The organism is Pedobacter borealis DSM 19626 (genome assembly GCF_000708285.2).
In the GTDB taxonomy this organism is placed as follows: Bacteria; Bacteroidota; Bacteroidia; order Sphingobacteriales; family Sphingobacteriaceae; genus Pedobacter; species Pedobacter borealis.
This window is the reverse complement of record NZ_JAUG01000039.1, coordinates 1-40,410: the sequence shown is the minus strand read 5'-3', so window position 1 is coordinate 40,410 and position 40,410 is coordinate 1. Positions and strand designations below refer to the sequence as shown.

Sequence of the window (40,410 nt, the reverse complement as noted above, 5' to 3'; positions counted from 1 at the left end):
TGCTGAAAATTATATCTTATTTACGCCTAATCCCGCTTTATCGTCCTGCTGAATTTATTTCAGCATCTTTTTAGCGTGAAAGACCCTGAAATAAATTCAGGGTGACGACCGTCTTAACAGAAAACTTGATTAAAACGCCACAAAATGAGATTTAATAATCGAACTCAGGTATATAATATCTCCGGTAAGATCTGCGTAGCCGCTTTGAGCTATAAAGGGGCTGAAATTAAGCTATCAAACCGTTTTTCCATGATCCATCTACCAACCTCAAAATATTCAATGGATTACTGTTCTTTAATGCTTCCGGAAGTATTTCATCAGGGATATCCTGATATGATACTGGTCTTAAAAACCGATAAATGGCCGCAGTACCCACTGAGGTTGATCGTTGATCGGTAGTAGAAGGAAAAGGTCCACCATGGTGCATGGAATGGCAAACTTCTACACCCGTCGGGAAACTATTATAGATAACACGGCCAGCTTTTTGAGTAATGATATCAATTATTGGTATTAAGTTGCTTTGATCAGCAGGTTCTGCATGTACAGTTGCGGTAAGCTGCCCTTCCAACTGATTTATAACCTGATGGAGCTGTGCTACATCTTTAACCAATACCAAAAGTGTTGCCGGCCCAAAAACCTCTTCACTCAACGCCTTATTGAGGAGAAAATCTTCTGCAGAAACTGTAAGTGCAATTGGCCTGGCTTCATTTCTATCATTATCCGCAGCCTTTATTCCCTGAGCCAAAACAGTTACCCCACTAACGCTTTTCGCTAATTCCAAACCCTTATGATAAGATTTGCTGATATTCTTATTTAGCATCGTTGCAGGTTCGCTGGCGCTTAAATACCCTGCAAACTGATTTAAAAACGCGTTCCCCGTCTCATTTTCAATCAGCAATACCAGTCCAGGGTTAGTACAAAACTGGCCAGCGCCCATTGTTACCGAACCTGCTAATCCCCTGGCAATTGCTTCTCCTTTTGCCTTTAATGCCTCCTCCATCAAAATAACCGGATTTATAGCACTCATTTCCGCATATATGGGAATAGGTTCAGGTCTGTTAACTGTGGCATTGTGGAGAACCATACCTATTTTTCTGGATCCCGTAAAACCAACAGCCTTTATAAACTTATGCTGCACAAGTTTTATTGATTGATCATCGGCAAGATTTAAAGAAGAAAACACACCTTCAGGCATTTGCGTTTTTTGAGCAGCCTTAATGATGGCAGATGACACCAGTTCGCTTGTGCCGGGATGCGAAGGATGCGTTTTAACAATGACCGGGCATCCTGCCGCAAGCGCCGATGCGGTATCTCCTCCGGCAGTTGAAAAAGCCAATGGGAAATTACTGGCACCGTAAACTGCTACAGGTCCAATTGGAATCAGCATTCTTCTGATGTCAGGTTTTGGCAAGGGAGTTCTTTCCGGTTGTGCAGTATCAATTCTCGCATCTACATACCAGCCATCACGTAATAACAACGCAAACATTTTCAGTTGACCACAGGTGCGGCCTCTTTCCCCTGTTATTCTCCCCATAGGCAAACCTGATTCAGCAGCAGCTCTCTCCAAGAGTGATTCCCCGAGTGCCATTATTTCATCAGCAATTGCTTCTAAAAACTCCGCACGCTGTATTGTAGAAGTGTTTTTGTAACTTATAAAAGCGTGATGCGCCAATGTCAGCGCTTGCTCAAACTCCGCTTCTGTAGCATAAACAAACTTTTCTGGCATTGAAATATTCTCCGCTGGATTGAAAGCTTGAAAACTGTTCTCTCCTTTACCACTACGGGTACTTCCAATAAAATTCTCACCTGTTATAGACATCATTATTTTTAAGGTTTAAACTAGCCAGCTATTAACGGATAGCAATATAATTTGTTAATGTGCCAATGTTATCAATACTTATGCTAACCTCATCCTTCTCATTCAAAGTAAAGTCATTAGGCGGTACAATACAGGTTCCAGTCATTAAAAAACAACCATTATCGAAATCACATCCTGCAAACAGGTAGGTTACCAGCTCTTTTAGCGACCGTTTCATCCTGCTAATCGAAACCGAATCACTGAAAACCTCTTTGCTGTCTCTCTTTATCACCATTGCTATCATTGTCTGGTCTGAAATTGGTGCCTCTGGCACATATAAGCAAGGACCCAATGCTGCACTTCTTTCATAAATCTTGGCCTGTGGCAAATACAAGGTGTTTTCGCCCTCAATGCTTCTCGAGCTCATATCGTTACCGATCGTATAAGCCTGAATGTTCCCCGATGAGCTGATAAACAAAGTCAATTCAGGTTCTGGCACATTCCAAACTGAGTCTTTTCTTATATTTACATGCTGATTGTGACCTGCAACGCGATGCGGTAAAGACTTAAAAAACAACTCCGGACGATCTGCGTTATAAACTTTATCATACATACTTGCACCGCCTGAATCCTGAGACTCTTCTTTGCGCGCTTCACGACTGCGCAAGTAGGTTACCCCTGCCGCCCATACTTCCTGCTGTCCAATCGGGGCTTCCGCTCCATTTTCTAATATTGCCAGCGCTTCTACTTCAGGCAAAGATAATGTACCTTCCTGAGCTAACAGGTGAATTAAATGCTGATGGAGATTATCATTGTTTATTAAAGTATCCCAGTCGGTATTTAACAAATAATACCCAGTATCACCATGCAAAAGTGCCCCCTGTTTTGTTTTATATAATTTCATATCCTTGTTTTTAATGATCAAAATGTCTGTTTATTATAAAGATATCCCTCTTTTCCACGGGATAAAATCATTATGTCCTAATGTCTCGGCCTTGGCCCTTACCTGTCCGCTTGCTATTTCAATGATGTAATCCATAATACGCTCACCTACTTGCTTAATTGTTTCTTCACCGGTTATTATAGTTCCTGCATTGATGTCGATGATATCGTTCATCTTTTTATACAATGTGGTGTTGGTAGATATCTTTACAACAGGAGCAATCGGATTACCCGTTGGTGTACCAAGCCCTGTCGTAAAAAAAACAAGCGTTGCTCCTGCCCCAACTTCTGCTGTTGTCGACTCTATGTCACTTCCTGGCGTACACAGTAATGTAAGTCCCGGTTTAGAAACCTGCTCAGGGTAATCCAGAACATCAATAACCGGGGATGTACCAGCTTTTTTGGCTGCACCTGCCGACTTAATTGCATCAGTAATCAAGCCGTCCCGGATATTGCCTGCAGATGGGTTTGAATCAAAGTCCGAGCCTACGGCTTTCGCCCTTTCATGATAAGCAGTCATTAAAGCCATAAACTTTTTTGCAGTACTTTCATCCAGGCACCGATCGCTTAATTCTTGTTCAACCCCACAAAGTTCCGGGAATTCTGAAAGGATTACCGATGAGCCCAAAGCCACTAAAAGATCAGAGGTATAGCCCAAAGCCGGGTTAGCTGAAATCCCAGAAAACCCATCGGACCCGCCACACTCTAATCCGATACAAAGTTTGCTCAATGGTGCCGGCTTGCGCTTATACTCATTGGCCTCCATTAAACCTGCAAAAGTCTGTTTGATGGCCTGGTTTATCAATTCTGACTCTGATCCGACCTGCTGATGTTCAAAACAATACAAAGGTTTGTTAAAGTCTGGATCACGTTTAGTTATCTGCTCTTTCAACAACGATATTTGTGCATTCTGACAGCCCAGGCTTAATACCGTTGCCCCTGCAACATTGGCATGGGTAATGTACCCGGCAAGCAAACCACAAAGATTAATGGCGTCATCTTTTGTGCCGCCACAACCTAATGAGTGGGTTAAAAATTTAACCCCATCGACATTTGGGAATACCCTATTTTCGACTCCTGCCCCAACATCTGTCAAATCTAAATCTACATTCAATATATCTGCTTTAGACATACCTGCCCTATGCATCTTAACCAATTGCTGAACCTGATTATAGTAAGAAAAATCATTATCATAATAGCCCAATCCTTTCATAAAAGCATCTTGAATCACCTGTACATTCTTATTTTCGCAGAACACCAATGGAATAACGAGCCAATAATTGGCTACACCAACTTTTCCATTTTCTCTATGATAGCCCATAAATGTTTTATCCTTCCACGATGATATTTCAGGCACCTCCCAACTAATTTTTCTTTCCTTAAGTTTATAACTACCAGAAGCATGACTAATATTATCTCTGGTAATTACTTCCCCTTTCTTAATCGTTTTATTTGCCTTGCCTACAAGTACACCATACATCAGAACGTCATCCCCCTTATGTAAATCAACCGTAGCAAACTTGTGCTTTGCCTGCACATCAGTAATTAAATTGTACGTACCACTATCATTACTTACAGGCTCTCCAGCTTTTAAATCCGACAATGCTATTTCGATGTTATCGGTGTTATTTATTTTAAGTGTTTTTGATTTCATTAGTTAAGTATTTATTTTTCTAGTAATTGCTTCACAACCAATTTCATCCTATGCAATAATCATGATTTGTCATTTGATTCAGCTTAATGGTGCTGTAGTGAAATACTTTTAGGGTCAATCTTTTTCCCTATTCCTTTTATGGCATACCACGCAATAAAAGCGAAACATACCATTGGCATCAGAAAGGCTATAGACATTCCTAAACGACCCCCTATCAGACCCATTAGCGGAGGACAAAATGCGCCACCTGCAACTGCCATCACCAGAAACGAAGCTCCTTTCTTGGTCAGCGGTCCTAAATCATTGATACCTAAAGCAAAGATTGTTGGGAATATGATCGACATAAAGAAATAGGTAAATTTGTGTACCCAGATATCAAAACCTAATCCGCTTACACGTTTAAGCTAAATGGGATAAAAAAAATGCCGGGGCAATTCTGTTTAAATGGTTTATAATTTGATCGTTAATCAAACTTAAGCTTAAACGTTTAAACAAACAAATATTTTTTTTAGTTTTTCACAGCTTATTATGATTTTCCCAGTTCTGACATCGGTAATTGCAACTTGAGCTAATTCTTTTTAACAGTGGCAGCACTTGATTGTCTTATAATTAATTTAGACGCTATGCTTACCTGCATATTGGCGCTTTTTTTTTCAGATATGTTTTTAATTAAGATCTGAACGGCCTTTTTGCCCATTTCAAGTAATGGCTGTTCTATATAGGTCAGGGGAGAATAAAAGAAATCAAAAGCTTCACTCTCATCAAAACATACAATAGCCACATCATCTGGAACTTTATAGTTTAGCTTATTTAAAGATTTTAATCCTTTTAGCGTAAGCGTGTTTGTAGCGAAGAACAGTGCATCTATTGTAGGGTTTTGAGCAAAAAATTCGCGGATGCCCGCCTCTACTTCTTCTTGACCAGCATTGAAATCAACCATTTTGACCAGGGGGATTTTTGCCTTTAACTGCTTACTGTCTTTAATTGCATCAATGTAGCCCTGCTTTCTATCCAGCATATGAGCCAGATCTGTTTGATAAGCGACCATTCCGATATTTGTCTTTCCGGCTTCAATTAAATGGCTCACCGCTTGATAAGAAGCCTCATAATTGTTGGTCACGACACAATTGGTACCCAGATCCTTAAAATATCGGTCTATCAGCACCAGTGGAATATTGTTCTTTAAAATCGCTTCAATCTGATCTTGCGAATTTTCTGCCGGTGCAATAATGAAACCATCAACCTGTCTTTCGGTTAAAATATTAATCAGGTTTTGAGATTTTTTCGCATTTTCATCCGAACTCGCAAAAATCACAGTATAGTTAAATTTCTTTGCCTCATCCTCAATATTCCTCGCAAGATTGCCGAAGAACGGATTGGAAATATCTGCTACAATTAATCCAAAAGTGTATGATTTTCCTGTTTTCAAGCTTTTGGCTATCTGGTTTGGCTGATAACCCATTTTCACCGCTGTATCTCTTATCACTTGTGCGATTTCTTTTCCAACACGTGCTTCTTTTTCCTTATTATTTAACACGTATGAAACCAGGGCGGTAGAAACACCTACAGTTTGTGCAATATCTTTAATGGAAACCTTCTTACTCATCTTGTAAAGATATGCTTAATCGATTAACATAAAAATCTCAAGATAATAGATTTTTCCCCTTCTGCCTTTTAAATCATAGCTTTAATCCAGTCTCGACCAGAAATTCCCTTAATTTAAAATAGGTATCAATGGTTATATTCGAAACCTTCGGCAAGTACTAAGCTGTTTTTCATCATGACTTTGGCCTAGTGTAAATGAGTTTAGCATAATTCCCTTCTTTTCAGCGACTTGGCTTAAATTTTTCCTCCAGTATGGCATTTCCTACCCTTTGCAACTTTGCTTCCCGTTCGGCAATTTTCTCCTTCCTCCCGTTAAGTTCAAGGATATTGCTGGCATAGACCTTTAATATATTGGCGGCTTTTTCACTCAAAATTGTATCTGCTTTCGCGTTTACTCTACGATCAGCTAAAAACCTGATGAGCTGTCCGACCGGTTTATCCAGTTCCTTAGCTACATCATCCAACCGGTAACCCATGAAACTGTTCTTCACTTCTTTTAGGCTTTCCAGTGTATCAAACTCCTGAATAAACACCTTCGGAAACTTCTTCCGTCGGAGAATGGGCTTTGATGGAGCTAAAATCAACTTTAATTGTTCCTTAAAATAAAACTGTATTTTAACCTTTCGGATTTCCATCAGAATCTCACCTTCAACAGCTTGCAATCCTGATAATGCGTATTTTTTGAGGTGATTGATTAAAGCATCAACCTGATCAAGGCTACCGTAAATTCAACCTGTTGTCCCATTAGACTTTATTTAGTAGTTACTAATTTCTGATCTCCATATAAGCTCATATTAGGGTGAAGTATTACCAGACGAAACTCATATATCTTCCCTTTTTCCAATCCTTTGGGGTTGAAAGATATTTTTCCTATCCTTTTTACATCGATAATCGGAGTCCGTTTCCAATCTTTGGAATAAAGATTTTCCGCAAAACCGGCATATATCCTGTATTCGAAGCATGCTTTCAACCCCTTAGATTCACCCATATTCAGAACTCTTCCATTAAACGCTGTAATATTGTCTTTCGCTTCAGCATTCTCTGTAACAAAGACTGGGGGAATTAATGCTGGCGTTACGTTTTCCAGTTTCACCGTTATTGGATTAGGCCATTTATAATTGTTATATATACGCTGTGCATTTACTACTGATATATGTAGCCCGTCTTCCTTTTGAGTAAAATAGGATTTAGCATCCTTTCCTTCTGAGTATTCTATTATTGAACTACTGTGTCCCAGAACACTTATCTTTGTTTCGGTAGTGGCTTTGATCGATGAAAGTAGAAAGTCTTTTCGTTCTCCATGTCTCCAGTTAGGTAAACCGGTTATTACAGCATACACCGTTTTCCGGTCTTTCGAAGCTGTATACCAGATATTCTCTTCATTGGATACTATCCATGGTCTCACGCTTTGAACTGCTTCTTGATTGATAAAGTTCCAGGCGGCTATTTCCGTAAGCCTTCTTTCTTCGGGATCTGCAATTACTCCATCTGGCTTAGGGCCTACATTTAGCAACATATTCCCCCCTTTTGCCCGGGTTTCTACCAAAATTTCAATCAGCCGGGTTCCTGATTTCAGATCATCATTAGTAGGCTTATAATTCCATTGCGTACCCATGGTCAAACAAGATTCCCACAGGCTATCTGTAATCCCTCCGGGAACAGTTTGTTCAGGTGTATTGACAGCCCCACGAGTAATTACGACATCAGGTTGTAGCTTCCATGCTTCTTCTCTGCAAACTTCTTTATAATCGCCGTCTATAAACAGCATATCAATTTTTCCATAGTTAGTGAATAACTCGCGAGTTTGGGCCCTAATCAACTCTTCATAGGAATCCATTATTTTTTTTGATGGGATTTTGATACCACGATTAACGGGAATCCCATTATCATGCAGGAACTTAAAGTCTTCAGGAGAATAATAAATTCCGACGGCCAGGCCCGCTTTACGGGCTCCTTCTACAAAGTCCTTTAGCAAGTCCTTCTTGTAAATGGTATTCATGATATTGAATTTTGTAGTTTGGGTATCCCACATACAAAAGCCTGCATGATGTTTGGCCGTTATGCAAATGTATTTCGCCCCGGCAAGCTTTGCCTGCATGGCTATTCTGTAACCATCAAATTTGTAAGGATCAAAAGTTTTTGGAAGTTCAGTGAAGTACCGGTTTAAATAATCTTCGGATGCTCCAACTATCGAATGACTGATGACCATACCCAACTGGCTATCTATATTCATGTGGAGAAAGATCCCAAACCCCAAATCACGTAGCCATTCCTCGCGTTCAGGTTTGTTTTTATTTCCAGAAAAAGCGTTGTCGCTAACTTCCTTCTGTGCAATACTTTTTGTACTCAAAAGGAATAGTAAGACAAATAAAGTTGTGTATTTCATAAAATTGGCAATCAATTCCTAATTATTAAGCTTATATTCTTGTTATTTCTTTTAATAACTAACCTTGTAGTCTTTTGGAGTTTGTTTTCCAGACCAAGCTTTTTTCGATGTCCAGTCTGCAGGAGCATCAGTCCAAAAAGGATTATCAGCAGGTAATCCCAGTGGCAAAAATGCCAATGTTGCCATATACAGGCTTCCCGTCGACGTGTACAGATCGGCAATATCAGGCTGAGACCCACAAAACCCTAAAACCAGCCAACCCTTATTATCAAAATTATCACATTGATCATACATGCGGTTCATAACTGCCGTTAAACCACACCTTACCTGTGCGGGTGTAATGTTATTCAGTTTCTCCATCAGCGCCGTCTGCGCCAAAGCCTGAAAAGCACCTGTACGATAAGTCATTGACCGGCCAAAAACAGGAAAAGTACCATCTGGCGCAATCATACGCTCCAAAAATTCAGAATAGCGGCCCATGCGTTTTACGGCCAAATCATAATCCTCTTGTGGGTACATCTTCTTTGCTGTGACGATGCCCAACAGATCGACCATCATAGGATGCATCACAAAGGAATTATAATAGTCAACACACAGTTTCGATCCATCACTGTACCAGCCATCACCACTATACCATTCGGTTGTTTTTCGTATGGCATAATCTATCCGCACCGGATCATAATCTGCTCCAACTTTCAATAAAAAACCTTCGGTTATTCCAGAAAATAGTAACCAATTATTAAAAGTTGCTTTCCGGTTGCGTAGGCTTTTAAATTCCTGAATAACTCTTTTCTTTGTTAAAGCATCCAATGGTTCCCACAATGCCTTTGGTGCACGGATAAAAGCATGTGCCATAAAAGCCGCGTCTACGAGAGGCTGTTGCTGTTTCGAAAAATTCAAATAATCCTTACTGTTAGGATCAACTCCATGGGCGATCCCCTGCAACAATTCTGTTCTTAATTGTTTGCGCATTACACCCTCTTTAGTATTGTCATCTGGTAAAGCAAGCCAAGGCGCAACGCCTGCCATTGTTCGCCCAACAGCTTCCAAATAAGAAACCTCGCTTGCAACCATCCCATATGCTTTACCGTAGTCGGGAAGCGTCTCGAGGGGCATATTCTTTCTCAAAGTTTCATTCGCTAAATTGTGGATCACCGGATAACTCATTTTATAGAGTAATTGACTCCAATATTCACGGTCCCTCTTGCCATTACCGGCATCAGTTGTCTCTATTCGCATCTCATTCGTCTTCATTTGCGCATCAACGCCTGTCGTAAATGCAAGAAAAAACGACATTAACAACGAAAGGCTGCTTAATTTTATTTTTATAGAATAAATCATAGTTTTTAACTTTTATTTGTTCTGTGGAATTATAGTCGATCCTGGTATAGTGAGGCAATTACAAATACCACTTTTTATATCTTAAAAGAGCCTCCAGGTAATAATAATCTGCATAGGTAAGCGGTACATCGATTTCCGTTTTATTTGGCATATGCCCAACGCTGTGTAAAAGTAAAAAACCACCATTTTCACCCAATTTTGCACGGTATTTATCAGATGCCAGTGATCTTAACATCGTTTCGGCAGTGTTGACATAGAGTTTTTTTTCTTTCGCTCCTGTATATTGCCCTAATTCCAAAAGAGCTGAAGCAATCAAAGCCCCTGCAGACGCATCTCTATATTGGGTAGGTGTATTTGGAGCATTATAGTCCCAATATGGGATTTTATCCGCCGGAAGATTTGGATGGTTGATCAAAAAAGCAGCAATTTTCCGGGCCTGGTTCAAATAGTTTTTGTCTTTAGTAAAACGGTACATCATGGTGTAGCCGTACAGCCCCCATCCCTGACCACGCGCCCAGGCAGAAGAATCTGCCAGTCCCTGCCAGGTTATTTTTTTGATAATCTGGCCAGTTTTCAAATCATAATCTACCAGGTGATATGAGCTGTTATCGGCCCTAAAATGTGTTTTTAAAGTAGTATTCGCATGGTTTATTGCTATTTCCTTAAATCTCTTATCACCCCCGTTGTCGCTTACCCAGCACAGCATTTCCAGGTTCATCATATTATCGATAATAACAGGGCATTTCAACAACTCATTACTGTCCCAGCTCTGGATCGATTCAATAGATGGGCGATAACGGGTCGCCAATGACATTGCCGAGGTATCGATGGTCGCTTTATCTTCTGCTTTATGAAAAAGGCGATAAGCGTTCCCAAAACTGCAATACATCATAAAACCTAAATCATGATTTCCCAGATAATGTTTTTCTTTCTCTAGAATGGCCAGGCGTTTTTCGGCTTCAGCTTTAATATCCGGATTTTTGGTATACTCATATATATAAAGGAGAGAACCCGGGTAAAAGCCACTGCACCACCACTTTGTATCGCTGGTTACAACCTTGCCAGTGGCAGGATTAAATGTTCTGGGCATCTCACCTGATGCAATGTTATGCTTTAATACCCCATACTGCTCTGCGGCAAAATGAAATTGCTGGTCGATAAGCACGCTCATTTTTTGCTTCTTTTGTGCAAAAAGCGAACCGCTTGCCATTAAGAAAATAAAAATTATTTTTTTCATAGTCTTGGTTTAATCAATGATTTTTTGATTTATTTTTTTTTATGATGACAATTCTATTTAACAATTAGTTCTTTCTCCAGCCATGAGCCCACCTTTTCGGCCCAAGCTTCCCCATAAACCTTAAGCCCTACCTTACTAAAATGAATTCCGTCACCGCCATGGTCACGAAGGCCGCCAAGCATTTTATCCAAATCAGGGCCTTCCAATGCAACACCTTTTTTCCATAGTATTTTTTGTCCTCTGCGCGAATTGGTTTCTACCACTTCAATCGAATCGTCTTATATTTATTGGTTATCATTATCTTAATTTAGTGGCTATCATTATCGCTTACAATTGTTCCCCCACCACTTGTAAATAATTCATTGCCCTGTTTTTTTTACTAGTTGGTACAACTTTAGTAAAATGTCCCTTTTTTCCTTTAAAATTTATTCAGAAAAGAAAACAGTACGATGAGGCATCGTAATTTTATTCCCCTTCAGCTCAATCTCTCCAATTAATTTTATATCGGTTGAAGATGCGCCGGCTTTAATTTCATAAAAACCTGGCGCTATCTCCCATGTGTTACCATTATAATAAGCAAATTGTTGCGGCGAAACCTTAAAGCTTATCAATTTTCCTTGGCCTTTTTTTAGTTCAGTCCTCTTAAAACCTTTCAACTGTATGGGTTTCAAGTTGCTATTTGGCTCCTTTGGCGATAAGTATAGCTGTGTGATTTCAGTTCCATCCATAGCACCAGTATTTTTTACTTTAAAAGAGACTTTAATCCAATCATCTGTAATATTGGCCGTTAAAGGAACTTGTAAATTACTGTATGTATAATTAGTATAAGACAAACCGTAACCAAAGGGATACAATGGCATGTTATTTTTGGAATAGCCTTCGTTATATGATATTTCTTCCTGCTCTTCATATTTAGGATAACTAACCGTCAATTTACCTGATGGATTGAAATTCCCTAACAATAAATCTGCAATGGCATTGCCCCCTTCTTCACCCGGAAACCAGCCCTGTACAATAGCTGCACATTTAGATTCTAATTCTGTAATAACCTGTGGACGACCACCAAAAACCACCAAAATCACTGGTTTTCCAGTTGCCAATAATTTTTGTACAAAAGCTTCCTGTTCCCCTGGCAATCGTATTCCCTTACGTTCCCTACCCTCGCCGCACAGATAAAAATTCTCACCCATAACCGCAATAATAACATCACTTTCATTTGCAATTTTTAATGCATTCTTTACATTTGGTTGTGGTAAATCTTTCAAAATTTCAATCTTTATCTTACTTAACCTATCATCACCAACTGTTTTGATGTCGATAGCGGCTTCCAATGGTGCACTCCAATCGCAGCCTCTCTCATGTAGAATAGTAAAATCGGATGTGGCTTTATTTTTCAAACCATCAAACACCGTTACCAACTTTGGATAATTTGGATTGATAGGAATGTTCCACCAAAATGCCGACATCGCCTGGTAAGTATAATCACCAACTAAACCTTGATAAGTAGATGCATTTGGACCTACCAGGGCTATTTTTTTAATTTCCTTTTTTAGCGGAAGGATACCGTTGTTTTTTAGAAGTACCAATGATTGACAGGCTGCCTCGTATGCCAGTTTTCTTTGAGAAGGCGGATCCATATTTAAAGGTCCGTCTTTTCCAAATTGAGGATTCTTATCCAACAAACCTAACTTGGCTTTTAATATCAATTCTCTTTTTACTGCGGCATCAAAAGTTTGCTGGCTTACCTTTTCTTCGTTAATAGCTTCCAACAAATAAGGAAAAGTTTTTCCTGCCGCTAATTCTACATCAGCACCCGCATTAATGGCTTTAATACCCGCAGCCTTAAGTGTTTGTCTCGTCTTGATTTCACCCGCTACCAATCCAATAGCGCTGTAATCACTTATTACCAAACCATCAAAATTTAAGTATTTACGTAAAATATCATTCAATAAGGTTTTGTTAGCTATAGAATAATCGCCGTTGTGAAATTGGTGATAGCCAGGCATTACACTTTTTACGCCAGCCAAGCGAATTACCGCTTCATGAGGAAATAAAAATTCCTCATATAATTCCTTCACACCGGTTGATTTGCTGCCATAACCAACAAAATGTTTGGTCGTTGCGGCAACACCACTTCCAAACCCCTTGCCTTGTAAGCCATTGACAAAAGAAACACCCATCTTCCCTGTTAAGTAAGGGTCCTCACCGAAGCTTTCTTCGATGCGCGGCCAGTGTGCGGTTTTAATTACATCCAGCATAGGCGATAGTGCCATGGTGGCGCCTCCATTACGCATATTTATGGCCGTTGTCTGCGTATTCCTTTCTATCATTTCAGGATTCCAAGTACATGACATTCCAATTTGTTGCGGGAATGTTGTTGCTCCAAATGTCGAAAAACCTGTAATGGCCTCTTCATGGAAAATGGCAGGGATCTTAGCAGGCGTTTGAGTCATCAAATACCTTTGAACTTCTCTTACAAAATCCCTTAATTCTTCCGGTTTCATACTTAACGAAGAAGAATATTGGCATAGATGCCCAATGCCGTATGGTATTTTTTGCTTGCATTTTTCTAAGGAGAATACGCCATTTTCCATTAACTCGCTAGGGCGAATACCAATTAATTGAGCCAACTTGTCTTCATTGGTTATCTTCATCATTAGCAAATCAACCTTAGCTTCAACGTCTTTATCGATAAATGGCTTATTGTTATTTTTGATTGTTTGGGCGTAGGAAATTTTAACCATTAGCAATGCAACGCACATCATTTTTAATTTCATTATCATGGTATTATTAATATTGTTCAAAAAAATAACGGGCAAATTGACTACCTCTGTTTTTACTTATTTTCTAAATCTCCTCAACAATCATTGTGCAACCACCTCTGGCAAGCAATTCTAATTTCATTTTAGAGGCAGAAGAAATTTTAAGTTTTTCTATCTTAACATGAGTCGCCGTTTTCACTTTTTCTCCTCCATCCGAGTAAATCGTTACCAGGTATTTTTTTGATGGATCCAGGAAATTGAACGAAAAGTCGATAGTACGCCTATCATTATTGGTCATACAGCCTACAAACCATTTTGTGCCACTACGGCGTGCAATTGAAATGGATTCTCCTATGCTTCCGCTCAAAACTTTGGTATCATCCCAAACCGTTGGCAGTTGGTCAAAAAACTCCAGTTCTGGAACATCCAATACATCAGACGGACTATCATACCAATACAAAAACTGTAATGGACTATAAAATACAACAGAAGTGGCCAACTGATGTCCTGGAGTATTTTTTAATAAACGATTTTCATTCGTAGCGTTTGGCCTAAACTCCTTACGGGCAAAATAACATACCGTACAATCTGCCGGGCCGCAAAGAAAACGGGTAAAAGGCAGTGAAGTGTTATTGTTTGCGTCTGGAAATTCTTCATTTCCGCGCACGCCTTCCTGGGTTAGCAGATTAGGATAGGTACGGCTAAAGCCTGTTGGGCGGTATTCATCATGGATATCAACCATCATATTGTATTTGGCACATTTTGCTACAGCCTCGTGCAACCATGTTGTCCACCTGAAGCTCCCAACATTAACAAATCCAAATTTAATTCCTGCAATACCCCACGATTTATAAAGCGGGAGGATTTCGTCAAGATGATCGGTAAGCGCCCTTTGGTTGACATATACCCAAACGCCGATACCTTTGGATTTTGCATATTTGGTTACCTCTTCCAGATTCAGATCATTCGCCAGGGAACGATCGGGATCTACATGTTTATAATCTAACGGATCTGAGCCCTTAAGTGTTTCGGCACCATACCACCCTGCATCAAAATGGATATATTGTAATTTTCGCTTTTCGGCAAAATCAACGGCAGCTTTGGCATCCTTCGTGGTGAGTCCTACACGAATAATCTTTCCCGGTTTGATCCAAACGGTATTTTTGATTTTTGACTCTGGATTTAAATTCAGGTAAATATCATTATTGGCTAATAAATCAGTAGGTTTTTCGGCAACCATAATTACTTTCCAGGGCATTTCAAGCGTCGCAAATTCCTCTACGGTATCATACATCGAACTGCGGATGATATTTTCTTCACCTTTATCAACCCTGAATTTGGTCCGGGAAAAGTTCGTTAAAGCAGCTTCTCCCAATGCCCCATAAAGTCCATTGCTAAATTTTAAGGTTAAAGGACGTTCTGCCTCCCCTTTCCAATCTTTAACTGGCATCAGTTCTACAACCCCTTGTGCCGAATAAGTAAGATAACAAAAAGTCTTTTCAGGAACCCGAAAGGTAGTTTGATCGGCGCTGATTTTCATAAAATCTCCACCTCTACCATATCCTGTTGCATTTTCCCGCTCGGCAAACACGTATCTAAAAGCGATTCCCTCATTATAGGCACGAACGATAACATGCAATTTGCTGCTTTTCCCTTCTTGCTTCACAAAGAATATGGTTTGATTGTAATTATCGTGTATCTCCGAGCGTTCGCCATAAACCGGATTCCAGACCGTATCTTTGCTGCTTTTCACTTCTTTCTCTATCGTAAATCTACTATCCCAGCCGTTTATACCCATATTGGAGTTTAAGATTACCGGAATTTCTTTATAAGAGATATCATAAATTAATTCTCCCTTGGCTTTTGGAGAATCTGCTGTACGAATATTTAGTTTAAGCTTGCCATTAGGCGAAACAACCGTATAACCATCGGCAGCAAAAGATTTTTTTGTAAATAACATCAATAGAGTTATAATAAAAATCGCTGTTTTTTTCATTTTTAGTTTTTTAAAAATCATTAAATAATTGGGAATATTTTCTAAAATATTAAATTAAACGGTTTATAATTTTTTCATCAATATTATTCCAAATAGCTATTACTTACAGTCTTATTTATTTAACCGGAAGCAAGTTTAAATTTTTGTCAAAAAAATATTTTTTTCCGGCTTTCAACTCTATTGTTTTAGACTTCGTTCCAAAAATAATTTTACAATCATCATTTTTTCCTGCGTGGATGGTTGCTGAAAGAAGCTTACCTTCTGCCCATTCAATATCCAGCTTATGCCCGCCATGGATGCGCACTCCTGCTAATTTTCCTTTCGGAAAATCTTTCGGACAGGCAGGTAATAATTCAATGCGGCCAGGTTGTGAGAATACCAACAAATCGGATAACAGACGTTGTAGACTTAATACGGCATCTAAATTGTAAATAGCATGATTGGGGTTGTGCGAAGTAACCAATCCATCATAAACATAATCACGACGAGAGAACCGGTCAAGGTTCACTTGCACTTTTTGTGTATCGTGCAACCTTGCTGCCATCAGGGCAACATGAATTAATCCATGCGCCGATTCAGTATCATACTTAAATCGTTTTTCAAGGGCTACCCGAGCAGCCTGAAGAAATTTAGGGTTACTATTCGCTTGAAGAAATTCCGTTCCCGGAAAAATAGGATACAGATGTGAGTTGTGACGATGGGAATAATTGTCAGCAGCATTTTCAGGTATCCACTCTGCCAATGCTCCTTCTTTGTTAATGCGATACGGAATTAAATGATCATAATAGTATTTCCATTTTTCCATATCTGCCTTAGCTAGTTTAAACATTTTTCCCAACTGTAAGAGATGATCAAAAACTTCACGTGCCACAGCTATGTCTACCGTAGCATCTTTTGAAAGTATTGTACCTTGTCCAGGTATAAAATTTTCAGGCGAGATACCTGGTGAAATATGATAGTAACCGTCTTTTTCTTTAGTCAGGTAATCTTCATAAAAATTAGCCATTTCCAGATACAATGGCAATACTCTATTTTGTAAAAAATTACTGTCTCCAGTTAGCATCCCATGCTCATAAAATGGCATGAGATTCCATCCGGCACCAGATGGCCAATACATCCAAGGATACTCAGCAAAAAAATGATTTAGGTACCCTTTTTCGGGATCACTGTAATGCGGCACCAAAAAGCCCCGGCAACCGAGATAGTTCATGGCATTGAGCCTCCAGGCGGGTAACAACCGTTCTACATAACCAAAATAAGATTCTGCACATTCAGGCAAGTCGCCTTTTGAGATGGCAGAGATGGCAAGGTTTACATTTGAATCAAATACAAAACCGCCAATCCATTCGGGTTTCCAATTGCCACCCCATATCCCTTGCAAAGGAGGAGGATATTTTCCTGAAGTAGAAATCAGCAGGTACCTGCCCATCGCATGCATTTGTTCTAAAAAGAGCGGCGTTACCCCTTTCTCCTTTGCTTCGGCAAGCATTTTTTCTGTTGGAGTAGAAACCCATTGCGATGAAGAGCCTAGGTCTAACATTACCCGACGGAACATTTCTCCATGCTGTTTTGCATGGGGTTTCAGTAGGCTTTCATAATCTGTTGGCATAGCCGATAATTCATTCCGGACGAATGTTTCCTGGGTGGTATTGCCATATTCTAAAGGCGTAATTCGTAAGACCACTAAAATTTCGCTGGCGTCATTTATTTGAATGCCATTATCAACAATACTTACTTTTCCTCCTTTGGCTGTTACCCTTGCCAGTCCTTCATACCCACCAGAATCATTGGCATATTGGGCGTGATAAGTAAGCCATTCCGGTTCTTCTGCTCCGGTTTTAACAGAACGGAATGCCTTGCTTATATCATCACCATCCATACTTTTTCCTGTTCTACCCGGTGTTTCAGTAAGATTAAGTGTTACCGTTAGTTTCTTTCCTGCAGTATTACGTATCCGTAATACATTTACATTATGAATTCGGGAAGAAAAAACACTTTCTTCTACTCTCCCATTATCATCGTTCCAACTTGTAAGTACTTCCCCCGTTTCCATATCCAACTGGCGGCGATAGGCAGATACGTTTTTTGTATTGTTAATTTTTATATTTAAATCAAAAGCAGGATGGGGAGAAATGGGCCATCCTCCTGGAGCCCCCATTTGGGCTAATTGTTTACGAGCCTCGGTATTCGCAAGCCGTGCCGCTGCTGTAAACCGACTGGAGTCAACCAGTTTTCTTACTTCGGGCAATAAGTTTGCGATGTTAGCCACTGCAATCTTGTTACGATCCCATGACCGCAAAAAAAGTTCTTCATGCACACAAATGATCCGTTCATTTCCTCCTGCTCCGGTAATCATGGTACCCTGCTTTCCGTTTCCGGTAACAAAAGCATTTTCCCAGACAAGTGCCGGCTTTTCCGACCAAGCAACCCAGCGACCAGATTTAATTTGTGCTGATGCTGGGGAATAGCATACAATAATGGTTACAAAAAATAACAAGATTTTAATACCGGGGGAAAGCGAAATCATATAAAATTTTTTAATTATTATTTTCAATTATTTTATTACCACATTCATCAGGGTTTTAGCAGGAAATTTAACCTACTTAGCCGTAGTTCTCCAGATCTAAATTAACTTCACAATCGTCTAAATTTTCCATTTAACCCGCAGTTGAAGTCCAATTTAGATTTCTATTTCAATCTATTTTTTTAAATTTTATGGCAGATAAACTTGCTTTTTCTTTATCGCCGCCTAATAATGATACGGACAAAGTATATTTTCCGGGATGCTCAAACTTCATCCAGCCCATGGGATACCAAGAATAAACTGAAGAAGAATTTTGTTGGTTTTGAACAATCGCCCCTCCGCTGCTTTCAATTTTCCAAACCAAGCGCCCTACTCCCGTATAATTTAATTCAGTTTGATAATAACCTGGCTTTAAAACTTCAACTTCCCACTCTAATTTGCTGTTGGTAGTCCATTTGATGACTTCATTGATATGTTTCCACTCACCAAATTTTTCCATCCATGATTTTCCATTTTTCTCACAGTTTATTGCTGTTGCAAAATCGGCATGAATTGTCGTTTCAATTTGGGGGTCTATACTTTGTATTGAATTTGCCTTTGGGTCGCCTTTGACCGTTATTTCTACCACTGATACCAGCATTTCTGGGGCTTTCGCTGGCACAAGAATATCTATCCATCCATTCTTTTTGGAAAATAGCAAAGGCTCATGTTTGCCGTTATTCAATAACTTTACAGAAGTTATTTCAGAGCGTAGTCCCGATAGGTACAGGTGTCCACTTACTGGCCAGTCGTAAACCAAAAGCGAGATTTTATTGCCCTGCACTGTTGCATCGCCCCAAGGCAAAGCGTGTTTCCAAGGAGAGGCCTTTGCTCCATATATAGTTTGGGGGTATTTTTTTATCCAGGTGCCCGAATTTAGTAATGCCATTGCCGCCTGCTCAGGTATTGTGCCATCTGGTTTAGGACCAACATTTAACATGTAAGTACCTCCCCTGGCAACAGTAGAAAGGGCGCGTGTCAGAATTTCCTTAGGGCTTTTCCAATTCTGGTCATACCCTGCATAACCCCATGAATCATTCGTTACGTCGACCGATTCCCACAATCCTTCTACATTCTGTTTAGGAACCTCCATGTCCCCTAAAGTGGTATAATCCCCTAAGTTATGCCCAACGCGCCCGGATACGTAAGCCCCCGGCTGATTTTTATGTACCAATTCTACCAACTGCTCCGCATATTTTTTGTCCATTCCTCCTGGGGTATCAAACCACACCAGTTCTATGGGTCCATATTCGGTAGTGATCTGCTTGACCTGGGGATAACACTTCTCTTTAAAAAAGTCATCAAATGATTTTTTGTTTCCCTGTTCATCCTTCTGGGGACCACCATTGCCCCCGGGTGCTGTCCAATCCTGATTCTGGGAATAATAAAAACCAAAACCTAGCCCTGCATTTTTACAAGCCTGGGCAAGTTCAATCATTGGATCTCTCTTAAAGGGAGTAGCATCAACGATATTAAATTTATTGTCTTTAGAATGAAACATCGCAAATCCATCATGGTGTTTACTGGTAACAACAATATATTTCATACCTGCATCCTTAGCGAGCTGTGCAATGGCCTTTGCGTTAAAATTTACCGGATTAAAATCTTTGGCCACAGCCATGTATTCCTGCAGGGTAATATTGGCCATATTGCTGTTCATGATCCATTCAGCAATACCATAATATGTTTTTCCTTTCCACTGATTGCCTATCTGTGAATATAATCCCCAATGTATAAACATGGCATATTTGCCATCCCGAAACAACTTCCCCCTTGAAAGATTTGTTTCAGCGTTTACGTTGCCCTTGCCCTCCCACATTTCATCCATTTTCTTCTTCGCTGGTTCCTGGGCCGGTACCATTCTAGCTGAGAAAAGAAAGAAGAAAAACAAGGCTATTAACCTGAAAACCTGTATGTGATTGACTTTGAATTGTATCATTTATTAATATTTAAAATAAAACCATTTTGAACACTATCTTAGCAAAGGCTGGAGTACTTTCCACATTTCCTCCGCTACAAACAAATTTCTTTTTCATTAAAATGCACGCTGTCTTTTGTCAAAACACCAATTTCGGCATTACTGGGGTTGTTGGCCGTTAAGCACCCCCACAAAAGATTTTCGACGATCACAGACAAACAAGGAATATTCAGCGGCAATATTTCTAATGATCTTGCTGTACTGGTTCAGCTCCCCATCCTGTTCATTAGAGTTATCATTCCGTTCGCCAATTACAAATTTTTGAGCTCAATGTCATCTTAACTTTTTAGACCCTTATTTCAGGATTTTTCCTTCTATCAAGATTTTACCTATGTAAAGGTTATTCGGTTTGTAGACTTCAGGATTCTTTGTTATACTTTCTTTATTAGACAAGATTGCAGTTTTGTCAAAAGGCTCGCACAGGGACCTAAGCACCACCGTGTGTTTTTTATCTTCAAGACCGCCAATAATACCATAGTTCATCCTTCGATAGCTACAATATGGATCAAACCTCCTAATCGTATCCTTTACCGCGCCGTCAATTTCCACGATAACCCTTCCTGCATCAGGTCCCATAATATCGAAGAAGCCAAAAGAGCGTCCTTTAAAATGAATAGTAATCGTCTCCCCTGATTGCCCCGCCTTTCCAATAAAGGGAAGGAAATTGCTAAACTCAGAGAACGAAGGATTCTCCTTCGAATTTATCAGCTCCCAGTTTGAACTTAACTTTACATCCTTTATGTCAACCATTTGAGTGTTAACATAACAATCGGATACCATTGGCTTTGGAAGTTTGCTTTTTACTAACGAACTTGCATTCGTGGGAATCATTTTCTCAAACGAACGTTTCAAAACATTTTGATAAATAACATGTCCTGTTTCAGGATAAGGATGAGTGCCATCAGGACTGAACACTTTTAAGCCTTTCTGTTCCTTTGCGCTGGCTTCCAGAATAAGCTGTTGATTACTCACCATGCTTGCTATTTCAAAACCGAAGTTGATGCTGGGAATCCCATAATGATCGGCTACTTTTTCCATCTGTTGAGCCGAATTAGGCAGCATTCCTTTTTGTTCCTCTTCCAATGAATATTTTGAAATAGTATAAACAAAACATATATCGGTATAAGGGTTTGCCTGCTTGATCTGCCTCACAATCCCTTCCATTGAACGAATAATCTTTGCCGATTCTGTTTTTCCATCGTTAACCGCAAACTCAACAAAAACTAAATCTGGTTTGTGCTTCAATACCTGTTCCTTTAGCCTAAACGCACCAAAGTCGGAACCTGTTCCGTTAACGGCCGCGTTCACTTCCGAAAATGAGGCTTGAGGAAAACGCTCCTTAAACCAATTTAGCGAATGCACACGCCATCCTTCCTGTTTGGTGATACTTCCCCCTAAATAAGCCACTTTTACCGATCCGCTTTGCAATGCCTTTGAAAAAAAGTTTGGCAGGCCCGCTCTGACTGAGAACTCATTCCATGCCCTCTTATCTTCTATCCCTTGTGCTCCAGCAAATTCGCTCACTTGCAATAAGCATAGGACTGTTAGTACAATAATTCTTTTCATCCGTATATAATTTGTTTTTTAATGATGATGAAGCCGTCATGAGCAATATTTTTCACAGCTTGTCTATTTTTTAATCGGTGTTCAAGAGCTCGCAAGCTCGGTTCATTTCGCTTTGCAAGTGTCTGCTCACGATGGTTTCATATTAATTTTTTTCTTTACTAATACCTTATATAATCACAGTTCAATTTGTACAACATCGACCAGACTGGTACGCATTGAAGCGGGAAGTTTAACTTGGACCTGCTCATCAGAATAACTGAACTTTAACGATTTGGCTGACCCCAATAGCTTCACCTTCTTTGGTTTGCTTGCTGTTTTTAGCGTCAACACGATATCTTTGGCTGGAAGTCTGTCCTTCTCATACATACCATTATCTTTAAATTCGGGAATTGCAAAAAGGTAACGGAAATTGTTATTTGACGTTGCAGGTACCGAAGCTGTTTCAGCTACAGGCAACTGCTTTGTGTTTTTTACTGCTTTTCCATTCGCTTTCATCCAATGTGCTATAACTTTTAAATTCTCATATACAGCCTCCGGCATCGAACCATCAGCTTTAGGGCCAATACTTGGTAAATAATTAACTCCCCAGGCGCGCATGGCAACATATTGCCCCAAAATAAATGCATTGGAACGAAAAGGAAGAGTATTACTGTTATTCCAACTTTCTGTCCAAGTATTACAGAACTCTGCCCAGGTATCACCAGGGTCTTTTGCGGGAGGAGTTCGTTCAAAGGTTATAAAATCGCCTGTACCATGCATGCGGGGATTCATTACAATACCTGGCTGCAAACGTCTAATTTCTTCCTGAGTTAGCACATTGGATGGATTATCTATAGCTGCCCGGCCATCAAACCAAAGTAAATCTATTTTGCCATAGTTCGTCAACAGTTCCGTTAACTGTCCACGTACCATTGCAGCATAGGCTGCACGGTGTTTGGCAGTTTCTTCGGCATTTGGTTTAGAAGTTCGAGGATTCAAATCTGCGTCCAATTCAGGAAAAGTAGGATTATGCACTCTTGCCTCCTGGAAAAAGAAGTTCTCATAATCCTTGTTAAAATGCCAATCAGGTGGGGAGAAATAAAGTCCAACCTTTAAACCATATTTGCGGCAGGCATTAATAAAAGGCCGTACTAAATCCTTGCCTCCTATAAAATTTTTAGTGCTAAAATCGCCATAAGCACTTGGCCATAAGGCAAATCCCTCGTGGTGTTTGGTGGTTAATACAGCGTAGGTAAAACCGGCTTCTTTCGCAGCCTTAATCCATTTGTCAGGGTCATAATTTTGAGCCGTCAAATCCTTTGCCATCGCCCAATAATCATTTGGGGTTATAAAGAAACTTCCCCCATTTATTTTTTCGTAATCCCGTTCCCTTACTACCCTTTTAATTTCAAGTGTATCGATTTTTTTTGATCGCAATCCCCAACCGACTACCATTGGCCAGGATGCGCCAATATCCTTTACAGATGATAATCCCCAATGCACAAAGAGCCCTAATCCGGCATCAGGATACCATTGCGCATCAGGATTGCTAGTATGGATATGTGTAGAATTTTTATCTACTGTATTTCCAATTTGATCATGCTCCGATTTAACTCGATCGCCCTCTTTTTCTTGTCCAAAAATTTGACACGAAACTATACTCAATAGTAAACAGGTAATAAACTTTGTTCTAATATGTTTATTCATAAATTATTGTTTAGCTGCAGTTATGATTTAATGGTTATAAAAGAGATGTATACTCTATTTGAAAATAACACCTCTTATTTTTAATTTATTTTTGTCATTGTTAAAGTTTTGCCATCGGCACTATTATCTTAACAAAATACATCCCTCAGCAAGTCGGGATACATCAAAATTGGCATCGCTACTTTCCATTTTTTATTCAATACCATTTGCTAAATAGATCAAAAACAAATGCTTCTGAAGTACCGTTATATCCAGTAATATTGATGTTTAATATATCTTTTATAGAAATCGGATAGACTTGTACAGTAACCTTTTCATCCGTATATAATTTGTTTTTTAATGATGATGAAGCCGTCATGAGCAATATTTTTCACAGTTTGTCTATTTTTAGTCGGTGTTCAAGAGCTCGCAAGCTCGGTTCATTTCGCTTTGTGAGTGTCTGCTCACGACGGTTCCATATTATTTTTTTCTTTACTAATACCTTATATAATCACCGTTCAATTTGTACAAAATCGACCTATTTGGTCGGTAGGATGCTGGAGGATCTTAACATATATAAGTAAGTTTCGTAATTAAGAACCCGTCCAATTCTTTTCATCAATGGCTCCTTTGTTAAAGCATCGTATAAAACAGGATAACCTAAGGAGCCAGTTTATGATTATCGTTAAAACAACTTTGCTGCTATAGTTGATTTTTTGCCGTTAACAGTTATCGTAATGTTTAAATTACCATTTTCATAATCGTTTGCGGCATTTTCCTCCATGCTTATATCCGGAGCGCTGTTTCCATTATATGGAAAAACCACCGAGATAAAACGCTGTGGCTGTTCAGTGATCTTTGGCTTTTCGTACACAAAAGCTGGCCTTGCCAGTTCTTTGCGGTAAGCATAAGATACTTTCCCTTCCTCCTCCTTTAGGGATACTTTGTCTCTGTTCAAATACTGAATCAGCAAATTGTTCCCATCAGGATAATTGGTATAAACTTTATATTTTCCTTTATCAAAAAAAGGGTTAGCATCTTCTTTTAGCTGGAAATGTATGCCTAGGTTACCCCTGGCTTTACCCATCGCCGCATCAATAATCAGAAAATATTTTTTATCGATAAATAATACGCTGCGACGGTGGTTTAAATCAGGATAGCTTGGGTTGGTATAGGTAAGGATATCAATATTTTTCCCGGTCGCCCATTTGTTAAGCTGTGCTTTGGTAATAACCATGTTTGCATTATCGAGCGTAAGGGTGCTGTGTACACGGGTTTGTCGGTAAGCATTTCTAAGCCTCATGACCTCAGCATCGCCACCGTAGATATAGCAACCGGCATCGGGTGTAAAGTTTCTGCCTTTTACCCAAAGTTCAAATGTACCATTATCAGGCTGGGCGTGAAACTCTCCCGGGGGGCTCGCCTTTAATACCATAACGGTAGATTTTTTGTCCCACCCGTTTCTAAATGTATAAAACCCTGAAGTGCATAATCCTTTGGACAAATAAGAAGGGATATTTCCTTCTTTTCCATCGGTTGCAAAATACTTTATCACATCATTCTGAGGAAAAATTTTCGACCATGTAGCAAATTGTTTTATCCTGAGATTTTTATCAACCGGGAACGAATCGCCAAACATTGGATTGTTATAATCCGGGAAAGTATAATTGATAGTGGCCATGATCATCCGTTCTATAATCTGGGTATAGCTTTCAGGAAATTCTTTTTCCAAACCTGCCATTTTTGCGGCGTTATAAGCACTTAAGAATATCTCTATAGCTGCAATATGATAAACAGGAGAGAGTTCGAACTGAGCACCATCCGGATAAATCTGTTTTTTGATTTGCGTATTCAGTACCCCGATGCCATCTCTTCTCCAGCTACCGGCGTTTTTTAACTCTGGGAAAAATGCCCCGGCAAATAGTACGCTTTGTGCCGCAAAAAGCAGATGATTGCCATGTTCGGTACTATGGGGAAGAATATATCCTGCCTGTTGGTTGTAACTGCTCAAAAACTCCATTAAAAATGCTGGAGAAAAATTGGGCGAGTTAACAAATAAATTAAATGAACTAGGAAGGCCTAAAACTCTTAGTGATACTTCTAATGGCCGCCACGCAATCCTATCATTTTCTTCATTGAGGCCGAAAGGGTTTTTTCTGACCCAATCCCGGAACTGGAACACCCATTCTTTGGAATATTTCTCATCTTCACTACTGCGGTAGGCCAGCCCCATAGATTGCCACCAGGTGACACGATGCAGTTGCCAGCGAATTTCGTCATCTTTTATCGGCCAATATTGCCAGTCAATGTCTTTCCCATAATCAAAAAAACCATATCCGCCATGGGGTTTGAATTTATGAATCAGGGCATTGTCTGCTTTTTCCTGTTCGGCCGCTTCGATAGGTTTTCCGGCAAAAGCAGCGCTGTCGGCCACATTAAATTCCGGGTGTTTTACCGTTGACCTTTTCCGATAATACTCCAGTAACTCTTTCGCGGCCTCATTATATTTTTCGGCCAATACAGCTTTCCGGACTTTTTCAAGCCCCGGATAGTTAAGATCGATAATGTTAAAACTATCTTTCTTTATTGCAGTTTCCTGTGCGTTGGCAAACCAAAACACCAGCAACAGAAAAGTCGTTATACCCGTTTTCTTAAACTTCATCATTTATGGAACATTCATATAATGGTCGTATTTACAAAAAAAGAATTCCCTCTTGAAAAATCTCGGTCTAGTAAACCTAGGAGAAGTAAACATTAGAAAACATTTTTTCAGCAAAGATTTTAAAAACAGCCCCCCATTATTAAGGGGGTGCTGTTACATTTTATTCTTATTGTTTAAAACCATTATTTAAGTCTGTTTCGGTAGTAGGAACAGCCCAAGCAAAACCTTTATCGGTATAAGGTACAGATCCAGCACCTCTTTCGCCATTTCCGACATCAACTTTTAGGCCTCTTAAATAATCTATCCTGTCTCCCTCGCAATACATTTCAATAAGACGCTCATCACCAATCATCTGAGCAGTAATATTGCCTGCGGTTACGAAACGACTTGAGCTTTCGTAAGTTTGTCCTGCAGCTGTTGCATCCCATGCACGCTTCCTAACAATATTAAGATCGCTTGCTGCACCGGTCATATCACCTGCTTTAAATCTGCAGATGGAACGGGTTAGATACATTTCTGCGAGCCTGATTAGCGGATAATTTGTATATTTTGCAGCAGCAGTTCCTATAGTTCCTCCTCTAAAAGCTTTATTAGCAAATACACTGGTATGTGTGATCCTAGTATCTTTGTACCATCGATCTGGTGTTTGTGCAGCTGCAGGGATGGAAGCAGGCTCTCTTACGGCCATCAACTGTGTAAAACGTTTGTCATACAATGCAGCGTTATTGAAAGGTTGATTTGTAGTTAAACCGTCATTCATCCAACCAATTCTTTTTATCGTTGATGCTTCTATGTTGCATTCAGTCCAGGCATTTACCACATCTACTCTCTGATGGTTGTAAGCACCAAATAGTTGAGCCTGTTGGGCAGTCGTTTGATCATAATACGGAATCCATAATATAGACTCATTCCCACGAGACAAGGTATTTTTATTGAAAGCTTGTATCGGGTCTTCGCTCAGGTTGTAGTCTCCTCCATTCTGATCAATAACATAATCAGTGTATGTCTTTGCCTTGTCATAGTTACCCATAGCAAAGTGAACACGTGCCAACATAGCTGCTGCTGCAAATTTATTAGCGCGCCCAGCCTGATATGACATGCTCATTTTTCCAGCAATATAGCGCTCGGGCAAAAGTGAATAGGCTTTTTCAAAATCAGACTGTATTTGTGACCATACCTCCTGAACTGTTCCTATTTTACTATTTGTAGCATCAGTATAATCAGTAGCCGTTTGTAATATCAATGGTATCTGTTTTGCATTATTAGCACCTCCTGGTACGTAGGCATTACAAAAAACAGTAGCATTCATATAATAGGCAAATCCTCTAAGAAAATAAAGCTCGCCAATTACTCGATTCAAATTATACTTTTTATCGTCGTCACTTATTGTTGGGTAAGGGTTTCCGCCATTTTTATCCACAAACTTAAGCGCGTCATTTACTGAACCTATAACTTTATATGAATTTATAAATACGTCAGGTAAAAATTGTTTTTGATTTTGTGAATCACGGAAGTATCCCCAAGAATCACCTGGGGCAATCCAAGAAACATCATCGGCTTCAGCATTTTTATACAAAGTCCAGCTATTATAAGCATTGGAGTAGCCACCTGTTGCAAAAAGCTTAAAATAGGAACCTATCGCAGCTCTGTCAAAATCAGCAAGTGTTGTCCAAGGACTCTGTACCGGCCTTTCCAAATCGAAAAAAGATTCCTTTTTGCATGCTGTACACAGCATCAAAACAATACATATAAGAAATAATATTTTTTTCATCTATAAATAATTTATATTGACTTGAAGTCAACTGATTTATAATTTATTAATGTTTAAAATTTAACCGAAGCCCCAAAGCTTGCAGAAAATAATTGTGGTATATCCCAAGAAATAACATAGCCTTGTCCTTCAGGATCCCATCCCGGGTACTTGCTCTTCGTATAAAGATTCTCGAAACTGGCATAAAGCCTGATACTTTGGATTGACTGCTGAATTTTTGATTTCAACGGAAGGGTATAACCCAAGGTTACCGATTTTAATTTTACAAAATCGCCTTTGTAAAGGAATTGAGATGTAAGAGAACGGGAGTCGCCAAAATTCTGTGAAATGCCGTTTGCATCTTTATAAATATTACCTCTCAATAATAAACGCGCATACTTGGCATCATCACCTGGGTTTTTCCAGTAATTGTCATAATAATCAGTTGGTAAAGAAGCGTTAGCAACCAAACCTTGACCGATTAAATTTCTATAATACTGATCATAAATGTAATTACCGCCTGAAAAAGAAACTAAAAAGCTTAAATCAAATGACTTATAATTAAACTGGTTAAAAAGACCCCCGTAGTATTTTGGGATTTCGTTTTTATTATTCATATGGAAATAATTACTACTTGCATTATTCACATTAGCATCTAAAAGTACATCATTCCCATTCGCATCTTTCAACCTTCTTGTTTCTCCGGTTTGGCCATAATAAGTCTTGTCAAGGGCATATATTTTAGGTAATCCTGTTTTCGAGTCAATTCCAGCATAATCAGCAAGATAATAATCACGAATTCCAGTACCAACTTTTGTGATATAGCCCGAAGCCACCATTCCTGTCCCTTTTGAATCAATTTGTGGAGTTAGTTTTTTAACCTCGTTGTGGTTAAATGCAACATTGAATGTTGTTTGCCACTTGAAATTATCGGACTTGATGTTAACGGAAGTTAACGAAAGTTCGATTCCTCTGTTTACCAAATCGCCAATATTATTCCAAAGTGTTCCTGAGTTTACCCCAGCTGAAGGTGGCAAGGATACTGAAAGAAGCAGATTTTTAACGTATTTGTTATAGTAAGCAATCGATCCGTTTATACGATTATTAAAGAAACCGAAATCAACTCCAAAATCAGCACTGTTAGTCGTTTCCCAAGTTAGATTATCTACTCCTAAGGTATTAAGCTGGGTCCCGTTTGTAGCTGTAATATCACTACTACCATAGGCTAAAGCATTGGTATACCCATTCGCATTCAATTTCGAAGGAATATTTGAATTACCCGTTTGACCGAAACTCCCTCTTATTTTTAAGAAATTTTTTCTTCCAAAATCGCCCATAAATGCTTCATCACTAATAATCCACCCCGCAGAAAAAGCCTTGAAGGTACCCCATCTATAATTAGGGGTAAATACGGTTGATCCATCTCTTCTTAAACTAAAACCGAGCAAATATTTGTCCTTGAATTTATAATTGGCCCGGCCAAAATAGCCCAGACGGTAATTTTCATTGCTTAATGAAGATGACATATTTGTTTTTTGATTTGGTGTTCCCAATTCTTGGTAACTACCTACTAAATCTCTTCCATCCATACTTCGATACCATCCGGTTGTTCTTTGACCTTCCATTCCTCCAACAAGATTTAAGTTATGGTCACCAAATTGCTTATTATATGTCAAGAAGAAATTATAATTTGAGGTTTTAGATGTAACTGCTAAGTCAGAAGCTGCTGTATATCCATCAGGACGAATATTGGCTGACTCCCAATGGTTTGAATTTGCCTGTTGAAAATCCATAGATATCTCTGTACGAGCCGATAGCCCATCTACAAAGGGAATACGATACTCAGCGTAAGTACCAACCAATACGCGGTATATATCATAATCAGTCAAATTATTTGCCCGGTCGTTTAATGCCGCAGGATTACCTGCTTTTGGGTTTAAATAGAAAGTCGGGTTGGCTAAACTGTAAACAGGCAGCATCGGTGTGGTATATATGGAACTGAATGGTGCATTACTCTGATCCGGTGCCAGAGGATTGAACGATCCTCCGCTCTGATTCCTTTTTGAAGCGTTCAGATTGATTCTTACTCCTGCATCGAAATGGCTGGTTGGTTTAAGATCGATATTCGCTCTTAGTCCATAACGTTCAAGCTTATCATTTTTCATCACACCTTCATCTGTTCTATAATTTCCGGACACGAAGTATTTGACATTTTTATCACCTCCAACAACCGAAAGATTGGCACTGTGGAATGATCCATTTTTCATCATTTCTTTCTTCCAATCTGTATTGGTTGCTAATGCCTGATCTCTTGTAAGCTTCTCAGTTATATTCGCCCCAAGTGAATAATAATCAGTTTCCATGTCGAATTTCCCCATCCCATTGCTGGTTTTGGATAAATCCAGCATTTCAAAAAGTTGGTTGGTGTTAACTGTCTTAACTTTTTTCAAAGGTAAATCAGAAATTCCCGTACTGTAATCAGCACTTACTAAAATCTTTCCATCAACACCAGACTTTGTAGTGATTAGGACAACACCATTTGATCCCCTGGAGCCATAAATAGAAGTTGCAGCGGCATCTTTCAACACCTGAACTGACTCGATATCCGTTTGATTAACAAGTGACATATCACCAATTACCGGAACACCATCGATAATATAAAGAGGAGATGTACCTGCACTAATCGAACTTACCCCACGAACCAGGACATTAACACCCGCACCTAACTTTCCTGAGGTTGATTGAACGCTCACTCCCGCAGCCTGTCCCTGTAAAAGGGACAATACATTTGTAGAGTTACCTACTGTTTTAAAAGTCTCTGCTTTTACAGTTGCAACACTACCAATCAAATCTCTTTTATTTTGAGTACCATAACCCACCACAACAACATCATTCAATTTGGCGTCAGTTTGCTTTAATGCAATATTTCCTAAATCTTTACTGGCCTTTACTTCTACAGTCACATACCCTATAAAAGAAACCTCCAGTAATGCGCTCTCATCTACCCCTTTTAACTGAAAGTTCCCGCCATTATCGGCAGTCGCAGCCTTTGTAGTACCTTTCACTTTCACCGAAGCACCGGGAAGCGGCTTCCCATCAGCGTCTACAATTCTACCAGAAATGTCAATGACCATATTGACAGCCTGATCAGGCTCAATCAGGATCTTTTTGGATTTTCTGACAATGATTGTTTTATTTTCGATTTCATAAGTCAAAGACTGATTTTCGAAAGACTTTTTCAAAACATCATTTAAAGGTGCTTTGTTGAAATCGAGGTCAATTTTTTTGAAATTTCCGGCCTCAATACCAACCCAGAGCACATTATAGCCAGTTTGCTTGGTAATTACCTTAAAAAGCTGTTCCAGGGAAACATTTTTCTGCTTTATGGTTATTTTCTGTGCAAAACCTGTTGCACTTACCTGCATAATAGTCACTATTAATAAAACGCTCGTCAGTTTCATAGTCAACAGGATTTTTGGCAATAGCCGATTAGGCCAACATACATTATTGGTGTAATTTTTATACATTTGGATTTCTGTTTAGATTAAAAAAGGAATTCAACACTCATTTTCGGTTTAATCAGACATGCTAATCTGGGGCGCTTGCTACGTTCCAGATTTTTTTATATGATTACCGTTTTAGTTTCCGCTAAGGCACATTTCTGGGTTTTCTCATGGTTGGTTAGTTTGAGTTTATATTTGGTTAGTTAACAAGGCTCCTTATAGATAGCGCCTTGAGTTTATTTTTTATTACAGACAATTACCGTTCGGCCCTTAATTGTAAATTGTAGCCCCCCTGTTTTTTCGAATAAAGCCAAAACTTCTGAAACTTTATCGAACTTGGATATGCTTCCTCCTACGGGCAAGCTTTCAAGATTTTGGTCCTGGTACTCAACCTCTATATCATACCACCTGGCTATTTTATTCAGGGCGGTCTTCAACAGCTCATTTTCAAAAACAAAGCGTCCGTTTTTCCAGGCTATACTGCTCTCGGTATCAACCGCATTTACTGTTAAAGTGCCTGTTTTGGCTGACACCCCCTCTTCGCCCGGCTTGAGTAAAATCCTACGGTTGATTTTTACAGCACCTTCCAGCAAGGTAGTTTTTGTAACCTCTTCATCAGAATAGCTGTTGAGATTAAAGTGGGTGCCCAGCACCTCTACCTCTTGTCGATCCGTTTTCACGATGAAGGGATGTATTTTATCTTTTGACACCTCAAAATAAGCTTCTCCACTTAATTCCACCCTGCGTTCACCGGTCCCGCTAAAAGAACTGGGATATTTTAATGATGTAGCCGCATTTAGCCAAACCCTGGTACCATCAGGTAAACTTACCTGATACTGTTCCCCTTTCGCAGTCGAAAGGGCGTTCATCTGATGGGTATCCTGTCCATTTTGAGCTTTTACTTCATAAACCAGCATCCCATCTGCCGCTTTGGTAATTACAACTCCAGCTTCTTTGGCAAGCTCTCCGTTTGCTGCTGCAGATAAAACAATTTTTTTTCCGTTTGCCAGGGTTAAGGTAGCTTTATTGCTTCCAGGCTTAATTTCACTTCGTTTAGCTAAAGCTGAGGGTACAGGCAAGGGCTTCGGATTCCTTAAGTTATATAAGCCAATTGTAGTGATCAGCAGTATAATCGATGCAGCAGCAATGTATATCCAAAGTGGTCTGATCTTTTTATTTGTATTATTTCCAGGCCTTTCAACAAATTTCAACTGCTGTTTTGCCGAAATCAAAGCCAAGTCCACATCTACAGAATTATAGATCCGGCCTTGATTTTCCAGACTGGCCTCATCAAGAATACTTTCAAATATCTCCTTATGCTCTTGCGAGGCATTGATCCATTGCTCCAATTCCTCCAGCTCACCATCGTTGAGTTCATTAAAAAGATACCCACAGATTAGCGCTGCTATGCGGCTACTGAAATTTACATTTGGAAGTTCCATCGTTAATATATTTGGCTCAATTATGTCTATAACCGGATGCCCATTGAATTTGTCCAAAAGATTTTAAACTTTTTTTAGGAAGCCTGTCAAATACCTATTTAAAATCACCTTCCAGATGTTTTTTTACGGGTAAAAAACATGGGAGCATCTATGAAGAGAGATTGTTATCCGCCAGGCCTGGCATGCCCGAAAAGAGCTTAATGCCGGACTCCTGTAAATAGAATAACCGCAATAAGCAGGTATTCGCTATTGGGCAATTTTTGCCTTAATAAATTAAGCCCCCTCATCTTTTGGCTGTTTACTGTACTGATGGCAATCCCTAGTTCTTCCGAAATTTCTTTTGGTTTTTTATCCTCCCTAAAGGTCATATAAATAACTTTACGGCATTGTTCTGGTAAAGTATCTACACATGCAAAAATCCGGCTGATCACCTCAGCATGAATGATATCCTTCAGGGCACTTTGGTCTTCGATGGGCTCATTTGAACCCATTGAAGATTCATATCTGGCCTTTACCTTCTCTTTTTCTAATTGCTTGAAACATGCATTACGGACACAGGTATAAAGAAATGCTTTAATTTTGAAAATATTATCAAAATCTGCCCTACGATTCCATGCCGTGACAAGGCTTTCCTGTGCAAAATCTTGTCCCATACCGGGCTGGGACAGGATACGACTGGCATAAACACACAATAAAGGATAATAGCATGTAAAAATCTGATCAAAGGCCTGCTCACTCCCGTTCTGAAACTCATGTAACAGCATGGGATTAACCTCAATATCCTTAGATTTGATTGATTTCCGCTTATTTGCAATATACCTCATAATTTGTATGCACATATATACATATTATCTCAATATGATCAAACTATTTTAATAAATAACCTGCCGCTTATCATTTGAGGCAGAATAAGACTTGTTTAAATACGAATTTCAGGCTGAACTTTCTCAATTACCTCGTTTGTAATAGCAAACCATTATCTATTCCCTATGCCAGTTCGTAAACTGCTTCCAAAAAAAATTGATTATAAATACTGCTCAGCAGCAAAATGAAATGGGCCTATTTTATACATTTCAGGGCAACCTTATTTTCTAAACGTCTGTTTGTTTATATCCAGCTCTTTTATCTTATCGTAATATTTTTCCGATTCAATCTCATTCCCTAATCCACTATAACCCAATGCCATTACATAATAGCAATGTACCTTGTTGCGATCATTTAGATCATCGTCCCAAATGGCCAGATCTGGAAGAGAAACGGCGAAATAGTCGATTTTAGATTTTTCAAAAAGGTATTTTTCGCCGTGGGCAATAAGTCTGTTAAAACGGCTACGGGCTTTTTCCTCATCACCCAGTTCGCGCCAGGCAAGCCCCTGATAGAAAATTTTATCAGGCTGTTGATCATTATAGAAAAATGCCTGAACAGGCTCAGAAGCCCCCAATGTAGCCTTTACGAAATATATTTTGGCATTTTCTTGGTCCCCAAGACCTTTATAGGCCAGGCCTTTGTAATAATCTATTTCATTTTCCTGGGCATTCGTTAATTTTCCTTCTCCCAGATTATGTGGATATACTTCGGTTTCTTTCAATAATCGTATCGCCTCATCAAAACGTTTTTCATCAATAGCCTTTTTAGCCAATTCCACCCTGCTAAAAGTGTACTGGCCTGTAACTTTTCCTTCCCCACCTTCCCAAGGGTGGAATTTTCGCTGAGCAATCAGATATTTAGCCGTTTCATATTCGCCGGTCTGGTTATACAAAGTAATACGCTCAATGCACAGATCATCCCGTTCTTCAACTAAATCCGGATATCTGTTCAGCATCTCTAAACGTCTGGTGGGTGCAACACCTATTTTTTTGTACAGCTGATCCAATTCCATGAATATTCTGGAATCCGTTTTATCCAGTTCAAATGCTTTTTCAAGTAATTCCTTTGCCAAAACCTTATCCCCACGTTTGTTAAAATATGCCAGTGCTAAATTTCGCAACAGGGTCGGAAACTGGTCATCGGTACTTCGCGAAATTTCCCAGCATTCGATTGCCTCTCCGTATTGACGGAAAGCGTACCAAAAATTACCCAGATAATATGGTGCCCTGCCATCATGTGGATTCAGTGCAATAGCATCCTTAAGAATATTTACTTCCTCAATCCTGTTTGGAAAACATTTTTCTGGAGATAATCGGGCTGCTTTTTCATACCATTCAATCGCTTTCGACCGATTTCCATCCATAGAGGCAAAATAACCTAAAGTATAGTAGACCATAGGATAATTCTCTCTTCCGGCATTGATACAGCCCTGCAATAATTCGCTTGCCTCTTCATATAAACCCGCACCGGCAAAATCAAGTGCATATTCGATATAACCGTGGGACCATCCACGCATGATGGTTTTCATTTCATCAAGGATGGCTTTGTCATTGGTCAATAAATATTTCTCAAAACGGCATCCCATATTAAAGCTGTCAATTTTAAGGGAGTCTTCTATCCAGGCCAATGCTTCTGGCTTCCTTTTTAATTTTCTCAAAACTGATGCCTTCAACTGGCGGGCTTTGTGATTGTGCCAGTTACGGACAAGGCATGATTCGACGCGTTCCAAAGCCTCGCTCCACTCCCCCTTTATACTGTCTATTTGCGCCAGAAGGTAAAAAGAAGCATCCTGCCATGCCGCATTCCATGTTGCCTTAAAAAGTGCCGCATAAGCCTCATCATTTTTGTTCTGCATCTTCAAGCAAAGCCCCAGATTATAGTAGGGTTCCCCATCGTAGGGATTGGGATTGCGTTCGGTCAATGTTTCTATTGCAGTTCTGAAATAGCCTTCCGCTTTTTCAAATTGTCCTCTTCTCATCATCAGCACACCAACAGCATTATTGCACCGTACATCTTTCGGCGCTCTTTTTAAGGCCTCAAAATAGTAGTCTAGTGGATTATAAGTGGCATGGCGGTATTGTTCCAAATGCAGTCCGGTGAGAAACAACTGCTCGATTGATGAAATATCCGCAGGATCCAAGGCTGCCTTTGCAGGATCGGGAATGGCTTTTATTTCGGCTTTTTCTTCTTGATATTGTACTAAAACAGCTCCTTTAGCCGAATAAACGGTAAAAATTAATTCTTCGGATTTTGATTTTTCAACAGAAATGCTTTTTTTGTATGGGTTTGATGGAGAACAAGAAATAACTTCTTCATATAGAAGAACCTCATTTTTATCTTTTAATTCCACTTTTAAATTTTCAAAAAGACTTGTCGTATAGAGAATCAGAACAGCCTTATCCCCTTCCAATTCAACATTGATAATGGCATCTTTGGTAGCATTCTTTACATAACCAACCTCAGAATAGGGCATAAAATACTGCGTCCATGATTTTTCTTCATAGGCTTGCAGCCAGGAGAAATCGGGTTGATTATCCGTAAAAACTCCGGTCATCAATTCAATGTACGGACCGTCCACATCAGTCAGGTTCCTGTCCCAGGCTCGTCCAAAATCGCCATGTCCCCATGTCCACTGTTTTTTTCCGGGGGAAACATGGTGGTTTGCAACATGTAATAAACCAGCCTGAACGCCATCTTCATAACCTCCGACAAAATTGTATTTAGACTGCACCGCCATATAGGATGTGGGGACCGGAATGTTCTTGTATTTTGAAATATCGACACCCGCCGAATAATCCTGCTTATAATACTCACCGGTTGCGATCGGAAATTTGGAGACATCTCTCTTTCCGTGGTCAAAAACGGCATGCACATCGGGTGGAAAAACCGATTTGTAACCATCATTTACAACGACAGCAGGGTTGGCCCACCATAGGAAGGTTTGCGGGAGAGCAGTCCTGTTGTAAACTTTCACTTTGATTTCCAGAAAAGCCTTGTCAGGATGCAAGGTAAACCCTTGCATTCCCTTTGTCCTGAACATTCTTTCTACTTCGTTGCACCAAACCGTTTTGCTCCCATCGGCGTTTTCTTCGATAAGGAAATCCACAGGGAGAAAAGTACTTGGCCGATGGTGCTGGGGCCAATTAAACTCAATCCCACCTGAAATCCAAGGCCCCGTAAGTCCTACAAGTGCGGGTTTGACCACCTGATTGTAATATACAAAATGGCGTTGTTTCACCTTGTCATATGCCATATGGACTCTTCCCCCAAGCTCTGGCAAAATCATTATTTTGATGTATTTATTCTCTAAAAATACCGCATGGTATGATATATCTATTTTTTCATCCGAAATCTTTTCTACAACCGGATAGGGATATACCGCGCCCGAACTCCCCTGATAAATGCGTTTCTCCAGAAAAATCGGGTTTTTCTCTTCTTCACCTATTTGGTAAGTAGGCAATAATATATCTTCTTCCCAAACACGTACTGCTCCATTTTCACTAACAGTAGATTGTATCAAGTAAGCGGTAATTTTTTCGTCTTGAAAAGTTTCAGCGGTATTCGATTCTGTCGAGTTAGAATTTATCATCTTCAATACTATTATTTGTTAATTCGTTTCAATTTTTTTCTAAGAATTCCTTTGGTTTCAACTATTCTTCTCTAGAAAATATATCGGCACAGCCTGCAAGTTCTTTTATACCTATCCCATAAACTCCCATATGCGGTCAGATTACAGTCGATTGGTTGTTAAAAATCAATCGCCTCCTTGAGTCTAATAGCAGACAGACTTGTTTTTTGCCCACCTCCATCCACAACAGATACCGACAAAGTATATTTTTCTGGGTGATCAAACATAATCCAATCCATTGGGCACCAAGCATAAACTGACGAGGATTTTTGTTTATTTTGAGCAACCGCCCTATCGTCACTTTCTATTTTCCATACTATACGGTCTATACGCCAAATCCATCGAAGTCCCAGCAGATCATTTTTCTAAAAAAGTCTGATCTTTATCAGGCCGCTCAGTTTTATCGGTTAAGGTTGTGATCCTTGCCTAAACTTTTATCCCTGTATTTTTTCTGCGATTGTGATTATCAATGCGGCATAAAATTATTTTCCAGTTGTTCAAGGGTCTTTCCCTTGGTCTCCCTTACCTTAAGTTTTATAAAAAGCCAGCCGGCAAAACAAATGGCAGAATAAAAGTAAAATGGGCCATAAGTGCCTATGAGTTTTGCCAGTATAGGAAAAGTAAAGACCAGTATAAAATAGGCCGCCCAGAGGCTTACTATCGATATCGAAGAAGCAATTCCCCTAATATTATTGGGGAATATTTCGGATATAAGCACCCACGTAACCGGAGCCAGCGATGTTGCATAAAGTGCGATGGCCAAAAGCACAAATATGGATATGATATTGGGGTCGGCTTTGATGTTTAGAAAATAAGCAATGGCCAGATAGGCAAAAGCAAGCCCCATAGAACCAATAAGCATCAGCGGCCTTCTTCCTAATCTATCTACCTGCCACATCGCCAGCAAGGTAAAGCAAAGATTGACTATCCCGATTGCAACAGTTTCAAAAAGCTGCCTATCCAGATTTGCACCAACCGCTTCGAAAATTGTAGAGGTATAATTGAATACAACATTTATTCCACACAACTGCTGAAATACAGCAAGGGTTATTCCGATCAAGAGCGCAGGACGGATACTTTTATTAAATACAGCCTTTAGACCTGCAGGCCTTGAGTTTTCAATTGATTTATTGACTTCATTGATCGTATTCATAGCAAACCCATCCTTGCCTATTTTAATAAGTGTTGCACGGGCTTTTTCAATATACCCTTTTTGAATCTGCCATCTGGGACTTTCTGGTAAAAAAGTCACGCCAATGAAGAACACTGTAGAAGGTAATACCCCCAGACCGAACATCCAGCGCCATGCCTCAGGCCCGGTATCGGCGAGAAAATAGTTGACTAGGTTAGTGAGCAGAATACCGAGCACGATCGTAAACTGGTTAATTGCGACATTTCTTCCCCGTATCGCAGCAGGGGAAATTTCTGCAATATATAAAGGGCTTAAAATCGAAGCCATGCCAACCCCGATACCTGCACAGAACCTCATCAGAATGAAAGCTGACAGCGAACTGCTCAAGGCCATACCTACAGAAGAGGCCGCAAAAATCAATGCAGCTAACATCAGTCCGGGTTTCCTGCCAAAAACATCTGCACCTTTGCCCGCAACAAGGCAGCCTACAATACAGCCCAGGGCAAGAGAACCGGTCAAAAACCCTTCCCACCACTCGTTAAGCCCAAACTCGTTTCTTAAAAATGGTAGTGCACCTGAAATAACTGCGAAATCAAAGCCAAACAGATAACCTCCAAGGGCAGATATGAATGAGATAAACAGGATATACCTTGTATTGAAGGAAATGTTTTGGTTTTCCATTTTATTAGTATTATTTGGTTAGAATAAGATATGATACAATTTTATAGAATACTACTCAGCAAGCAAATGGACATTCAACCGAATATGATAGACAAAATTATGATATAGTAAAAACAGATACTGAGTTTAGGGCATCAAGACATAAACATTTGCTATAGCAATTACATTTTCTTACTATTGACAAATGAAATCTCTTCGGAAAAATTTTAAAAAAGATGGTTTTGAAGGTCAACGTGCTATCGTCATCCCGAGAACCATTCTACAAAAATTCTGTATAGGAAATAAACTCATCAACAAATGTTTTATAACCGATATTGGCTACTATCCTAAGGCCAGTTTGCATTTTCGGGAAAGAACTCACGGTGCTGAGCAGAATATACTGATATATTGCGTTGACGGAAAAGGAACCATTAAAATCAACAAAGCATTCCATGAAATCAGCAGCGGAGATTTTATTTTTATCCCACGGGGACAGGCCCATTCTTATAAAACCGATCCTGAGAATCCCTGGACCATTTATTGGTGTCACTTTAAAGGCGAGCAGGCGGATGAGATCATTGAACTTGCAGCCAGAAAATATGGTTCCCCAAAAAGTTATGTTTCTTTCTCCGATGATCGCATAAACCTATTTGATTCCCTATATCAAACCCTTGAAAGTGGATATGGTTTCGATAACCTAAGCTATGTAAATTTGAGGTTCCCTCAATTTTTGTCCTCATTTTTATTCGTTGATAAGTTCGAACAGTCTCCGAAAACGGCAAGCGAGGACCTAATTGAACTCTCGTTCCGATATATGCAGGACAACCTGGATAGAATATTAACGCTGGAGATGATAGCAGAAAACGTAAATATCTCTGCAAGTCACTTCTCAGCAATCTTTAAAAAACGCACAGGTTTTCCTCCGATAGAATATCTGAATCATCTAAAAATCCAAAAGGCCTGTCAGTTCTTACAGTTTACAGACCTAAGGATCAAAGAGATCGCCTTTAAAATCGGATTAGAAGATCAATATTACTTTTCCCGTTTGTTCAACAAGGTTATGGGAATTTCTCCCACCCAATATCGTGAGCAGCGTGGGGCATCTAAATAAGATAGGGAAAATATTTTAGCCGATTACCACCCACAGCTGTGAAAGGAAACTGTGATAAACAACAGCGATGGCAATCGGTAGTTCAAAAAGAATTGTCACAAATAGGTTCAAAGCACTTACACACGGCCAGAAACCTATAAACCTGAGTTCGATAATTATTTG

24 protein-coding genes are annotated in these 40,410 nt (G+C 39.6%); 1 reads left to right on the top strand and 23 read right to left on the bottom strand.

The window, feature by feature from the left end; all coding sequences use genetic code 11:
- Nucleotides 1-226: 226 nt before the first annotated feature.
- The 23 genes from AW17_RS12355 to AW17_RS12245 all read right to left on the bottom strand — a co-directional run bounded on the left by AW17_RS12355 (nt 227) and on the right by AW17_RS12245 (nt 39,158).
- Nucleotides 227-1,822 carry an aldehyde dehydrogenase (NADP(+)) gene (locus tag AW17_RS12355; RefSeq protein ID WP_029276804.1) on the bottom strand — a complete coding sequence of 532 codons (1,596 nt, stop codon included), beginning with the start codon at nt 1,820-1,822 and terminating at the stop codon, nt 227-229.
- A gap of 28 nt (nt 1,823-1,850) precedes the next feature.
- Nucleotides 1,851-2,702 carry a fumarylacetoacetate hydrolase family protein gene (locus AW17_RS12350; RefSeq protein ID WP_029276802.1) on the bottom strand — a complete coding sequence of 284 codons (852 nt, stop codon included), beginning with the start codon at nt 2,700-2,702 and terminating at the stop codon, nt 1,851-1,853.
- Nucleotides 2,703-2,735: 33 nt separating this feature from the next.
- On the bottom strand, nt 2,736-4,394 hold the full coding sequence (locus tag AW17_RS12345; RefSeq protein ID WP_029276800.1) for a UxaA family hydrolase: 1,659 nt from the start codon (nt 4,392-4,394) through the stop codon (nt 2,736-2,738).
- Between the two features lie 83 nt (nt 4,395-4,477).
- Nucleotides 4,478-4,738, bottom strand: a complete 261-nt coding sequence (locus tag AW17_RS12340) for a hypothetical protein (protein ID WP_029276798.1) — start codon at nt 4,736-4,738, stop codon at nt 4,478-4,480.
- Nucleotides 4,739-4,962: 224 nt separating this feature from the next.
- Nucleotides 4,963-6,000, bottom strand: a complete 1,038-nt coding sequence (locus AW17_RS12335; RefSeq protein WP_029276796.1) for a LacI family DNA-binding transcriptional regulator — start codon at nt 5,998-6,000, stop codon at nt 4,963-4,965.
- Between the two features lie 220 nt (nt 6,001-6,220).
- Complete coding sequence (locus tag AW17_RS12330; protein ID WP_157280282.1) at nt 6,221-6,634, bottom strand: hypothetical protein; 414 nt, start codon at nt 6,632-6,634, stop codon at nt 6,221-6,223.
- A 116-nt stretch (nt 6,635-6,750) separates the two neighbouring features.
- The gene (locus AW17_RS12325) at nt 6,751-8,349 is read right to left on the bottom strand and encodes an alpha-L-fucosidase (RefSeq protein ID WP_167343674.1); all 1,599 of its coding nucleotides are present in this window, start codon (nt 8,347-8,349) and stop codon (nt 6,751-6,753) included.
- Between the two features lie 87 nt (nt 8,350-8,436).
- Nucleotides 8,437-9,726, bottom strand: a complete 1,290-nt coding sequence (locus tag AW17_RS12320; protein ID WP_029276789.1) for a DUF2264 domain-containing protein — start codon at nt 9,724-9,726, stop codon at nt 8,437-8,439.
- Between the two features lie 58 nt (nt 9,727-9,784).
- A complete protein-coding gene (locus tag AW17_RS12315; RefSeq protein ID WP_029276787.1) occupies nt 9,785-10,963 on the bottom strand; it encodes a glycoside hydrolase family 88 protein in 1,179 nt (392 codons plus the stop codon).
- Nucleotides 10,964-11,016: 53 nt separating this feature from the next.
- On the bottom strand, nt 11,017-11,226 hold the full coding sequence (locus AW17_RS12310; RefSeq protein WP_029276784.1) for a hypothetical protein: 210 nt from the start codon (nt 11,224-11,226) through the stop codon (nt 11,017-11,019).
- A gap of 162 nt (nt 11,227-11,388) precedes the next feature.
- Nucleotides 11,389-13,746: a glycoside hydrolase family 3 C-terminal domain-containing protein gene (locus AW17_RS12305; RefSeq protein WP_157280280.1), complete on the bottom strand. Its 2,358-nt coding sequence runs from the start codon at nt 13,744-13,746 to the stop codon at nt 11,389-11,391.
- 64 nt (nt 13,747-13,810) lie between these two features.
- Nucleotides 13,811-15,685, bottom strand: coding sequence for a glycoside hydrolase family 97 protein (locus AW17_RS12300; protein ID WP_209444248.1), 1,875 nt, complete (start codon nt 15,683-15,685; stop codon nt 13,811-13,813).
- 151 nt (nt 15,686-15,836) lie between these two features.
- Nucleotides 15,837-18,275: a glycosyl hydrolase family 95 catalytic domain-containing protein gene (locus AW17_RS12295; protein WP_157280279.1), complete on the bottom strand. Its 2,439-nt coding sequence runs from the start codon at nt 18,273-18,275 to the stop codon at nt 15,837-15,839.
- A 139-nt stretch (nt 18,276-18,414) separates the two neighbouring features.
- Complete coding sequence (locus AW17_RS12290; protein WP_029276776.1) at nt 18,415-20,223, bottom strand: alpha-L-fucosidase; 1,809 nt, start codon at nt 20,221-20,223, stop codon at nt 18,415-18,417.
- Between the two features lie 333 nt (nt 20,224-20,556).
- Nucleotides 20,557-21,828: an SGNH/GDSL hydrolase family protein gene (locus tag AW17_RS12285; RefSeq protein ID WP_036669812.1), complete on the bottom strand. Its 1,272-nt coding sequence runs from the start codon at nt 21,826-21,828 to the stop codon at nt 20,557-20,559.
- A 174-nt stretch (nt 21,829-22,002) separates the two neighbouring features.
- Nucleotides 22,003-23,514: an alpha-L-fucosidase gene (locus tag AW17_RS12280; protein ID WP_029276772.1), complete on the bottom strand. Its 1,512-nt coding sequence runs from the start codon at nt 23,512-23,514 to the stop codon at nt 22,003-22,005.
- 664 nt (nt 23,515-24,178) lie between these two features.
- Nucleotides 24,179-26,155, bottom strand: a complete 1,977-nt coding sequence (hepC, locus tag AW17_RS12275; protein ID WP_036669810.1) for a heparin-sulfate lyase HepC — start codon at nt 26,153-26,155, stop codon at nt 24,179-24,181.
- 166 nt (nt 26,156-26,321) lie between these two features.
- The gene (locus AW17_RS12270) at nt 26,322-27,926 is read right to left on the bottom strand and encodes a RagB/SusD family nutrient uptake outer membrane protein (RefSeq protein ID WP_029276770.1); all 1,605 of its coding nucleotides are present in this window, start codon (nt 27,924-27,926) and stop codon (nt 26,322-26,324) included.
- A 53-nt stretch (nt 27,927-27,979) separates the two neighbouring features.
- A complete protein-coding gene (locus tag AW17_RS12265; RefSeq protein WP_167343673.1) occupies nt 27,980-31,366 on the bottom strand; it encodes a TonB-dependent receptor in 3,387 nt (1,128 codons plus the stop codon).
- A gap of 278 nt (nt 31,367-31,644) precedes the next feature.
- Entirely contained in the window at nt 31,645-32,850 is a 1,206-nt protein-coding gene (locus AW17_RS12260) for a FecR family protein (protein WP_029276766.1), read from the bottom strand.
- Between the two features lie 197 nt (nt 32,851-33,047).
- Nucleotides 33,048-33,674, bottom strand: coding sequence for an RNA polymerase sigma factor (locus tag AW17_RS12255; protein WP_029276764.1), 627 nt, complete (start codon nt 33,672-33,674; stop codon nt 33,048-33,050).
- 260 nt (nt 33,675-33,934) lie between these two features.
- Nucleotides 33,935-37,306: a DUF5107 domain-containing protein gene (locus tag AW17_RS12250; RefSeq protein ID WP_051691803.1), complete on the bottom strand. Its 3,372-nt coding sequence runs from the start codon at nt 37,304-37,306 to the stop codon at nt 33,935-33,937.
- A 505-nt stretch (nt 37,307-37,811) separates the two neighbouring features.
- Entirely contained in the window at nt 37,812-39,158 is a 1,347-nt protein-coding gene (locus AW17_RS12245; RefSeq protein ID WP_029276760.1) for a sugar porter family MFS transporter, read from the bottom strand.
- A gap of 184 nt (nt 39,159-39,342) precedes the next feature.
- On the opposite strand from AW17_RS12245, the gene AW17_RS12240 reads away from it, so the two are divergent.
- Complete coding sequence (locus AW17_RS12240) at nt 39,343-40,248, top strand: AraC family transcriptional regulator (RefSeq protein ID WP_029276759.1); 906 nt, start codon at nt 39,343-39,345, stop codon at nt 40,246-40,248.
- The last annotated feature ends 162 nt before the right edge of the window (nt 40,249-40,410 follow it).

What these genes read in the sequence shown, in the direction of transcription:
- AW17_RS12285 (WP_036669812.1), bottom strand. Translation starts at nt 21,828, where the DNA reads ATGAAAAGAATTATTGTACTAACAGTCCTATGCTTATTGCAAGTGAGC.
- AW17_RS12340 (WP_029276798.1), bottom strand. Translation starts at nt 4,738, where the DNA reads ATGTCGATCATATTCCCAACAATCTTTGCTTTAGGTATCAATGATTTA.
- AW17_RS12345 (WP_029276800.1), bottom strand. Translation starts at nt 4,394, where the DNA reads ATGAAATCAAAAACACTTAAAATAAATAACACCGATAACATCGAAATA.
- AW17_RS12260 (WP_029276766.1), bottom strand. Translation starts at nt 32,850, where the DNA reads ATGGAACTTCCAAATGTAAATTTCAGTAGCCGCATAGCAGCGCTAATC.
- AW17_RS12335 (WP_029276796.1), bottom strand. Translation starts at nt 6,000, where the DNA reads ATGAGTAAGAAGGTTTCCATTAAAGATATTGCACAAACTGTAGGTGTT.
- hepC (WP_036669810.1), bottom strand. Translation starts at nt 26,155, where the DNA reads ATGAAGTTTAAGAAAACGGGTATAACGACTTTTCTGTTGCTGGTGTTT.
- AW17_RS12315 (WP_029276787.1), bottom strand. Translation starts at nt 10,963, where the DNA reads ATGAAAAAAATAATTTTTATTTTCTTAATGGCAAGCGGTTCGCTTTTT.
- AW17_RS12300 (WP_209444248.1), bottom strand. Translation starts at nt 15,685, where the DNA reads ATGTTATTTACAAAAAAATCTTTTGCTGCCGATGGTTATACGGTTGTT.
- AW17_RS12245 (WP_029276760.1), bottom strand. Translation starts at nt 39,158, where the DNA reads ATGGAAAACCAAAACATTTCCTTCAATACAAGGTATATCCTGTTTATC.
- AW17_RS12280 (WP_029276772.1), bottom strand. Translation starts at nt 23,514, where the DNA reads ATGAATAAACATATTAGAACAAAGTTTATTACCTGTTTACTATTGAGT.
- AW17_RS12330 (WP_157280282.1), bottom strand. Translation starts at nt 6,634, where the DNA reads ATGGAAATCCGAAAGGTTAAAATACAGTTTTATTTTAAGGAACAATTA.
- AW17_RS12250 (WP_051691803.1), bottom strand. Translation starts at nt 37,306, where the DNA reads ATGATAAATTCTAACTCGACAGAATCGAATACCGCTGAAACTTTTCAA.
- AW17_RS12270 (WP_029276770.1), bottom strand. Translation starts at nt 27,926, where the DNA reads ATGAAAAAAATATTATTTCTTATATGTATTGTTTTGATGCTGTGTACA.
- AW17_RS12265 (WP_167343673.1), bottom strand. Translation starts at nt 31,366, where the DNA reads ATGAAACTGACGAGCGTTTTATTAATAGTGACTATTATGCAGGTAAGT.
- AW17_RS12255 (WP_029276764.1), bottom strand. Translation starts at nt 33,674, where the DNA reads ATGAGGTATATTGCAAATAAGCGGAAATCAATCAAATCTAAGGATATT.
- AW17_RS12320 (WP_029276789.1), bottom strand. Translation starts at nt 9,726, where the DNA reads ATGATTTATTCTATAAAAATAAAATTAAGCAGCCTTTCGTTGTTAATG.
- AW17_RS12355 (WP_029276804.1), bottom strand. Translation starts at nt 1,822, where the DNA reads ATGATGTCTATAACAGGTGAGAATTTTATTGGAAGTACCCGTAGTGGT.
- AW17_RS12290 (WP_029276776.1), bottom strand. Translation starts at nt 20,223, where the DNA reads ATGATACAATTCAAAGTCAATCACATACAGGTTTTCAGGTTAATAGCC.
- AW17_RS12305 (WP_157280280.1), bottom strand. Translation starts at nt 13,746, where the DNA reads ATGATAATGAAATTAAAAATGATGTGCGTTGCATTGCTAATGGTTAAA.
- AW17_RS12350 (WP_029276802.1), bottom strand. Translation starts at nt 2,702, where the DNA reads ATGAAATTATATAAAACAAAACAGGGGGCACTTTTGCATGGTGATACT.
- AW17_RS12240 (WP_029276759.1), top strand. Translation starts at nt 39,343, where the DNA reads ATGAAATCTCTTCGGAAAAATTTTAAAAAAGATGGTTTTGAAGGTCAA.